Genomic DNA, 57,671 nt, shown 5'->3' with positions numbered 1-57,671 from the left:
CCTTGAGGAGGGCGACCGAGCCGGCACGTATGAACGCGTCCTCTCCATCCACGTCGACGATGAGATAGCGGTCACCGGCGTCAGAAGCACCGCTCTCCAACATGAAAAGTACGTTGGCGAGCTGTCCGGGATCGTCCTCGCTCTCAGCATCGTCTGCATCGACACCTAGTCCAATCGTCGGACCACCCCCGGTCATTGTGATGAAGACGTTGTGCTCTGCTTCCTTCTTTTCTTCAACAGGGGCAAGTGCTCGGTGGTCGTGTACTGGATCGAAAAGAAACTGGCAGAACGAGACCTCGCTTAGGTTAAGTGCGTAACGTGCGTCTTTGCTATCGAAGACAGCGAACTCAAGCGTCGAACTATCTGTCTCGCTTTGAACGACCGAATAGAGTCGACGCTTGTCTTCCGCGCTAATCGCGAACACCAACGGCTCTTGCTGTCGCTTCAGGAGCACCTTGAGCCACCATTGCGAGTCGTCTGCTTCAATGCCGCCGTTGGAGACTTTCGACAGCGCGTCGTCGGTGATGTAGCGAGTTGCTTCAAGCTCGCTACGCAGCTCATTCAATGCCTTTGCTGCGGCGGGAAACACAACCTCAAGCGGCTTGCCGAGCGCGACGCAGATTGCCTTGGCGATTGTGAGGCTAGTGGTGATCTTCCCGGCCTCAATTCGTTGGATCTGCTGCTGGCTGGTCCCCGCTCGTTCCGCAAGCTCACGCTGCGATATTGAGAGTTGGGTGCGGATCTTCTTGACCTTGTTAGCGCTCATGCGACACTCCACGTGTGTTTCGACACACGATAGTGTTGCTATCCATGCGTGTCAACACGCATGTGTGTTTCCCGTCGGTAGAAGGGGCGCGAAGTGGAGTGGTTCGAGTCCGCAATTCGCCCTCGAATAGGTGCCGGCACGGGGGGAGATCCTGACGCTGTCTTTATTTGATGCCCCAGCGAAAATTTGCGCCAAGATTTTCTGGCGTAAGCCCCCTTTGCCACGGCGAGTGCTACGAGAAGTGTTACGAGAACTGCTACAGTGAGACTAACCGCCTCGGCGGGAAGTCGCATAAATGCTAGGTTCTTGGGTCGGATGGTGGCTATGCTTCCCCTCCACCCATAGCCACCAAATCAGTGTCCATTCCTGACCATTCCCGTCCAATACCGCCTCGACAACCCAGCTGCAGCAAGGGCTTGGCGTCTTTGCACCGTCCAGTCGTGTCCGATCACGTCTATTGTAATCCGGGGGCAACAAGGGGCAGCATTGGGGGCAGGTACCGTTGCCTGTAGTGAGTTGCCCCCATGGCGCTTTCCGATGTCAACATCCGTAAGGCCAAGCCCACCGATAAGCCCCAGCGGCTGTTCGACGGTGGAGGCTTGTACCTGGAGGTTGCTCCATCTGGGGGCAAGTGGTGGCGACTTAAGTACCGCTTTGGGGGCAAGGAGAAGCGGCTGTCGCTAGGCACGTATCCCGACACCGGACTGGCCGATGCACGCGAGAAGCGCGATGCCTCACGCAAACTGCTTGCGCAGGGCGTAGATCCAGGCGTCCAACGCAAGGCCGAAAAGGCTGCCGGTGCCGATCGCGCAGCCAACAGTTTCGAAGCGGTCGCTCGCGAGTGGTTGGCGGTGAAGAAACCTGAATGGACAGCCGGCCAGTTCTTGAAGGAGTGCGGCCGATTGGAAAATCACGCCTTCCCCAGGATTGGTGGCCTGCCGGTCTCTGATATAGGAGTGGCAGAGATTCGCCCGTTGTTCGCCTACCTGGTCAAGCAGGGGCATATCGAGCAGGCTCATCGCCTCCGGCATCAACTAAGTCGCGTGTTTCGATTTGCAGTAGCCACTGAACGGGCCAGTCGCGATCCTGCCGCCGATCTGCGCGATACATTGCCCAGCCGTAATCCTCAGAACCATCCAACGATCACCGACCCGAAACGCGTGGGAGAGTTGATGCGTGCCATCGATGGCTTCACGGGCACTCTCCCCGTGCAGTGCGCTCTGAGATTGGCACCCTTGTGGTTCTGTCGGCCTGGCGAGATACGCATGGCGGAGTGGACGCACTTTGACCTGGATGGCGAGCACCCGTCTTACACGGTGCCGCCTATGAATCGAAAGCTGAAGAAGGCGGCCAAGGAAAATCCCGCTACGCCGCCGCATATCGTGCCTTTGAGTCGACAGGCGCTGGAGATACTTCGCGAACTGCGCCAGTTGACAGGCCACGGGCGCTATTTGTTTCCGGGGGCCCGCGATCCGAAGCGTCATATGTCAGATGGCGCGGTAAACGCGGCGCTGGCTCGTATTGGTTACAAGGGCATCATTACGGGCCACGGATTCCGCCACATGGCGCGCACGTTGTTGGGGGAGTTGGGATGGAATCCCGAAGCCTTGGAACGTCAGCTATCCCACAAGGAGCCCGGAATCGTTGGTGTGTACAACAAGGCCCAACATATGCCTGAGCGCCGAAAGGTCATGCAGGCTTGGGCGGATTACCTGGACTTGTTAAAGGTGGGAGGCGATCCCCGATAGGCAGGGGTGGGCGGACTGTGCGAGCTTCGTGCTAACCTTGCATTGCAAATGCAACGCATGAGGTGCGCCCGTGAAATCCGCTTCCATTCCTTCGCTTCGAGTCGACCCCGAGTTGCGTCAGGCGGCCGAAGCCGTCCTGCGCGAAGGCGAGAGCCTGTCCAGCTTTATGGAGCAATCACTGCGCGATCAGGTGACCCGTCGCCAGCTGCAGCACGAGTTCTTGGCGCGTGGCTTGGCCTCCCGCGACGAGGCACGACGGACAGGTGAATACTTCGAGGCCGCGTCGGTGCATGCCGAGTTGCGCGGCATGCTGACGAAGTCACCGAGCGGCAAGGCCAAGCGTTGAACTGGCACGTCCGTTACACGCGGGCGGCCCGCGACGATCTGCTGCGGCTTTACGGGTTCCTGCTGGAGCAGGACATAGAAGCGGCGCAGCGGGCGATGGAAGTCATCGAGCAAAGCTTGGAGCTGCTTCAGTCATTCCCCTTCACGTGCCGCAAGGCCGATCCGGACAATCCCTTCCTGCGCGAACTGCTGGTTTCGTTCGGCACCTCCGGCTACGTGGCGCTGTACGAGATCGAGGGGGATCAAACAGTGACCATCCTTGCCGTTCGTCACCAACGCGAAGACGACTACCACTGAACAAGTAGTCCTTCGAAAAGCTTGCCGGTCGCTGGGCGTGTGACTTCGTCATGACCAATTTGCAGGACGAGGGTTAGCGATCATTCCACCCAAGTTCCTGCCGCGAACATCATTCGTTGCCCATCAGTGCGCATCGCCATACAGTGGACTGTCGAGGGGTGCGGTTCTACCGCCAGACTGAAAGCGGAAACAGGGGAAGTATGGAAAGCCAGTTCTTTGAGAAGCCGATTCTCAACTCGCCGTATGACTATCCGGCGCGGCATTGGGAGCTCGACGAGAGCGGGCAGCCAACCCAGCGAGTGCAGGCGAGTCGCCGCACAGCCGAGTTCTTTACCCCGATACCGAAACCCCGTAAGCGCAAAGGTAAGGCCGAACAAGGCGACCTGGTGTTTGACGAGGGCAAGGGGCTCTCGACCGAAGCCCAACGCTACGACCACACCACCGTCATCAATACGGTGCGCCAGCAGGTGGATCGCTGGCGCCAGTTGCCCAATCCTGCCGATTGGCATGTCACCCCGGAAACCGTTCGCTTGCTGCAGCATTGGCGCCATCACCAATTCAGTGGCGTGCGGCCGTTTTTTTGCCAGGTCGAGGCCGTGGAAACGGCCATCTGGCTGAGCGAAGTCGCACCGCACATCGGCAAGGCCGGCCAGGGCATCCTAGAACACCTCGCCAATGCCAACAACGACGCCAATCCGGAGTTGATGCGGCTGGCACTGAAACTGGCAACCGGTGCCGGCAAGACCACGGTCATGGCCATGCTGATTGCGTGGCAGACCGTCAATGCCGTGCGCCGTCCGACCAGTAAGCGCTTCAGTCGTGGCTTTCTGGTGGTCGCTCCCGGCATCACCATCCGCGATCGCCTGCGCGTGCTGCTGCCGAACGACCCGGACAGCTACTACGCCAGCCGCGAGCTGGTGCCCAGCGACATGCTGGAGGATCTGGGCAAGGCTAAGATCGTCATTACCAACTACCACGCATTCAAGTTGCGCGAACGCATCGAGCTGTCCAAGGGTGGTCGGCTGCTGCTGCAGGGCCGCAATGGCGCGCCGCTGGAGACGCTCGAAACCGAAGGTCAGATGCTGCAACGGGTGATGCCTGAGCTGATGGGCTTGAAGAACATTCTCGTCATCAATGACGAAGCGCATCATTGCTATCGCGAGAAACCGGGCAGCGACGAAGACGAAGACCTGAAGGGCGATGACCGGAAGGAAGCCGAGAAGAACGCGGAGGCCGCTCGCCTGTGGATATCAGGCCTTGAGGCGGTGAACCGCAAACTCGGCGTGGCACGAGTGATGGATCTTTCCGCCACGCCGTTCTTCCTCAGCGGCTCCGGCTACGCCGAGGGCACGCTATTCCCGTGGACCATGAGCGACTTCTCGCTGATGGACGCGATCGAATGTGGCATCGTCAAACTGCCGCGCGTGCCCGTGGCCGAGAACATCCCCGGCGACGAAATGCCGATGTTCCGCAAGTTGTGGGAGCACATCGGCAAGAAGATGCCCAAGAAGGGCCGCGGCAAGAACGCTACGCTCGACCCACTCAGCATTCCAGTGGAGCTGCAGACCGCACTGCAGGCACTGTACGGGCATTACGAGAAAACCTACGTGCTCTGGAAGGCCTCCGGCATCAAGGTGCCGCCGTGCTTTATCGTGGTGTGCAACAACACAGCCACGTCCAAGCTGGTCTACGACTACATCTCGGGCTTCGTCCGCGATAACGAGGATGGCACGTCCAACGTCGTCAACGGTCGCCTGGAACTGTTCCGCAACTTCGACGAGCACGACAATCCGCTGCCGCGGCCCAACACCTTGCTGATCGACAGCGAGCAGCTCGAATCCGGCGATGCGCTCGACAAGGGTTTCCGCGAAATGGCCGGTCCCGAGATCGAGCTGTTCAAGCGCGAGGCGCTCGAACGTGGCGGCGCCTTGGCCAACGATCTACGTGCGGGTAAAGACATCGACGATGCCACGCTCCTGCGCGAGGTCATGAACACAGTCGGCAAGCCAGGCTCGCTGGGCGAGTCGATCCGCTGTGTGGTCTCCGTGTCCATGCTTACCGAAGGCTGGGATGCGAACACCGTCACCCATGTGCTCGGTGTGCGCGCATTCGGAACTCAGCTGCTATGTGAACAGGTCATCGGCCGCGCCCTACGCCGTCAGTCCTACGACCTCAACGAAGAAGGCCTGTTCAACGTCGAGTACGCTGACGTGCTCGGCATCCCGTTTGATTTCACTGCCAAGCCGGTCGTTGCGCCGCCACAGCCACCTCGTGAAACCATCCACGTCAAAGCCATGCGACCCGAGCGCGACGCGCTGGAGATCCGCTTCCCGCGCGTGGCCGGTTACCGCGTCGAACTGCCGGAAGAGCGTCTAACCGCCAACTTCAACGAAGACTCGGTCTTTGAACTCACGCCAGCCATCGTCGGGCCGTCCAAAACCAAGAACGCAGGCATCATCGGCGAGACTGTGGATCTGAGCCTGGATCACATCCGCGACATGCGTCGATCCACCTTGCTGTTCAACATTACCCAGCGTCTTCTCACTACCAAGTGGCGTGACTCGGGCGAGCAACCCAAGCTGCACCTGTTCGGTCAGCTCAAGCGCATCACCAAGGAGTGGCTTGATACCTGCCTTGTATGCAAGGGCGACACTTATCCCGGCCTGTTGATGTACCAGGCGCTGGCCGACATCGCGTGCGAACGAATTACTAAGGCCATCACGGCCGACGAAATCAAGAAAGGGCGCGCGGTCAAGGCCATCCTCGACCCGTACAACCCCACTGGCTCCACCGTCCACGTCAACTTCAACACATCGAAAGCAGATCGCTGGGAGACCCTCGGGCCGCCACCGAAGTGTCAGCTCAACTGGGTCATCCTCGACAGCGATTGGGAAAGCGAATTCTGCCGCGTTGCCGAGGCTCATCCCAAGGTGCTGGCTTACGTCAAGAACCACAACCTCGGCTTCGATGTGCCGTACCGCTATGCCTCCGAAACCCGGATCTATCGTCCCGACTTCATCATTCACATTGATGATGGCCATGGCCTCGATGACCCGCTACATCTCGTCGTCGAGATCAAGGGCTACCGCGGCGAAGACGCCAAGGAAAAGAAGTCCACCATGGACACGTACTGGGTGCCTGGCGTGAACAACTTGAGCACGTATGGCCGCTGGGCATTTGCCGAGTTCACTGACGTATTCCAGATCCAGGACGACTTCGCCAAGAAAGTTGAGGCGGAATTCAAAAAAATGATCAATAGCGTCGCATCCGACGCAGCACAAGAGGCACCAGCAAATGTTTGACACCACCAAGGAAGACCTGAAAGACATCCTGCGCAAGGTCAACGAAGGGAAACTGCAGCTTCCTGATTTCCAGCGGGACTACGTCTGGGGTGATGAAGACGTACGCAGTCTGATCGCGTCGATTGCCAAGGGATTTCCCGTGGGAGCGCTGTTGACGCTCGAGACCGGCGGCGAGGTCGAATTCAAACCCCGCGTCCTTGAAGGCGTGGAAGTCAGGGATGTACGCCCGACCGAGCTGCTGCTGGACGGCCAGCAGCGCATGACGTCCCTTTTCCAGGCAGCGTTCGCCAAAGCGCCTGTTCGCACCAGGAATGTGCACAAGAAGCTCGTGGAGCGCCTGTACTACATCGACATCAAAAAGGCGGCTGCCAGCAAGGGTAGTCTGGAGGACGCCATCATCGGCGTGCCTGCCGACAGGATCGTCCGCACGAATTTCGGCAAAACCATTGATCTGGACGTCTCTACTCGGGATCGCGAATTCGAACTCGATCTCTTTCCGCTAAATCAGGTCTTTGACAGTCGTGACTGGTTCTACGACTGGCGAGACTTCTGGCGGGCCAAAGGCCGCGACATCACCGAGCTCGATCGTGACTTCGTGCGCACCATCGTCGACTCCATCGAGCGCTACAAAATGCCGATCATCCGCCTCGATCGCAACAACAAGCGGGAAGCGATCTGTGTCGTGTTCGAAAAGGTCAACGTAGGCGGCAAGAAGCTCGACGCGTTCGAACTGGTCACCGCCATCTACGCAGCCGAAAAGTTCGACCTCCGTGAGGACTGGAACGGCACAAAAAAGCCAGCAAAAGCTGGCCGCCATTCCCGCATGATCGGCGCACCGAACCCGCGCGATGTGCTCACCCAGATAGCCAATACTGACTTTCTGCAGGCCTGCACACTCTTGCATACGCGCGACCTGAGACTCCAAAAGGCAGCCGAAGGCGCAAAGGACGGTGATCTCCCGCAGATCTCCTGCAAACGCGACGCGCTACTGGGGTTGCCGCTGCACGCCTACCAGAAGCATGCCGACGCTGTGGAGGCTGGCTTCATTGAGGCCGGCGGATTCCTCAACGAGCTGAAGATCATCTGGCACAAAGACGTCTCCTATCCGCCACTGGTCGTCGGACTCGCAGCAATTTTTGCGATCCTAGGCAAAGACGCTCAGACAGCCAAAGCCAAGCAGCAGCTTGCCCAGTGGTTCTGGTCTGTCACGCTGGGTGAACTGTTTGGGTCCAGCACGGAATCCAGGTTGGCCCGCGACGTCCCCGAAGTGGTCGACTGGATAAAAAATCCGGCATCCCGCCCTCGCACCCTCGACGAGGCAGTCTTCCAGACGGTGAGGCTGCGCTCTCTCCGTTCGCGGCAATCCGCCGCCTACAAGGGCCTGCATGCCTTACTGATGAAAGATGGTTGCCGCGACTTCATCACCGGGCGACCGACCGACTTGATGACGTTCTTCAATGACGACATCGACATTCATCACGTCTTTCCGCAGGCATGGTGCAAGAAACAGGGCATCGAGAAGGGTCTGTTCGACGCCATCATCAACAAGACGCCGCTGTCGAAGCTTTCCAATATTTCAGTGGGTGGTGATGCGCCATCGGTCTACCTCAAGCGGATCGAGGAGAAGCAGGGTCTTTCCCCGGCCGACCTCAATGCCATCTTGCGTACGCATCTGATCGAGCCGGCACACCTACGTGCGGATGATTTCAATGCCTTCTACGAAGCCCGCAGCAAGGCGTTGGCTGAACTGGTGGCCGGCGCCATGCAGAAACCGGTGGTTGAAGAAGCCGGCACCAACGAAGTCGAGCAGGAAGATGACTCGATGGAAGCCGACGAAGAGCTGGAGGCCGCCTGATGGCCAAGAAACCTAAAACCCCGCTTACCGTCGAAGCGCTCAAGCACGACGAGGCGACACGCAAGAACATTCCCACCGCGGAATACCAGTCGCTGATGCAGAAGGAGGACAGCGCGCCGGTGCGCGCGTCCTATCCGCGCGGCCACAACGGACTGGACGAGGAGAAGCAGCAGCGAAACCGCGATCTGGATCCGCAGCTGGTCTGGCGCGGTAAGGACCAGCAGGACTGGTCCGATCTGGTGGTCAACGCGCCGCCGCTGTACATCCAGGAGAAGGTGCACCCCAAGGTGCTGATCGACGACCTGCGTCGCGAAACCGAGCGCAGGGAAGAATCGGCAGTACAGACGCAGGCCGGCAACATGGCCGACCTGTTCGCCGACTTCAATGGTCTGCCCAGCGACAACGCCAAGACCGAGTTCTACCAGCACGACGCGCACTGGGCCAACCGCATGATCCTGGGCGACAGCCTGCAGGTGATGGCGTCACTGGCCGAGCGCGAGGGCCTGCGCGGCAAGGTGCAGTGCATCTACTTCGATCCGCCCTACGGCATCAAATTCAACTCCAACTTCCAGTGGTCCACTACCAGCCGCGACGTCAAGGACGGCAACACCGCCCACATCACGCGCGAGCCGGAGCAGGTCAAGGCGTTTCGCGATACGTGGCGTGATGGCATTCATTCGTATCTGACGTATCTACGTGACCGCTTGATGGTGGCGCGCGACTTGCTGACCGAGTCGGGGTCGATCTTTGTGCAGATAGGTGGGGAGAATCTGCACCGAGTGCGTTCCGTAATGGACGAGGTCTTCGGAGAGCAGAATTTTTGTGGGGAAATCATTTTTCGAAAGACAGCCAGGACATCGTCCAACCTGCTGCCGACTGAGAATGATTTCTTGTTGTGGTACGCCAAGAATAAGCAGTCGATCAAGTTTCGTCCTCTCTTTCAACAAAAGAACATCGCCGAACTAAAGAGCTACAAATACGCTGTTTCACCGTGCACGACCTCGGCACGATTTGCGTCCTCCGAAGAAAAATCTGGTGACTCTGCTCTTCCCGACGAGTGGCGCATTGCCCAGCTGAGTTTTTGCGTGTCGGGTGATCCCGGTAAGTCAGATGACCGTCAATACAAATTCCGGAACAAGACGTACGATTGCGGGGCACACCGTCACTGGAAAACTACCAATCCGGACGGTTTGGAAAAATTGCAAAAAGCTCAACGCTTGATCGGTCTGGGCGCGCAGTTGAACTTCATTCGATATTTTGATGATTTCTCAGTTGAGGCATTTTCCACCCAATGGGTTGATACAGGTAGTGCAGGATTTTCCAACTCAGATCCGAAAATCTATGTTGTTCAGACCGACTCGCTGGTGGTGCAGAGATGCATTCTTCTGACTACTGATCCGGGAGATTTAGTTCTTGACCCCACGTGCGGCTCAGGTACTACGGCCACTGTTTCGGAACAATGGGGGCGGCGCTGGATAACGACGGACACTTCGCGCGTGGCGCTAGCGCTGGCTCGCGCACGCATCATGGGTGCACGCTATCCGTTCTATCTGCTTGCTGACTCGTTCGATGGCCAGCTCAAGGAAGCCGAGCTCACCCGCAGCGTACCCTCGAGTGCAGCAACCCGCGGAAACATCGCGCACGGTTTCGTCTACGAGCGCGTGCCACACGTCACACTGAAATCCATTGCCAACAACGCCGAGATCGACGTGATCTGGGACAAGTTTCAGCAGGCGCTGGAACCGCTGCGGGAATCCTTGAACAAGGCGCTCGGTAAGCACTGGCAGGAGTGGGAGATTCCGCGTGAGGTCGATACGAAGTGGTCTGCCGAGGCGAAGCAGTTGCACGTCGACTGGTGGCAGCAGCGCAACGCACGCCAGCGCGAGATCGACGCCTCCATCGCCGCCAAGGCCGACAACGAATACCTCTACGACAAACCCTACGAGGACAAGAAGAAAATCCGCGTGGCCGGCCCGTTCACCGTCGAAAGCCTGTCGCCGCACCGCGTGCTGGGCGTGGACGAGAATGACGAGCTGATTGACGGCATCGGCGAAGGCAACGACGGCTACGGCGAAGAGCGCGACTTCGTGCAGATGATCCTGGAAAACCTGAAGACCGCCGGCGTGCAGCAGGCGCACAAGGACGACAAGATCAATTTCACCTCGCTGGTGCCCTGGCCGGGCGACCTAGTCTGCGCCGAGGGCCGTTACATCGAAGGCGATGCGGACACCGGCACCGAGAAGCGCGCCGCCATCTTCATCGGCCCCGAGTTCGGCACCGTCTCGCGCCCCGACCTGGTGCAGGCCGCCCGCGAAGCCGGCGACGCCGACTTCGACGTGTTGATCACCTGCGCCTTCAACTATGACGCCCGCTCCTCCGACTTCGACAAGCTCGGCCGCATCCCCGTGCTCAAGGCGCGCATGAACGCCGACCTGCACATGGCCGACGACCTCAAGAAAACCAGCACAGCGAACCTCTTCGTGATCTTCGGCGAGCCGGACATCGACATCCTCGACGCCGCCCAGCACGACGGCGAGGCAGGACAGATTCAGGTCAAGGTCAACGGTGTCGACGTGTTCCACCCCAACACCGGCGAAGTCCGCAGCGACGGCCCCGACGGCATCGCCTGCTGGTTCATCGACACCGACTACAACGAAGAGAGCTTCTTCGTCCGCCACGCCTACTTCCTCGGTGCCAACGACCCCTACAAAGCCCTCAAGACCACCCTCAAAGCCGAAATCGACCCCGACGCCTGGGCCAGCCTCAACAGCGACACCTCGCGACCCTTCGACAAGCCTACGTCAGGCCGCATTGCGGTGAAGGTGATCAATCATCTCGGCGACGAGGTCATGAAGGTATTTCGCGTCTAACTTCGCAGGAAAATTCAAATGCAGCGAAATCGCTGGTACAACGTGCCGAATCAGAGCTTAGCGATCTATGCGCGTAACGCTGGATTCGATTTAGCGGTATACGATGATTATTCAAAGGGCGTGCAGGAAGAGCTGCGGCGTCGATCAATCAATGAGGCGTTGTACGAAATCGAATATGCGTGCGAGGAACAGGGCTTCGATTTCGCTTCAGTCAAGGACGGCGTTTACGTCATATCGTTGGGAAATCCACTCTCTATCCAATACCGACATCGCTCATCTCAGGTCATTTACGTTGGCATTGGAAACATCAAAACACGAATAAAAAGCCATCTGGAAAGAAGCCTGTTTGATGTGATGCAAAGCCTTTCCGGATCAACGTTCGATTTCAGCTTCGCAAGACCAGGATTGCAAGGTGCAGTAGGCTATTACAAGCACGTCGAATATAAGATGCTTGAATATTTTTGTGAGCAGTATGGCGGGCTTGGCGAAAAGCGTCGGTTCCCGTTGTTGAACAAGAATGCGGGTAGCGACAAAGGTTTTGCCGGAGGCACCGAGTGGTGGAAGAAGCCTTTGAAGGCTTCCGGTAAAAAGCCTCGTTGGAAGCTGAGTCCAACGAGCTTCTCTGAATTTGCACCATTGGACGCCGGATGACAAAAGAAGCAGCAGGACTTGCCAGTTTCGTTACAACGTGACTTGCCCGAACTGCCCTTTACCCCTGAAGTTCCAAGACACTTGGAATGCAGCCCCGCCACTGATGCCTTCGGCTTGCTCGACGATGCGCGGCCACCATCGGGCAAGCTGCACAGCCTTGTCCCAGAAGTTATGATCCTTCCAGCCGCGGTCAAGGAAAAATACTTTCAGGCCAGCGCGTTTGAGTGCTTCACGCTCCAGACCCTTGTTCAGGCGATCGTGCGTGATCACGACCCACCCATGTTCCTGCGCAAGCGTGGCGATCCACTCCGTATCCGGGGTGTTCGCAGGGAAACGGTCGCGTAGATGGGTAACCTCGTGGAGGTTTTCCCATTCCCTAATGGTCAGTTCGTGTAGCGCGCGAGCAAGCGCTGGTGGAAGATTGTTGTCGAGCAGCAGCTTCACGCAGCCTGCCGCTGCTCGAAGCGGATAGCGGTTTCAATCGCCTTGACCGGGACTTCGTACAAGCGTGCAACGCGCTGCTTGTCCTTGTCTTCCGCCAGCCATGCGTCGTAGAGGATGTCGGTGCGCAACGCGGTATCGGTGACCACTGGCTTGCCGAACGCCAGGTTCGGGTCGAGCACCACAGCCTTGCTGCGCTCCATGGGATACCAGCGTGCGGCACGTTTGTCGGCGCCAAACTCGATGCCGGCGTACAGGGACGGCTGGACAACCTTGGTGAAGACGTATTGCCGACGGCGCAGGTCGAGCAGATCGAGTTCGCCGCTTTCGCGCATGGCCTCGGCAAAGATGGTCTTGCCGTCGGTTTGAAAGCTTTTGCAGGTGAACGGATACGGACTTTCGAGAATTTCACGGGCATTGATGGCGGCGATGCGAATCGTCTGGAGACTGATGCCGAGCTCACGAAACGCCTTGACGAAACGGATCTCCAGCAGATCGTGGAAGCTCAGTCCGTCGACATCTGCGCCGGCTATCTCGGACGACCACAGCGGTGGATGATGCCGCAATGCTTCGCCCTTGCCGCTGTTGTACCCCCGCAGCCACCGGCGCAACTCCACGGGCTGCACACCGGCGAGCCGGGCAGCTTCGGGGATGGTGTAGAGGCCAAGGCCGGTGAGTTGCATGGACAGGTCTCCGTCGTGAATCATGGCGTGGAGAAACCGCCCCTCTATTATGTCAGGATCGACAGGCGTTGCCCAAGATTGGGGCGCCCAACGGCCCGCGCGTGTTGCGGGCCTGAAGACAGGGGCAACATGATGGATTTCCGCATCGCCGATACCTTTACCGACAGCCTTGCCCATCTTACGGGTGACGAGCAGAAGGCCGTGAAGACTACCGCCTTCGACCTGCAGATGAACCCGGTCAACCCTGGCATGAGTCTGCACAAACTAGACACGGCGAAGGACAAGAATTTCTGGTCAGTGCGGGTCAGCAGCGATATTCGCTTGATCGTGCACAAGACGGCCTCAAGCCTGCTGCTCTGTTACGTCGACCATCACGACAAGGCGTACCACTGGGCCGAACGTCGCAAACTAGAGGTTCATCCCACTACGGGCGCGGCGCAGTTTGTGGAGATCCGCGAGCGCGTCGAGGAAATTCCCGTCCCGAAGTATGTGGTAGTGGAACAGCCCGTGCCGACCCAGTCGGGATGGGTCAAACCGACACTCTTCCTGCGCATCGCGGACGATGAGTTGCTCGGCTATGGCGTGCCGCCGGAATGGCTGGCCGATGTACGCGCGGCAAACGAAGACACACTGCTGGAGCTGACCGATCACCTTCCTGCCGAAGCATCGGAAGCATTGTTGGAATTGGCAACGGGTGGCGTGCCGCGCGCCTCTGGTCGTGTCCGTCCCTCGAAAGTTACCGACCAGATGTCATTCGATCCCAATGTTTGCTATGACCTGTATATCCCTGATGAAGCGGGTCTTGAGGAGTCCGCTAGTTCTGCCGCATTTGCCCACCCGGACGCCCAGCGCCGTTTTCGCACGATCTCCGACGTTGACGAGTTGGAGCGTGCCTTCGCCTACCCGTGGGACAAGTGGACGATCTTCCTGCATCCGGCCCAGCGCGAGTGGGTGGAGCGCGACTACAGCGGCCCGGCCCGTGTTTCTGGCTCGGCCGGCACCGGAAAAACGATCGTCGCCTTGCATCGCGCGGTGCATCTTGCGCGCGCCAATCCTGATGCGCGAGTGCTGTTGGCCACCTTCTCCGACACACTGGCCAATGCCCTGCATGACAAACTCCGTCGGCTGATCAACAACCAGCCAAGCCTTGGTGAAAGGCTGGAAGTATGTGCGATGGATACACTCGCCGCGCGGCTGTACGAGGCGCATTTTGGTCAGTTGCAGATGGCTGACTCGGAAGCTGTCCGTTCCGCGCTGACCGCTGCTGCCGACATGCTGGCCGATCAGCGGTTCGGCTTGCCGTTCCTGTTGTCGGAATGGCGGGACGTGGTGGATGCGTGGCAGCTGGCCACCTGGGAGGAGTACCGGGATGTGCGGCGACTTGGCCGACGGACGCGGCTGTCGGAGACCCAGCGCGCGCAGTTGTGGCCGGTGTTCGAGAAGGCGAGATCTCAATTGCAGGAGCGGGGCTTGGTCACACGGGCAGGTATGTACCACCGTCTCACCGCCGCGCTGATCCAGCGCAAGCATCCGCCGTTCGAGTTTGCGGTGATCGACGAGGCACAGGACGTCAGTGTCGCTCAGCTGAGATTCCTAGCGGCGTTCGGCGCTAAAGCGCCGAACGCATTGTTTTTTGCCGGCGATCTGGGTCAGCGCATCTTTCAACAGCCGTTTTCATGGAAGTCGCTGGGCGTGGATATTCGCGGACGCGCCAGGACCTTGCATATCAACTACCGCACGTCGCATCAGATCCGCATGCAGGCCGACCGGTTGTTGGCACCAGAGGTCGCGGACGTTGACGGTAATGTCGAGGATCGCAGCGGCACGGTTTCGGTCTTCAACGGCACCGAGCCGAGTATCACGAGGTGGCCATCGCAGAATGACGAAGCGATGGAAGTGGGTCGTTGGTTGGTGCAGAAGATCAGCGAGGGCGTGCAAGCCCAGGAGATTGGTGTTTTTGTACGCTCATTCAGTGAACTCGACCGAGCACGTGCTGCGGTGGCGCATACCGGGTTACCGCACCATCTGCTTGATGGAAATCCACAGGCCGCTCAAGGGAAGATTTCGATCGCCACCATGCATCTGGCCAAGGGTTTGGAGTTTCGCGCAGTTATGGTCATGGCTTGCGATGACGAAGTCATCCCATCACAGGAACGCCTCGAATCCGTGGCCGATGACGCTGATCTTGAAGAGATCTACAACACCGAGCGCCATCTGCTGTATGTCGCCTGCACCCGTGCACGTGATCATCTATGGGTTTCGGGAGTCGATCCGGCATCAGAGTTTCTGGATGACTTGGAGAGCACTTAGTCGCATGGCGTGGCGCTGTTGAAAAGACGATGGAGGCAGGTTCGGCCGCCGGATAAGGCCATCGAGCCGATACTAAATCAGTCCAGGAGAAGCTGCGAATCCGTGGCTGCGGTTAATCGGGCCGAAACAAAGGTCTCGGCGATCGGCCGGAACTGAACTCAAGGAACCGGTACTCAACGCGTCGCGTCTCGATCTTCAATTTCCTGGCCCAAGCTCATCTCGAAAGGCTCAAGATCATGGCGACGGATGACCTTCCCGACGTTCCCCGGAACTTGGCTGAGTCCATATGCCACGGACACCCGATCGTATTGGTCGTCAGCCATGTCACTCACGAAGTTCTGCGGTCGCGGCAGAGCGCTCACCCTGATCGATAAACCATGAGATTTTTTTGCCTCACGGACGACCAGCCGTATGTGCTCGATAATTGTGGGTAACCGACTGCCCCCGCCGCACAGGAACAGATCCAGCGGTTCCTGATCTCGCCACACCCGCGATGTAGGATTGAGAAGGCGGGCTTGCTCACGCGCCTCGTTGAATGCCCGCGCCAGGGCGCTGAGAAAAGCAGCCCGACGCTGGCTCACGTCACCGCGATTCTCGCCAAGGCGCTCTACCACATCCTGGTCATTGGCAGCCGCATCGTCGTCGCGCCAACTAAGATGCTGGCCGGCTTTGCCCGCCAACGCGCCGATCAGAAAATGCGTGCCCAAGTTCTTCACTTTGGCTGAAAAAATGGGAAGCACATCTCCGTCTTCGTCCTTGTGCACATTGAAGAACGCCATATCCAAAGTGCCAGCCCCAATATCCATCAGTGCATGCATTTCCGATTGCCGTTGTGCTGACGAAAGATACGAGAACAACTGACAGGCGAATTCAGGGAGTACGGTCACCATGCTGCCTGGAGATGTCCTTGCAGCACGCAGGGCCTGCTTGGCGCGTTCACGCGTAAGCGCTTCACCTTGGCAGGCTAGAGTTCGTCCCGCCGAAGCTAGGATGCGAAACTGTGCAGCTACGGACTCGTCATCCCATGACTCAGCAGGCAAACCAAGATGTAGCCTCCATCTGGGGCTATCAGCTCCTGTGTAAGCCCTGGCAAACCAACCGCTGGCATATCTAAGAGCCGCGGCAATGAATAAAGCCGCGTCGCAGTGCGCCTCGTCACTTTTTGTCGGAGGAGAAGAAAGTAAACGCATCTTGATGCCATCACGATGCGACCAACCTGGTCCCTGCCTGATGCCCAGTACAATACTTCCGTCCTCGTGCTCACTGAAGGAGGATGGCATGAGATAGGGGTCGCTCGTCGCTACGGCCCCGGACCAATTGACGGCGTGGTGGTCCCCATGAAATCGGATCACTGCCTTGGTGAATGCAGTGCCGAAATCGAGGCCGAATATCGCAGTACCTGATCCGTCGGCCATAACTGGTCGCAACGATTGGCTGATTGATGCCTGTGATTTTGCCGCCCTAATCGCAAGCTTTGTCATGTCCGCAGACAGTTCGTTCAGTGCAGCTCGTGGAGTGATGGGCTGCGCATGCGACGGAGTGGCGCAGCGATAGACGCCAAGATCTAACTTGCCTCGCTTAGACACTACGGCCAGGTTCTCACGCAGCTTGCGTCTAGCCGCTTTGCTTGGTCGCGATGGCCGCACCTGATCCTTCTTGATTTTCGAAGGTTGGGACGGCTTGAGTGGACGTACATTCCGGTCTGCCTTGCGCTCCACGGGTACAGCAGATGTCGCGGGGGGCGGAGCAACATGCTGCTTCAGTTCCTTGAATACATCTCCAAAGAGCTCACCCAGAGTGGACGACGGACGCTTCATGGCAGGATCCTTACCAAACCCTCAACCAATCCATCACGGACGACGCGCAGTGCCTCGCGGCTATCCAAACGCGCCAGCGCAACCCTAGTTTGTTCGTCCAGCTTGCGCAGGCTGCCTCGTGTCAGTTGAATCAAGTTTTTCTGACTCATCTGCTCGGCCCTGTTCAACCGCTCCTGTAAGGATCCACGACGGCGGGCTGCATTTCTCTCTACGCTCTGTCGTTGCAATCGCACACGGTCGGCATTCTCGGCTTCATGCGCAGCCACATCAGCCTTGTATTGCCGCGTCAGTAGAACACGGGTCCTATCGAGAACATCGATTGTGTCATCAACCGAAGATATGGCGTGGCGCGCGTTGATCCAATCGCGCCCATGGGCACGAAGCGTGTTGAGCAGGTCGAAAGCAGTATCAGTGACGACAGTCGCTCCACCGCCCAAGGGGCTGAATACAGCTCGTACGGTCTCCTCATCTCTTGCGCCGGCAAACGTCCAGACTTCTGCTGCAAAAGCGTAGTCGCCCGTTGGTACCGCCATGCCGGATACCGAGGCTGATATCTGCACTGCATGAAGGAATGGCCCCGTATCAACAGAGCCACCATCGACGGCAATCATCCTGATCAGTGGATGATACTGATTGACCAGCTCGCATCCTCTGGCGACATCTCCCGCGCTCACGTGGTTGCGAATGACGACACGAACCTCGTGACCACTTTCCAGCGCGGACTTCACCATGTGCTGGTTCTCGCGAAATCGCTCAAGCTTTACGGCCATATCGGGTGGCAACTTGAGCACGCCTAGCAATGGCCGTTCAGGATCCATGCGCAGTACGTAACCTTCTGCATGGGCTTCAAGAAAATCCCGGATATGTGACAGCAGATCGTCGTCAGTGATACGGCGCTGCGTGCGTTGTGCCTGCTCGGCGCGTGAGCGGACATAGTCTCCGAGTCCAATCAAATCAGCCTCGTTCTCTTCTACCAAAGCTTGATCCAACTTGCGCTGCTCGATCGCCCGCCGGGTATCCTCGATGCGTGCGACCTCCTGATCTGGGGTCAGACGCGCGGATAGTAATTCTCGTGTCAATTGGGTGATGCTTTCACCGAGCACTTCTTCGGTGCAGCCAAGAGAGCTCTCGAAAAGCCTCAAGCGCTCAAACAGACGAATCAGGATTCGTTCGTCGATGGTGTCGGCGTACACCATGTTGAAGATGCTGATGGCATCGGCCTGCTGACCGATACGGTCAATGCGGCCGATGCGCTGCTCCATCTTCATGGGGTTCCAAGGCAGGTCGTAATTGATAATGACCCGCATGAATTGGAGATCGACGCCCTCGGAGGCAACCTCGGACGAGAGCAAGACACGATATCGCGACGACGCTTGGAATTCGTCGATCAATGCCTGCTTGTTGTCACCGCCCTTCACCACCAGGGATGGAATACCCACCTCCTGCAGTCGTTCGCACAAGTAGTCGAGCGTCCCGCGAAAATAACTGAACAACAGCACCTTCTCACCTGGATAGTCTCGCTGGTGTTGCATGAGAAGATTCAGCAACAAATTGAGCTTTGAATCCTGCGAGCGCAACGCATCAAGATCGATGCGGCTAGCAACCCGCTTCGCTACATAGCTTGCGACCGGCGACGTGGAGACCTCTTCGATCAGGTCGAACGCCTCAAAGGCCAGCTCATTTATCTCATCCACGTCGGGAGCTGCCGACAACCAACGCTTTGCTGCTGCATACATGCAACTAGCCATTTGCCGTTGCGGCATGGCGAGCAGGAAGCCTTCGACACCGCTGTGGTGGAGTGCGTAATCCGAAATCGCTTCAGACACCGCCTTATAGAGCACCTGCTCTGGCGTGCTCATCACGGCCGAGAGCCGGCCCGGTTTGCGCTCCACCCGATTTTCGAAGACGTCACGTTTGCGCGTGCGAACTACCACTTGCCCAAGCAAGTTCACCCGCTCAAGGCGTTGATTGATCTCTACGCGTGCCTCAGCCGGTAAAGGAGTCTCGGCAATCATCAGCTGCAGATCGGCACAAAGCCGTTTAAGACTTGCACTTTCCTCTAGCAGCCAGTGATCCGATGCTTCCCGTAGGGACTCGATCACCATCTGCGGTGTGGTGTGCCTCGCCTTCAGCTGGTTGGCAGCATGCACTAATGGGCGATTAGCCTGCAGGATCTGCTCGAACAAATGCGGGTATTGGAACTGATCTGGGTCAGCCAAAGACACCAGGTTGAACAGGTCCGTGCTTCGGGTATTAACGGGCGTCGCGGAAAGCAAAACCAAGTGCTCAGAGACTGGTCGTAACAATCGGCCCAGTTCGGCGGATGAGGTCTCCTGATTGCGTAGATAGTGCGCTTCGTCGATCACTGTCAGGTCGAACAATGTGCTCTCAGTTGACTCATCCAGTTTGCGCGCTAGGCGTGCGCCGAGCGAACTCGACGGCGACTTGTCATCATCCCACCCGGATGGTGGCCGAATGCCCTGCAGACTGCAGATGATGGCCGCCCCTTGCGGGGTGGCTGTACCTCTGTCCAGCCACTCCAGTAGTTCGCCAGCGCCCATGATTCGGGCATCTGTTCCAAAACGGGTTGATAGCTCTTTCTTCCATTTTTCCGTAAGCATCGCCGGACAAACCACGAGCAATCGCGTCGCATTGGTGCGAAAGCGCAGTTCAGTCCAGATCAACCCGGCCTCGATGGTCTTGCCCAGACCGACTTCGTCCGCGATCAACAGGCCCTTCGAAGGCGAGTCCAACAGCGCGAGTAGCGGTTTGAACTGGTGTGGCATGAATTGGGTGTTGGTGGTATCGAGGCTGTAGATCAGTTCGTTAAGTCGGCCGCGTAACTGCACGGCGGTAAGCCGTTTGCGCAGGCTGGTAGCGCGGGCAAAACGTCCTTCCCGCAATACCGTCGCCTCATCCAGTTCAACAGCGACCGGTTCTAGGTCTTCGGCCATCTCGAACTGGGCGTTGCGTCCAGGGAAGCGCACATGCACCAGCAAAGCGTCGTCGTCATCCCGAACCTTGCCCGTGCATTCACCCACCTGACTAGGATCGGCGCGCAGACGCACCCGAGTCCCCGCCCGGGTCAGACTCTCCAAAAACTCCGTATCCATTCCCTGTAGTCCCCTAAAGCATCCACGCCGAACGAAGTGGCTGGCCTCCGTTGTTGGAGCATAGCGACCGGACATTCTGCGGACATGTTAACCCCGTACGATCGCATCGTTTGCGACTGGTCACGGGGCATGCTGTGGGCATGCATGTGGTCGTGACTTTCATGCGAATGCCTGTAGCTCGGCCCATCCATCCTTCAGAAGTCCTTCCTGTTCTCCGCAGCGCTCGATTTCGGGCGGTAAGCAGCCGACTATCGATCGAAAAAATTTACAAACCTATATCACACCAAAGAGAGAAGCGAGCGCCACAGTGCCCTCAACCGGCTATCTGGTCGCCGACAGCGGTTGTGCGAAAGACGACTGAGGGGTAGGGCGGCGAAATGCTCGCGCATCACTCTAGGTTTGCGCGTTGAGCGACGATTGGTGTGCCGATTGATCACAGACTGTTCGACAGCTTTCGTTTTCAGGACTGCGGTTGCGCCTTTGCAATCGCCCCGATCCAGCTTTGACTTAGCACTGGCGGGTTCGCGGAAGCGAGCCGCTTCGCCTCGGGTTTCCGTTTTCACATCTTTCCCGTCGATTACGCATAAAGCCCGGCCTCACCGCCGGGCTCTATACGCTTATGCCGTCATCAAGGAGCTCGTCATGCAACTCGCGCAATCTTTGACCCACATCCGCTACAAGCTCACGGGCGAGACGACCGAACAAGACGTACTCGCCGCAGCCGAAGCTATCCTGAAGAGCCGGCTGGAACGCCACGGCAGCATTGGCACGCCGATGGACGCCAGCGACTTTCTGCGTATGCGCTTGGGCGCGCTCCTGCACGAAGAGTTTCACGTTCTTTGGCTGGACAACCGCCACCGGATCCTCGATTGCCAGAAGCTTTTCACTGGCACTGTCGATGGGGCAAGCGTCCATCCAAGGGAAGTGGTGCGCGCGGCGCTGGCCATCAACGCCAGCGCGGCGATCCTGGCGCACAACCACCCCAGTGGCATGGCCGAGCCCAGTGCGGCCGATCGGATGCTCACCCACGAGCTTCGCGAAGCACTGCGGCTGATCGGGGTACGTGTCCTTGACCACATCGTGGTGGGTAGCGAGTGCGTCAGCATGGCGGAGCGCGGCCTTCTGTAGCAACGCTTCAAAGAGCATCCATCAAAGAAATCTCAGATCCACATTACTCCTGTGGAGTCGATGGTCACCGGCTTCGCGTTTGGACGCTCCGCGTCGCAGCGTTCGCAGGGATTCCTAGCTCATGACAGGCAAACTCGAAACGGCCTACTGCGTCCTGGTGGTTGCTATTGCGGTACTAGTTGGCATCGTCCGCTGCACCCGCTGTAGCGATTTCAAAGCTCCCTGATCCAACGCGTCACAAGCACTGCGCACAAGGCCCGGCATGTCCGGGCCTTGTGCGTTTATGCCACCCACTTACGAGGAAACGACAATGCACTTGGTTGAAACCATGGCCTATGCCGGTGAAAAGCCCTGGCACCGCCTGGGCAACAAGCTTGCCCCGCAGCAACCCATCGAGGTCTGGAAGAAGAACGCTGGCATGGACTGGCAGATTGAGCAGTCTGAAGTCCGCTACATCTCTGGCAGCAACAACGTCGGCGTCATCAACGCTTTCCCGGAACAGAAGGTGTTGTATCGGTCGGATACCAAGGCCCCGTTAGCCGTAGTGTCCAAGCGCTTTCACGTGGTGCAGCCGGGCGAGATCCTGGAGTTCTATCGTGACCTGACCGCCTGCAACGGTTTCGAGTTGGAAACGGCCGGCGTGCTGCGCGAGGGCCGCAAGTTCTGGGCGTTGGCGAAGACGGGCCAGAGCACGACGCTCAAAGGCCGGGATCGGGTGGATGGTTACCTGTTGCTGGCCACGGCTTGCGACGGCACGCTGGCGACCACGGCGCAGTTCACCTCGGTGCGGGTGGTCTGCAACAACACCCTGCAGATCGCGTTGGGGAACGCCAGCAGCGCGATCAAGGTGCCGCACCGCAGCCAGTTTGATGCAGAGGCGGTCAAGCGCCAGCTGGGGATCACCGTGTCGTCCTGGGATGGCTTCGTGGTCCGAATGAAGGCACTGGTTGATCGCCCCGTCGATCCCGACTCGGTCGAAGGCTTGCTGCGCCGGGTACTGACCTACGCAGCACCGGATGGCAAGGCACCGGTGGTCAACGAACAGGCCTTGGCCACGGTGCGCTCGCTGTACGAGGGCGGTGGCAGCGGCGCACTGATGGCATCCAGCCGTGGTACGGCGTGGGGCTTGCTCAACAGCGTGACCGAGTTCGTCGACCACCATCGACGGGCGCGCAGTGACGATCACCGCCGTGACGCGGCGTGGTTCGGCCAGGGGGCGCAGATCAAGCAGCGTGCCTGGGACGAAGCGATGAAGCTGGTGGTCTGACGGAGATCTGCGATGGGACTGGATATGTATCTGGAAGCCAAGCGGTACGTCGCCCCCTACGACTCGCAGACGGAACCGATGCGCCGTGCCATTGGCGCGGCCATCGGCTATGTGCCGCCGAAAGAGAAGCCGGGCGAGGATACGTCCTTGCTGGAAGTCAGTGGCGTCACGGTTCGGGTCGGTTACTGGCGCAAGTTCGACGCCTTGCACCGGTGGTTTGTGAACAACACACAGGAAGGCCATGACGACTGCCGACCGTCCTTCGTTTCGGTAGATACCTTGATCGAGCTGGAGGAACAGCTCGAACAGGTAAGCGATGACCCGGCGAGTGCCAGCGAGTATTTCACCGCCGATGAAAATGAAACGCTGGACGAAGGCGAGGTCGATTACACGCTGAAAGTCCTTCATCACGCTAAGCGATTGCAGGCGCAAGGCTGGGATATCACCTACCGCGCCAGCTGGTGAAATCGGGCAGACCGGAGAATTCATCTTGATGCAAACGACATAGCGCCCGGCCCTTTGGCCGGGCTTTCTTTTGGGGGAACCACGATGAAAAAGCGATCTGCCTTGCGGTTGGTCGATACACGCACACTCGACCGGGGCCAATGGCTGGAAGTGCGCCAGGGCGGTATCGGCAGCTCCGATGCCGCCACCGCGGTTGGCCTCAACCCTTACAAGAGCCCGCTGGAGCTGTGGGCAGAGAAAACCGGGCGTGTCGTCGCGCACGCGGAAAGTCCAGGCATGGAGGATCCCCGCTACTGGGGCACGCTGCTCGAACCTTTCGTGGCTACGGCCTACCAAGAGAAGACCGGGCGCAAGGTTAGGCGTGTCAGCGCCGTGCTCCAACACCCTACCTTCAACTTCATGCTGGCCAACATCGACCGGGAGGTCGTGGGCTGTCCGGATGTGCAGATTCTGGAGTGCAAGACGGCCGGCGAGTTTGGCGCGCGGCTGTGGAAGGACGGCGTGCCGGAGTATGTCCAACTGCAGGTGCAGCACCAGCTTGCCGTGACGGGCCAGCAGGCGGCAGACGTGGCCGTGTTGCTGTGCGGGCAGCAGCTGGAGATCCATCGCATCGAGCGGGACGACGGGGTCATCGCCCGACTGACCGTGCTGGAGACGAAGTTCTGGGAGTACGTGCAGCATGACATCGAGCCACCTTTCGATGGCAGTGAGTCATCCGCGCGGGCCCTGCGCCAGCTCTACCCCGGTAACGAGACATCGCTCGATTTCACGGACGACGAGGCCCTTTGCCAGACCTTCACCTCGCTGTCGGCGCTGAAGACCGAGCTGGATGAGAAGGCGCACGTCGCCGAGCAGCTCAAGCAGACGATCCAGCAAGCGATGGGCGACGCCAGCAAGGCGTTGTTTGCTCGCGGCGAGGTGACCTACAAGCGATCCAAAGATGGCGCCAGCATCGACACCAAACGGCTAGCAGCCGATTACCCCGCGCTGGCTGCGCAGTACACCGTACCTCGCCCCGGTTCGCGCCGGTTCGTGCTGTCTCTCTCGCCCGATGGCACGGCAGCTGGACCAGAAGCGACGAGACAGTGGCTTTGACCAGGAGGCGCTGGACGAGGCAGCCCGCACGGGGTTCGCCAATGGGGCGTTCGAAGATCTGGCCGAAGACGTGCCGGCGGTGGTGGAGGAGTTCTACCCCAGCACCGGGCCGATAGATGGCGAGGGAACGGCCGCACGAGAAGTGACGCCAAGTCTGCGTGGCAAGCTAGACGACAAGGTCGCCCGTTTGGGGCCCGGTTGATATCAACAACGAGGGAAGAAGAGATGTTTCGAGTGATTGGTGCCGTGGTGGTTTATGGCTTTGCGGTCTACGGCCTCGGCCACTATCTGGTCCGTACGAAGGCAGGCCAGATCTAGGGGAAGGTATCGGACAAGTCGGCAGCAGCACTGCCCAACTGGAAGATTGCCGGTGCTATTGCCGTGCGATCCTGGCAACGTCGCTTAGCGAGACGGCTTATGTAGTCAAACCGCTGGAACAACCCATGTCGGGTGAGGTGCGGATAGGCAACGGGAAGGAGGGCTTCTGCCCTCCTTTCCAGCTTGCAAAACCTCTTTTTTTGGCTTGGAAGCGGTGAAGGGCACTGGAGGCATTATGGTTCGTAGCGAGGGTTGCCAAGAATTTCATCGACGAGACTCATGCCATGACCCAATTTGCGTGGCGCGCCGCGTTTTGACTTGGACCCAGATTGCTTCTTCATATTGCCGCGCATGAGGTTCCTCTTGTGCCCGGTCATCACGTAGCCGTCGCCCTTCACCATGTACTTGATCGCCTCTCGGATGCCCATGAGCATCCTCCAATTGCTGATGTGGACTGAGCCGAGGGCGTTGTACTTGTACTGGTGGCGCCGAACGTAGCAATTGAAATAGCTGGCGCGCAAAGGACCACACTTCTTGAGCCACTTTTCGCCAAGCAGTTTCGACAGATGACGTGCGCTCTGATGCTTGTGTCCATCAAGGGCAACGAGCAGGTGATAGTGCATGCCGCGATCGAAGCCACACTCCCGCTTGCAGATCCTTCGCAGCATGTCGGGAATGATGCGTCCGTCGTCAAGATCACGCAGGAAACGTTCAAGACACCTTTCGGCCAGTCGAACATCCGCCATCGTGTGGTGCGTTGGTCGAATGTAGAGATCAACACGCAAGACAAGCAGTCGTGAGTGCCCTTGGAATCCGTCGGCTATATAGCGACAGCAGGACTGCAGATTCTTCTGTTCCAGCCTTGTGCGGTTCGACTCCATCCGCTTGAATTGGGAAGATCGACAGCATCGACGCACGAAGCGAGCGATCCACTCGATCCTCCGGCGCACCTTCTCGTTGCTGAGGTCGATGGCCATGCCATCCGCATGCCTGATGGCGGACTTCGCCTTCTGGCAAGCTCGCAACATGACGGTGATGTGAGGGTTGAACCTCGTGACCATGCTTTCGGTTCTGGCCAAATCCTCGTGCTTCGCGTGGGGTGCTGTCGGCCAGGAGCAGTGCCCCCGGTATCGAACGCTTGGACTGGCAACCTCGATCAGGGGAATGCCAGCGCGGCAGAGTTGCCAGACTGCTTTGCCGAGCGGCGTGAGGCTGTACGTGCAACTAACGTGCTTCCATGTGGATCTCGGACACCGATCGGGTTTGATCAGGTGCTGTTTGCTGTTGCTGATGCGTTTGGCGAGATGTTCAAGCGTGGCCACCCATGTCAGGCATTCGCTTTCGTCCGATATCGACATACGGCCCTCACCGTCGTGAAGACATCGTTTCGAGGCGAACTGGTAGTTTCGTTCTTCCTCGGCGATGTGTCTTTCCACCTCCTGCATTTGGACGTCCATGTCATCTTCTGCCTGGTAGTAATCGACTTCGGTGTCCATCACCATCACCTCCCATGACTTGCTTTTGGTTGGCATCTATCCATCCAGAGCAAGAGCTAGCTTTTGCTATTGGATATAGGAACCGGGATTCCCCTTGGTCACTGACCATGCTATGGAAAGCCCATTGCGAATGGCTGGCCGCGGGGCCGCTGGCAAATAGTGTTCGCCATAGGATTGGTGACTTAGTGATTTTTTAGTTGTCTCGACGATGTTCGTCTATATGCAGAGGTGCCCTAAGTTTTGTGTAGCCGGGCCAAAGGCGGGACACTGCCACCCAACCGGAGACACCATGAGTCCACGCAAGCACGAGGCACCCGACGAGCCGCTCAAGCCTGTTGGCGAACTACAAAAAAGCCGGAAGACTTGGTTGGCGATAACGGCCTGCTCAAGCAATTGACTGAGCACCTCGGTCACGATGCACGAGCCCGTCGCTAACGCGGCTGGCACACCCACAACGATTGCAGCCGCAAGATGCTCAAGGGCGAGTTCGGCGAACTGCCGCTCGAGATTCCGCATGATCGTCACGGTAACTTCGAGCTGCAGCTGATTCCCAAGTCCAAGACCAGTTGGGCGGGTTTCGACGATAGGATCCTGTCACTGTATGCGCGCGGCATGACGGTGAGCGAGATCCAAGCGCACCTGGAAGAGATGTATGGGACCGAGGTGTCGCCCAGTCTGGTTTCTTACGTCACCGACGTCGTCGTCGGGGAGGTCAAGGTCTGGTAAACCCACCCGCTCGATTCGGTCTATCCGATCGTCTACTTGGCCTGCGCATCGTCAGCAAGAAATGGACGATGCCGATTCGCGACTGGAAGGCCGCGCTTGCCACTTTACGATCCAGGTCGAGGGGCGACTTCCGCAGCGGCCATCCACATCCCGGTTAAAGAAGTTCTGAACACCCTTGTATGTGGCTGCCTGTACCAGGACACGGCCTGAAACCTATGCGACGATGCGACGATCGCATATGTCGCATGGAAAAAGGGGCGGGGGCAAAAAATCGCACTCCCAAAAGAAAATTGGATCGCCTTTGGAAGTGCGCAAGTAGAAGCTCTTGGTGCAGGACTGGTCACGACTCTTCAGGGGTGGCCAGTCCACTTGTGCGTCAGTTGGACAGGTTGATCAACTGACGGAAGTTCACGTACTGTTTGCCACCGTTCGAGGGAGCGATCTGAATCTTGCCCTGTTGTTGAAGGTGAAGAAGCGCGGGCAGCAGGTATTTGTCGAGCTTCAAGTCGCTCGTCGTGTTGCTGTGGTGAAGGCTGTCCAGTGAAATCATTGTGTTGCCGCGAGTGTCTAGGTACAGGCGACGGAAGAACGTTTCGAGCCTCATGCCGTCATCCACTACACGCGGGATCGCCTTGGACAGGGAGAACTGGTCGCAGTAGGTATCGATGTGATAGCGGACGATGGTGATGGCGCGCTGCATCGTATCCTGCGTGACTTTCCTGTCGCCGCAGAGGTATGTAAATACTGCAGCCAGACGTGCCGCATGTATCGGAGCCTTGGCGGCGAACTCACTGACGTCCGAGAGGTCCCCGGCTTTTCCGTCAGCGTTGCGTTTGACAGTTCGATCCTTCATTTCTTTGATGAACTGGGTCCAGCAGTCGTTTGCATCGGCATCGAGTTCGACGACATCCTGCTCCGTGATGCCGGCCTTGACGCGCCGTTCGTGTTCAGCGACCAGTTCGGCGATACGGGCCAGTAACGCGTCGAGTGCGGCCGTGGTGGCGTCCAGTTCGTCGGCCGATGTGAGCTTGCCATTCGGCCTACTGGGTGCGCAGATCAGAAACCTGGCCCATGCACCCATACCCAAGGCAAGACTGCCGTGGTTGGCACAGAAGTCGTAGAACACCGCGGGTTGGGAAAGGAGCAAGGTCATGATCCGAGCTTCAATGACCGAAATCACGCCGGTCCCAACACGATGGCTGTCGATCAGGCCGTGGCTCCATGCTTGGCACAGGTCGGGGAGGAACTGATGAAGGTACTTAAACAGCTTGGCCCCCTCGTCCGTCGCCAGACCAGCAGACTGAAAGAAGCCCCGCATGCGCTGGAGGAAAGCTGCGCCGGTCGTATCCGACATCAGCCATTTCTGGAGTCGAGGCTCGTCAGGCTTCTTGAGCTTATCGAGCTCCGCTTGAAGGTGGTCATACGACTCGCCTTTCGCGCGCGCCTTTCCAATTAGTTTATTGAGATCGACCCGCTGCTTCTTGTAGTCGCTCAGTTTGTCAGGATATTCCTTTACCGCCTTTGCGTAGTCTGCTTCGGTAAGCCTGTCGCTAGCCAGAAACGGCGCAAAGAAAGTGTGGAAGGCCCTGGTCTTGCCCATGCCTGACATGGCGATGACAAGGAAGTAGGTCGACAAAGGAACCGTACTGCCGTCGGGCAACTTCAGCACCGCCAAGCCTTGCACTGCAAGCGACGCGGCTGCTTGGGCAACGCTCGCATACAAGGCGGGAGAGAGCTGGTGCCGAACACAAGCGCATTCCACCCCTTCACGGAGCAGGTGAGGCTGAGCTTCGAAGGGATATTCCGCTTCGGTTGGCGCAAAGTGTTCAAGCTTTTTGCGCCAAAAATGACTATTGAAACCGGTCATGACCCACCTCCGAGAACAGGTGGGTACGATTGTTGGTCATCACGAGCTTGTTCATGGCGCCCCCACGCCCGTGCAATGCACGAGCATGGGGGCTGAACAGGCGGATGACCTCGATGGCGGGTGTTTGGCTATGAAGCTTGGGATGCCGATCCATGGCGTTCATTCGGCGCCGCCTTGCAGGCTCTCGTTGGATTCAGTGGGCCACGTAGCAGCAGCATCGAAGAGCTTCTTCAGCTTGCGGTAATGCAGGTCGATCCCTGATGCTTTCAACTTCCTGCAGATTTTGTCCTTGGTGTCGCCACGCTTGATGGCCTCGTGGATCACCGGTATCAACTTGGCGAGCTGCGCAGCCTGCTGTTCCTCGGGTGTCGGTTCAGTTGACTCGATGACAGCCATGGCTGCCAAGACCATCTCATCGGTGATGACGGTGGATTCTTTGTCGGTATTCATCTTCAGTGATCCATGCGCAGGAGTTCATGCTCGTTGAGCGCGAACTTCATGTTGAGGTTGGTTTGGCCGCTTTGACGAGAGCGATCGGTTACGGCATCGCGCCAGGCACGAATCTCTTCAGCGAGGAAGATCTTCTTCTGACCGGGCGCGCGAATGATCGAGTCGGGCATGGGAAGCCACGGATGTGGCGCCACCTTGCCTTCGTTGATGCGGTTGCCGTTTTCGTCGTAGACCGGGACGAGGCCGTACTGATAGGCCTTGGACTTGGAAATGCCGGCGAATTTCAGGCTCGGAGGGAGTCCGACATTTCCCGACGTCGGAAAATCCTCAGCATTGCCATGGGCGCTTCGGCGTACAGCATTAGGACGAACGCTGCCGTCACCTTCATCGCTGAAGGTGTTTTGGGAGTGCATCGCCATAGTGGTTACTCGCTTTGTGCGGCAGCTGCCGTGTAGGCTGCGACTTCGCGGCGATAAAACCACTGGCTGCCGCCCTTCCAATGCGGTTCGGGGAGGCGAGCGCGATCAACGATCTTGCCGAGAGCGTCCATGTCTTGCTGACGCTTCAGTGCCGTCTGGAAGTTCTGGCGATAGAAGCCCATGCTGGCGCAACCATCCTTGAAGCTGATCTCAGCATCGGGGTCAGGAATGCCAATGCCGGCGGCTTCAAAAGCCGTTTTCACGGAATAGCAGGGTTTTGCAGTGGGGGGCGTGTATTGAATAATGGGCATGTTGTGCTCCATCGAAAAAGCTAAACGACCCGGCGTTGACACCAGCTGATCTCCACCCACTTAGGTAAGCGGGATGAAGGTGCTTAGCAAGGGTGTGGCCGGGGCCTCGACGCAACGCCTTACGCCGACCTGGGCGTCAAATAGCGCGCGCCACAGGGTTTTCGATGGTTGCCTTTCGCCGTCCGTATGGCGATGTAGAAGCAGCTGCAAGGCCCTTTGGTTGGCAGCGGCCACCTGTTGCGACAGGTCATGGGCGCGAGACGTTTCAGCAATCTCCCCACGTACTTATTTAGAGCAGAAATGTTGCGTTTGCGCAAGGGGAGGTGCAGCTGTTCCTCGTCATGATCCGTCGCTGGGTGGCAGATCCGGATGCCCCGTGTAGATTTGATCTGGACGGATATCTCCGGTTTGGTGTGGTGTGATCAGCCAGCCTGGAGTTCAACTCGTCTAGCTATGGAGCACATGTGACTTTGTTTCATTGGCGAGAAGGGTTGGGGGCAACTTTGGGGGCATGTACTGTTTTATCTTCAGAAAAAGTCTAGCCAAATCGCCAATGTACTGATATTTTTAGAGTTCACCCATACCACCAAGTCTTCTCGTCCGTCAGATCAGTGAATGACGAGCGATCAAGCCCGCCGATGCGGGTTTTTTCATGTTTGAATTTCCCGTCTGCATGGATGGATGTGATTCGTTCGTCGAACGCAAGAGCTGCGATGCTCCACATGGTGCAGATGCCGAGCGTCGCCGTTGGTCGACGATTTCCATCACGACGCCGTCGACGGCAGCGGCAAGACGAGAAATTCGTGGAGCGCCGAGCTGTCGATCAGCGCGTTCAACGCTTCGATGTCGGGTGCCAGGTAGCGGTCGTCGCTGTAGTGCGGTACGGCTTCGCGGATGCGCGCGTGCGCTGCTTCGAGTACGTCGGATGAGCGCAGGGGGCGGCGGAAGTCGATGCCTTGGGCGGCGGCCATCAGTTCGATGGCTACGATCTTGCGCACGTTGTCGACGATGTCGACGGCCTTGCGCGCGGCGAAGGTTGCCATGCTGACGTGGTCTTCCTGGTTGGCGGAGGTGGGTAGCGAATCGACGCTGGCGGGGTGTGCCAGGGTCTTGTTTTCGCTGGCCAGCGAGGCGGCGGTGACGTGGGCGATCATGAAGCCGGAGTTGATGCCTGAATCCTGCACCAGGAAGGCCGGCAGGCCGGAGATGCTGGCGTCGACCAGCATGGCGATGCGGCGTTCGGACAGGGAGCCGATTTCCGCCACGGCGATGGCGAGCTGGTCGGCGGCGAAGGCCACCGGCTCGGCGTGGAAGTTGCCGCCGGAGATTACGTCGCCGCTTTCCGGAAACACCAGCGGGTTGTCGGAGACGGCGTTGGCCTCGATCTCCAGCGTGCACGCGGTTTGCCGCAGCAGGTCGCGACAGGCGCCCATCACCTGCGGCTGGCAGCGCAGGCTGTAGGGGTCTTGCACGCGCGGGTCGCCGACGCGGTGCGATTCGCGGATGGCGCTGCCTTGCAGCAGTTGCCGGTAGAGCGCGGCCACTTCGATCTGCCCCGGCTGTCCACGTACCGCGTGGATGCGCGCGTCGAACGGCGCGTCCGACCCGCAGGCGGCGTCGACACTCAGGGCGCCGGCCAGCACGGCGGCGGCAAAAACCTGCTCGGCGCCGAACAGGGCCATCAGCGCGATGCCGGTGGACACCTGGGTGCCATTGAGCAGGGCCAGGCCTTCCTTGGCGGCCAGTCGCAGCGGGGAGATTCCCGCGCGGCGCAGGCCATCGGCGGCATCCATGATCTCGCCGCGGCAACGCAGCTTGCCTTCGCCCATTGCGGCGAGCGCCAGATGCGCCAGCGGCGCGAGATCGCCGCTGGCGCCCACCGAGCCCTGGCACGGGATGCACGGCCACAGCTCGGCGTTGTACATCGCCAGCAGGGTGTCGATGACCTGCATCCGCACGCCGGAGTAGCCGCGCGCCAGCGAGGCGATCTTCAACGCCAGGATCATGCGCACGGTGGTGTCGTCCAGCAGCGGGCCCACGCCCGCCGCGTGGGAGCGCACCAGGTTGGTCTGCAATTGTTCCAGCTGATCGGCCGGGACATGCACCTTGGCCAGCTTGCCGAAACCGGTGTTGATGCCATAGGCCGGCTGGCCGGCAGCCACGATGCCTTGCACGGTTTGCGCCGCCGCGTGGATGCCCGCCGTGCAGGCGTCATCCAGTCGAATCGGCTCGAATGTTGCGGCGATGTCGCGCAACTGGGCCAGGGGCATGTGTCCGGGAATCAGGATTTGCATGGCGGGTTTGTCCGGTGATCAAGATCGGGTGCAACGCATGTTCGCGGGCTGGCGGCCATCGAACGCTGCGTCACGCATGCAGTGAATCGCCGACGTGGAAGCTGCCGACGAAACGGTATTTTGCTGCGGGGTGGGTGAGCCGCGCGACGCTGGCGACGCGGTCGCGCGACCAGGTGCGCCGGCCCAGCACGAGCAGCGGCGCGCCCACGCTGACGTCCAGCCATTTCGCCAGGCGTCGGTTTGCCGCCTCCGCCTCGATCACGTGCTCGGTGCGCTGCAACGGCGCCGTGCGCATGAGGTAGTGATGCGGGATTTCCAGCTGGAAATCGATGCCCAGGTAACCGGGCGCACACGCCGGGCTGACGAAACGGTCTTCCAGCTGCAGCGGCTTTCCGTCGGCCCGGTGCAGCAGGCGCGAGTGGAACAGCGGCTCGCCCGAAGCAATGCCGAACTGGCGGGCGATGGTCGGGCTGGCGGCGACCGATTCGCTGACCAGCACGTCGACCGTATGGGTCTCGCCGCGTGCCGCGATCTCGCTGCGGATGCTGCGCACGTCGAGCAGGGCCGACTCGACCTTGGGGTCGGCCACGAACGATCCCACGCCTTGCACGCGCGTGATCACGCCCGCGCTGGTGAGTTCGCGCATGGCCCGGTTCACGGTCATGCGCGACACGCCGAACTTCATGACGAGATCCTTCTCGCTGGGAAGGCGGCTTTGCGGCGGGTAGTCGCCGTTGACGATGTGCTGAAGCAGGTAGCGTTTCAGCTTCAGGTACGCGGGCGCGGGCTCGTTCATCGGCTTAGGATGACATGTCTATACAAGTCGATGAAAGGCCATGAAACCTCACCCGCCAGGGCGCGGGTGAGGCTGCGAAGACGCGGCCGTTTACTGGCGGCAGCCGTCACGCTGACGCGGTAAGCCGGATTTCCACGCGGACTGCGGAGAACGCCGATTTCGACGTCGGCCCCCCCCTGGCGTTAGCGTGCGCCGCCCTGCCCCAACCTGATCGCATAGAGCGCCGCGCCGTAATCCGGTGCGTGCACGGGAAGCCGGATCTCGAAGGCGGAGTTTGCCGCGCCAAGTGCATCGCGAAACGGTGTCAGCAGCAGGTCGCCGGCGTTGAAGGCACCGCCGGAATACGACACGGGTACCGGTTCGCCCGCTTCGAAATGCAGCGCCAGCCGCAGCGCGTCGCAGATCTGCGCCAGCTCGCGGCCGGCGTCGTGGAAGATGGCGAGCGCCGCCACATCGCCCGCGCGCGCGGCGTCGGCCACCTGGCGCGACAGTTGGGCCAGGTCGCTGCGCGGGGAGGCTTTCTCGCCGTAGATGTGGGCGCAGATGTCGAGGTCGTTGTCGAGCTGGAAATGCGCGTTGAGGATGCCGTGCAGCGGGCCTTTGGGCAGGCGGCCGTCGCTCATGCGGGAGTAGGCGTTGAGGCCGCGGATGGCGATCCAGTAGGCGGAGCCTTCGTCGGAGAACGCTTCGCCCCAGCCGCCGGCGCGGGCGGCGGTGCCGTGGCGCTGGCCGTAACCGATGGAGCCGGTGCCGGCGACGATGTTGATGCCGTCGGCGCAGGCCAGTGAACCGGCCCAGCCGCAGACCATGTCGTTGTCACAGGTGTAGCGGCGGTGGCCCAGGATCGCTTCGGGAAAGGTTTGCAGCAACGCGGTGGCGTGGCTGTCTTCGCCGTAGGCGGGCAGGCCGAAGAAGGCGTGGGCGATATCGGCGGGCGTGCGTTTCGCGGTGGCCAGCACGTCGGCCACGCCGTCGGCGAGGATGGCGCGCACACCGTCCAGGCCAACGTGCGGGTGGTAGGTGGTGCCCCGCTGCGCCTCGGCCAGCAACTGGCCGTCGGCGTCGATCAGGGCGAACCGGGTCTTGGTGCCGCCGCCATCGACGCCGAGGTAGACCGGTCCGTTCATGCGCTCAGCGCGTGCAGGCGCACGCCTTGCACCACGCGGTTGACGATGCCGGCAGGATTGGGGTTGTCGGGTGTCACACCCATCGCGCGCGAGGTGAAGAAGGCATAGGTCTGCGCGATGGCGATGTACGGCCACAGCAGGTCGAGGTCGGCGGCGGTGGTCATGTCGGGTACGGCGATGCTTCCGGTGCCGGCTTCCGTGCGCGGTTGTGCGGTGACCTCGATGATGCGGCCGGCGCAGCCGTCGCGGCGCAGTTCGTCGACCAGGTCCAGGTCGTAGCGGCGGGTGAGCGGATCGTTGGAGACGAACACCACCACCAGCGTGCGCGCGTTGACGAACGTCTTGGGCCCGTGGCGAAAGCCCAGCGGCGAATCGAAGCAGGTGGCGACGGCGCCATTGGTCAGTTCGCCCAGTTTCAGTGCCGCCTCCCGGGCCAGCCCCTGCAACACGCCGCTGCCCAGGTAGACCACGCGTTCGTGCTGCTCCAGCGCCAGCGCATCCAGTACCGGCAGCGCTTCGTGGATGCTGCGATCGGTGGCGTTGGCGATGGCTTTGATGCGGCTGTCCATGGTTCCGGTCGGCAGCAACGCGGCCACCACGGCGTACATCATGCAGCTGAAGCTGGAGGTCATCGCGAAGCTGGTGTCGTGGGTTTCCGGCGGCAGCAACACCGTCATCGCGTGGGCGACGGCCAGCTTGCCCAGTTCGCCTTCAGCGTTGCACAGCACGACCAGGTGGCGCACTTCGCGCACCATGGATTCGGCCAGTTTCACCGCGGCCAGACTCTCCGGGCTGTTGCCGGAGCGGCCGAACGACACCAGCAGCAGCGGCTGCTCCGGGTCCAGGTACAGATGCGGCGCGCAGACGATGTCGGTGGTCGGCACCGCGTCCACGCGGGCGGCCAGTTGGCGGTCCAGCAGCGGCGCCACGCATTGGCCGATATAGGCGGAGCTGCCCGCGCCGGTGAGGATCACCCGCGCGGCGGGATTGCCGGTCAGTCCGCCGGCGAAGACCTGGATCTTCTCGTGCAGGTCGGCAACCAGCGCGTGAGTCCGCTCCAGCATCTGCGGTTGCTGCGTGATTTCCCGCGCGGTGGCGATCGCGCCGGAGGCGGTCAACGTGGATTCGGTGAGGCCCAGATATTCAGTGGTCATGGTGATGGCATGCATGGTGGTAGTCGTCGAGGGCGGCACTGATGTGGGCCATGGCCAGCGACAGCGGATCGCGCGAGGCGGTTCCGTTGCGCAGCGCATGCAGTGCGTGGGGAAGGAACTGGCTGATCAGCGGCAGCGGCGGCGGGTTCTCGCGCAGGTTGTCGAACAGGCGCTGGCGGGCCTGTTCGATCACCGGATCGGGCCAGTAATAACGGATGCGATCGCTGAGGCTGTATTGCAGGTCGATGCTCAGCCCGTGGCCTTCGCCGTGGTAGTAGCGCTGCCAGTAGCCCGGTTCGGCGCGCATGCGCCGCAGCACCACGTCGCGCAGGTCGGCGCGATACGACTCGTCGATCCATTCGCGCTCGATCGCATCCAGCGCCCACAGCGCCTCGCGCAGGGCGAAGGTCAGGCCAGGGCCGACCTTGAGGATGGCGAAGTGATCGCGCACCAGCGCGGCCAGGCCGTCGCGGGTCTGGTAGTCGGTGGAATGCGCCTCGAACACCATGCCCGGCACGGCGGTGATGGCGTGGCTCAGTTCGCGGGCTTTCTGTGGCTGGTAATCGACCACGTTGTGATGATCGAACTCCACGCCCGGCTGCACCACCGAGGCGATCACGCGATGCCAGGCGGCGTCCAGGCCGGCGTCGACAAACGCCTGCCGGTGCGCTTCGATCGTGGCCAGCGCGGCCTGCGGCGTGGTGACGGCCAGCCCTTCGATGGCTTCCGTGGCACCGCCGGGGACCGGCACTTCGGTGCCGATCACGTACACCGGGGCTTCGCCCCCGGCGCTGGCGTAGGCGGTTTCGGCGGCGCGGCACAGGCGCACCGCGCGGCGCACGATCTCCGCTTCCGGCAGTGGCTCGGGGTCGCCGGCGCAGGCCATCGAGCAGTCAAGATGGATCTTGCGGAAGCCGGCGGCCACGTAGGCGCCCACCATCACTTCGGCCTTGTCCATCGCCGCGTCCGCGGTCAGCGACGTCCATGGGTTGGGGCCCAGATGATCGCCGCCCAGCGCAAGGCGCGCGCGCTCGAAGCCGACGCGGTCGGCAATGCCGTGGACGAAGTCGACGAAGCCGGCCGGCGTCATGCCGGTGTAGCCGCCATCCTGGTTGACCTGGTTGCAGGTCGCCTCGAACAGCACGAAGGGCTGGTCGGTGCGCTGCGCCTGGCGCAGGCTGGCTTCGATGACGATGGGATGGGCCGAGCAGATCGAGGTCACGCCGGTGGCGTGCCCCTGCTTGTGTCGGGCGATGAGGTCGAGAAGGACTTGCATGGGGACGGGCTCCGGTCAGGGAAGGGGAGCGGGTGGATCGCGTTCGGGTTCGAGCACCAGCAGCAGCGAGGCGATCAGCGCCAGCACCAGGCCCACCATCTTCAGCGGGCCCGGCACGACGCTGGCGAAGATCAGCGACAGCACCGCCGTCACCAGCGGTGCGCCGGCGTTGGTCAGCGGCGCCACCACGATCGCCTTGCCGTGGCGGAAGGCGTAGACGAGGGTCAATGCGCCGATGGCGTTGAGCACCTGGATACCGGCGGTCATCCACGGGCCGTCAAGACCCATGTTCACCGGCTGGCTCCAGTCGGTCATCGCCAGCGCCACCGGCACCAGCAGCAACGCGCCCACGGTCATGTAGAAAAAGATGCTTTCGGCCCGCACGGTGTCGTTGGCCAGGCGCATGAAATACGCCTGCAGGCCCCACGCCAGCATGATCAGCAGCGATTGCAGGAACCAGCCCAGACCAGCGTCCGCGCCGCGGCCGAACGAAAGGTCCAGCATCGGCAACGCCACCAGCGCCAGCACGATGCCCGCCGTGCCCATCCAGCCCGTGCGTTCGCGCAGGAACAGGAAGGACAGCGCGATGGTGACCACCGGCGACAGCGAGATGATCGGGAAGACGAAGTACGCCGGCCCGATCGTCAACGTATGGAACAGCAGCATCTGGCCGCCGGCACCGAGCAGGCCGATGGTCATGCCATAGGCGATCGCGCGCGGCGAACGCTCGAGCTTCCAGCCGCTGCGCCACAGGATGTACAGCGCCGGCGGGATCATCGTCAGCGCCCACACGCCATACACCAGCGTGTCGGGGAAGCCATGCTCGGCGGACAGCGGCGACAACGCGCCCCACACGCCCCATAGTGCGACCGTCGCCAATGCGAAACCCAGCCACGGTCGACGCGGCGAGGTGGCGGTGAGCGCCACGGCCGGAACACTCATGCGCGCGCCCCGACGGGAGTGGCCTGCAACAGCACGAAATGCTTGAACGTCACGCGCAGCTTGGCGGCGTCCGCATCCACCTCGCCCAGATCGACCTCGTTAAACAGGTCGCGCACGCGGTAGCGACCCGGCGCCAGGCCGCGCAACTGTACGGCTCCATTGAAACTGTCGGCGTAGAACGTGTAGTACATGGCACCGTCCTTGGCGATGGCATGCGCCTCCGGCCGGTCGAAGCCGATGTCGTAAAGCTCGCCACGGTATTCGCCCTTGGGCAGCATGTGCTGCTTGTACAGCGTCACCCATTTGCGCCACAGCGCTTCCCGCTGCGGATTGAGCACCAACCCACCGGGCGGTAGCGGTTCGGAGGGATGCTCGGTGTCCTTCGGCCAGGTGAACTTGGTCGAGACCACCGCACCGATGCCCACGCTGGAGGCAAAGTCGTCGCCGCGATCGGACAACTCCACGTGGTCGCCCGCATAGCTGCTGCGCGAGCCCATCAGCGCCTTCATCGACTTGCCCTTGCTGCGCACCTGCCATGACGAGGTCGGGTCCGAAGCGGGATATTGGTCGGTGGCCGGAAGATTGTGGAAGTCGAACGCGGTGCCACACGGGCACAACTCCACCACGGCCTGCGGATTGGCTTCGTGGATGGCGTCGTAAATGGCCTTCCAGAAGGTGGCCAGCCCCTCGACCGAATCGCTGGGGTGCGCATGCTTGTGCGCGGGGTTGTAGCAGGGGGCCACGGCGTTGAGGTGCTGGCCGTCGAACTTGATGCCCTCGAAACCCCAGTCGCCAATGATCTTTTTCACCAGCGCCACATAGAAGTCGATGGTGGGCTGATAGGCGGGGCACTGGGTCAGCGCGTTCCACCAGGTCACGGTCTGGAACGCGCCGCCTTCGTCCAGCAACAGCATGTCGGTGTGGTCGTGCAACACATCGCTGCCCGGGTCGGCGGCCAGCGGAGCCACCCACAGGCGCGGTCGCATGCCCTGGCGACGCACCTCGGCAGTGAACGCGCGCATGTCGGCGTCGCCGCGCGGGAACTTGCGCTTGTCGATGCGCCAGTCGCCCTCGTTGGTCTGCCAGCCATCGTCCATCACCACCCATTCGAAGCCCAGGTCGCGGGCCTTGGGGAGGGTGTCCAAGATCTGCTTGATGGTGAAGTCGCGCCCGTAGCCCCATGCGCACCAGATCGGCGCGAACGCGGAGGCAGGTGCCTGCGGCGCCACCAGGCCTTCGGCCTGCATGTAGGTTTTGTACTGCTGCAACGGTGCGTAGTGATCGCCGGTGTGCACGGCGAGCAGGGTGCGTTCGGTGATCAGGGTTTCGCCCGGCGCCAGCGTGAATTCCTGCAGCAGCTCGACCGCGATGTGCGCGCCCCTGGCTGTTTTCTTCACCGGCAGATCCAGCGGTCGCACCACCGGCTCCACGTGGCCCACGGCGATGCCGACGTCGCGGCGCCAGATATTGGCCACCGGCGTGCCGCCGCCGTAGTCGGACGAATCCATGGACAGCTTGTTGCGCTGATCGAAATCGGCGCCCACCGGCTGCACCCAGTCACGACGGTCGGTGTGGGTGGTGCCGGAGAAGCTCCAGAAGCCGCCCGGCGCGTCGGCCAGTTCGTGCGCGGCGTTGCGCCAGCCAGCGACCTTGAGCGGCGCGGTGCCGCTGTTGCGGTAGCGCGTCTGCAGCACGGCAAAGCCGGGCAGGCTGTCGAAGAACGTCACCGCCACCTGCTTTTCCACATGGCGGTTGGAGCGACCGGTGACGATCACCTGACGGCCGGCACCGTGGCGCGGGTCGCGGATCGCTTCCTCGCGATGATCGGTGAGGGCGAAATCGTCCAGCGCGCCATTGGCCAGCAGCAGGCTTTCGCTGGGCTGGTACGGCGTGATGGCGCCGCCTTTGACGAGCAGGCTGCTGTGGAGTTTGCGGTCGAAGGCGATGGTCAGGACGGTGTCCTGGGCCACGGCATCCGCGCCTGCCACCGCGCCGCCGCTGCGGATCGCGGCGGCCATGGCTTTCGGCAGGAGAGCCATGGCCATACCGCCGGCTACGCTGCCAGCGACCAGCTTCAATACCGTGCGGCGTCCCATCGGTTCCATGGCGAACTCCTGCAAAAATGTTGTACCGATTCTGCGTCAGCGATCGGTGTTGATGCAAGCGTTTCGTTTCGGTATGGTGCAAATATGTTTCGTTATGTAGCGAAGGGGATGTGATGAACCGAGTTTTCCGCCAGCTGATCGCCGGCGTGCTGGCGGCAACCGTTCCGTTTTCGATTGCGGCTGCCCCGGCGCAGTCGGCGGGCGCCGGTGTTTCGAACAGCTACTCGATGGCTGACTTTGCGCAGGTGCGCAAGTACGACGCCCATTTCCACGCCAACAATGCCGACGTGGCGCTGCTGGACCTGCTGCGCGAGGACGGTTTCCAGGTGTTGTCGATCAACGTCGACTACCCGGATTTCCCCAGCATCGCGCAGCAACACACGATCGCGCTGGCGCTGGCGGCGAAGGATCCGGCGCATTTCCATTGGGCCACCACGTTTTCGATGAAGGGCTTCGGCACGCCGGGCTGGGCCGACAAGGTCGACGCGAAGCTGGCGCAGGACGTGGCCAGCGGTGCGCTCGCGGTGAAGATCTGGAAGAACGTGGGGCTGGTGGAGCGGAACGCCGCCGGCAAGCTGATCATGCTGGACGACCCGGGTCTGGTGCCGGTGATCGAGCAGGTGCGCACGCTTGGCATGGCCTTGATCGACCACCAGGGCGAGCCGCGCAATTGCTGGCTGCCGCTGGATCAGATGACCACCGACAACGATCGCGAGTACTTCAGCAATCATCCCGATTACTACATGTACCTGCACCCGGAGATGCCTGGCTACGAGGACCTGATGGCCGCGCGCGACCGCTTCGTGGCCGCCAACCCGAAGCTGCGTTTCGTGGGCGCGCACATGGCCAGCCTGGAATACGACGTCGACCGGCTGGGCGCGTTCCTGGACCGCTTTCCCAACGCGACCGTCGACCTGGCCGCACGCATGAGCCAGGTGCAGTACCAGTCGGTGCGCGACCGCGAGAAAGTGCGCAACTTCTTCATCCGCTATCAGGACCGGCTGCTGTACGGCACCGACCTGACCTTCGGCCCGGACGCCAAGGCCGAGGAATTCAAGCGCGAAGCGCACGGCGCGTGGACGTCCGACTGGCGTTATCTGGCCACCGGCGAAACCCAGCGGATCGACATGATCCACGCCGACGTGGCGGGCCTGGCGTTGCCGCGCGCGGTGATCGACAAGATCTACTACGCCAATGCGGTGCGGGTTTTTGCCGTGTCCCGGCCGGCCGATTGAGCGCGGCCGCCGGCCTTTACGCCAGCTGCAGCTTGAAGCCGAGCTGATGGCTGGCCTGGACGATATCTTCCGGCGCGTTGGTGTCCGTGATCAGCATGTCCAGCGCGGTGACGGGGACGATGCGATGCAGGCAGACCCGGCCGAATTTCGAGCTGTCGGTGATCGAAACCACCAGGCCGGCGGCTTCCACCATCTTGCGGTTGAGCAGCGCCTCGGGCTCGTAATGCGTGGTGATGCCACGCTCCAGGTCGAAGCCGTCCACGCCCAGGAAAAGCTTGTCCACGTGCAAGGCGTCCAGCGCCTCGATGGTCAGCCCGCCGTAGAACGCCATGTTGCGGCGGCGCAGTTCGCCGCCAAGCATCACGATGTTGATGTTGTGCTTTGGCGCCAGCGCCGTCAGCACGCCGAAGTCGTTGGTGACCACGGTGATTTCCGCATCCGGCAAGGCCTTGGCCAGCTCGATGGCGGTGGTGCCCGAGTCGATGGCGATGGTGTCACCCACATTGACCAGGGCCGCGGCGCAGACGCCGATGCGGCGCTTTTCGTCCAGATGGGTGGTGCTTTTCGCTTCGTAGTTGGGCTCGGCCAGCGTGCCGTTGATGACGCCGCTGTCGATCGCGCCGCCGTAAGCGCGCGACATCACCCCGCGTTCGGCCAGATAACGCAAGTCCTTGCGCACGGTTTGCGCACTCACGCCGAAACGATCGACGAGGGTGGAGACCTGGACGCTTCCTTGCTGGCGGACGAGTTCGCTGATCTGGAGGCGTCGTTGACTAGTGTCGCGGGTCGCGGCCATGGAGTGTTCCGACGGGTGGGTGAAAGTATGCCGCATTTCGATATATTTCGCTATTGATACAAAACGAAACATGCTTTAGGCTCGATTTCGTTGTTTAGACGTTAGGCCCAAACACCCGCTTCCGAGGAGAGAACCCCGTGAATGCCGCATCCTTCCGCCAGAACATGTTGTTTTATGCCGTAGCGCTTGCCCTGTTGGCGCCGACGGTGGCTCTATCCCAGACCGTGCCGGGAAACACAAACGGGGCGCCGGATTCGCAGACGCAGCCCGAGTCGACGGCTGCATCAGGCGATGACGCCGTCGCCCTGGGTGCCATCACGGTGACGGGCGTCCAGGCCAGCCTGGCGCGCTCGGCCGATCTCAAGCGCTACGCGAGCACGGTGCAGGATTCCATCAGTGCCCTGGAACTGGGCAAGTTCCCCGACAACAACGTGGCCGATTCGCTCAGCCACATCACCGGCGTGGCCATTACGCGCACCGCCGGCGGCGAAGGTCAGCGGGTGAGCGTGCGCGGCCTGGGGCCGGAATACACGCTGACCACGTTCAACAACCGCATCCTCGCCACCGACGGCGCCGGCCGCGATTTCGCGTTCGACGTGTTGCCCGCCGACGTCATCAGTGGCGCCGACGTGATCAAGGGCGCCCAGGCGTCGCTGACCGAAGGCGCGATCGGCGGCCTGATCAACCTGCGCTCGGCCAGCCCGTTCGACAAAAAGGGCACCCACGGCATCGTGCGGCTGGAGGGCGATCGCAACCAGATGTCCGAGCTCAACGGGCGCAAGCTCTCGGCCACCTTCAGTACCACCTTCGCCAACGACACCATGGGCGTGCTGCTGGGCGTGGTCGAAGCCAAGCGCAAGGACCGCACCGACGTCGCCGGCAACGACGGTGGCTGGACGCGCAACCCCGATCCCAGCGATCCGAACTGGGGCGGCAATGCCTGGGGCGGCAACATCGACCTCAACGGCAACGACGAGCTGGACCCGAACGAGTACGGCCTCATCGCCCCGGGCCAGTTCCGCGTCGGGTCGATCCTGGAAGACAAGAAGCGCAGTGCCTATTCCGGCAAGTTCGAGTGGCACCCGAGCGACACCGTGCGCATCGTGGTGGATGGCCTGAAAACCCGCCTGGATTCGCCGCAGGTGTCCTACCAGCAGTCGTACTACACGCTGTTCGCGCCGGGCCGCTGGTCCGACATGACGGTGAAGAACGGCATCGTCACCGACTTCACCATGAACAACCCGGACCCGGATCAGCGGCTCAACCCGGAGCTGCTGAACCAGACCGAGTATCGCGTGGTCGACACCGAACTTTACGGCCTCAACGGCGAATGGAAGGTCACCCCCGACCTGACCCTGACCGGCGACGTCTACCGCTCCACCTCGAAGCGTCATTCCGGTGGTCAGGACACCTACGTCGTCCTGCGCATGAACAAGCCGAACACGGCGCACATCAGCCTGGGGCCCAACGCGGTGCCCAATGTCGGCATCCATTTCGACGACGGTCGCGACCTTGCCACCGGCCTGGCCGACGGCCAGTTCACCGAGTCGGACCTCAACAGCCATTACATGGAGCTGCGTGGCGACAACATCGACGACAAGATCACCGGCGCCACCGTGTCCGGCAAGCTGTTCATCGGTAAATTCGGCGTGGACCAGCTGCGCTTTGGCGTGACCCGCACCGAGCGCGAGAAATCGCGCGACCTGGTCAACAACACCCTCAACGGCGGCGCGGATTACTACGCGGACAACTACGCCATCAACGTGGGCGACCTGGGCGGCAACGTGATCTCGCACACGTTCAACGTGCCGCATTTCATGGACGGCGTGCACAGCAGTTTCCCGCGCAGCTTCCTGGCGTTCGACGTACCCAATTACCTGGCGCAGTTGCGCGCGTATGACGGTCATCCGCGTCCGGGCGGCGGTACCTACGACTTCTCCATGGCGGCGCCGGCGTGGAACCCGCTGCAGAGCTACCGGGTCAGCGAGAAGACCAATGCCTTCTTCGTCCAGGCCGACATGTCGGGCGATCACTGGGATGGCGACGTGGGCGTGCGCCTGGTCAAGACGAACACCAACGCGCAGGCGTGGGACGCCAAGATCCTCGGTATCGTCGAGAACGGCGCGTTCAACTACACCGCGACCTACGCGGAGCCGACGCCGATCAGCGAAGACGCGGACTACACCTATGTGTTGCCGTCGGCCAACTTCACCTGGCACTTCACCGACGACCTGCAATTGCGCGCGGGCGTGGCCAAGACCATGGCGCGTCCGTCGGTCGATACGCTGGCGCCCACCAACACCACCGAAAGCGTCTCCTGGGGCGAGTTCACCCAGATCTACGGCGGCAACGTGGATCTGAAGCCCTACACGGCGACGCAGGGCGACCTGTCGCTGGAGTGGTATTTCTCGGATCACTCCATCGCCAACGTGGCCGTGTTCTACAAGGACATCAAGAACCAGATCACCACCAGCTGGGAGCCGGGTCAGGACATCGGCGTGCCGGGATACCTGTTCAATGTGATGCGCCCGATCAACGGCGATCACGCCAAGGTCAAGGGTCTGGAGCTGGGCCTGCAGCACTTCTGGGACAACGGTTTCGGCGTGCGCGGCCAGTACACCCGCAATCTCTCGAGCAGCTGGGTGGAGGGCGAGAAGCGTCCGCTCGAAGGTATTGCCCCGGCAACGTATTCGCTGGGCGTGATGTACGAGAAGGGCAAATGGTCGCTGGGTGTCAACGCCGATCGCACCGACGGCTTCGTCTCCGCGATCAACGTCCTGGGCACCGGCTACAACGAGAAGGCCGACCCGCTCACCTGGCTGACGGCGCACGTGTCGTACGACATCAACGACATGTTCAGCGTCACGCTCGACGGCAACAACCTGCTGGACGAGGCGCAGACCACCAGCATCAACGGCAACCCGCTGCTGACCCAGAGCTACTACCGCTACGGCCGCTCCTACACGCTGGGCGTGAGCTTCCGGTTCTAGTCGACGTCAGTCGCATCCCGATCTTTCCCCTGCTTCGTCGCTGACCGTCCTCCCCCGGTCGGCGGCGGGGCGGGGGAAGGTGTTTGGTGCAGCGGATCAAACGCGGGCGCGGCATGGGCCCGGCGGTACAATGCGGCATGGATATCTTCAAAGTCTTCAACGTCGAAGCGGCGCATCGGCTGCCGAATGTTCCGGCCGGGCACAAATGTTCGCGCCTGCACGGCCACTCGTTCCGGGTGGAAATCCACGTCAGTGGCGAGCCGGGTGCCGACACCGGCTGGGTGATGGACTTCGCCGACGTCAAGGCCGCGTTCGCACCGATCTACGACCAGCTCGACCATCACTACCTCAACGACATCGAGGGGCTGGACAACCCCACCAGCGAGCGCCTGTCGATCTGGATATGGGATCGCCTCAAGCCGGCGTTGCCGCAGTTGTCCGAAGTCGTGGTGCATGAAACCTGCACCTCGGGATGTCGCTACCGCGGGCCATCCACCGCGCGTTGAGGTTTCGCGCCAGTAGGCCGGCTTGCCCGCCACGCCGCCTGCGGCTCATCGGGTCACTTCGATCTCCCTCGCTACTTCGTCGGCTCATTTCTGACGCGATGCGAAAGAGCGGGCTTCGATAGATAAGTGCAAGCGTTAAATGAATATTTTCCAACTGAGGCCGGGGTGGCCGAAGAAATATGTTGCAATGCACAAAGATTGTCGCTAATCTTTGCCTCACTACCCCATCCTCAACGAGGACTTAGATCATGACGCAGCAGATCAATCAGTTTTTCGACTACGCCAAACAGTTCTCCGACAACGCCTTCAAGGCGCAGACGCTCGCCCTGAAGGGCCTGCAGACGGTCGCCGAACTGCAGTTCAAGGAATTGCAGCGCCAGGCCGGCGCGACCGCCGACTTCGTTGCGGCCGTGCAGGAAACCCGTGACATCGACGGCCTGCGCAGCCTGTGGGAAAAGGGCGCCAGCGTGAGCCGCGAGAACGCCGAGCAGGCCGTTGCCGTGTCGCAGGAAGTGATCGCCATCTCGCAGAAGACCGCCCAGTCGCTGGGCGCCCTGGTGCAGGAACAGCGCCAGGCCGCGAATGACGCCGCTGCGCCGGTCGGTCGCAAGGCTGCCGCCAAGTAATCTGTAAAAACTCCCCCCCGTGTGCGAGTCTTGGGCCGGACAGATCCCCACTGTCCGGCCCTTTCTTTGCCATCGATTCCTGGCTTGCGAGTGGTCTGCGAGCCGCCGCACGGCAGGGTGAAGAACAAAATGTCGCACCCCGGCGGCTTGTCGCTGGAATGCGCCCACTGATATACTTCGCCGGATCGGATCGTGGCCCGTAGCTATCGGTGCCGCCTGGTGTAAACCGCGCGGAGGCCTTGCGTGCTCAACAGTCTTGCCACCGGTCGCCGTCTCGCTTTGCGTACCTCGCTGCTGCAGCTTGCTGTGGCAGTTTTGGCCGGAGTGGCATTTCTGGCACAGGGACCTCGCGAGGCGATAGCGGCCGCTGCAGCTGCAACGATGGTGGCGCTGGGTACCGCGCTGTTGTCGGTGCGGTTTTTCAGTGGCTTGCACGGTGCGCGCATGGCGTTGAGCCGCTTGCTGACGGGCATGCTCCTGAAGTGGATCGTGATCGTCGGGGGGCTGGTCGTGATCCTGTTCCAATTCAAGTTGCCGCCACCGGCTGCCATTACCGGGCTGGTGGCTGCCTTCGCGGTTTATCTGCTGGCGTTCAGATTCAAGGGTTGAGACATGGCAAGCGAGCCGACTGGCGGCCTCACCGAATACATCCAGCACCACCTGACCCATCTCGTGCCGCATTCGAGCCCCGATGGCTTCTGGGCAGTGCATCTCGATTCGGTCACGATTTCGCTGGCGCTGGGCGTGCTGTTCTGCCTGTGGTTCTGGCTGAAGGCGCGCAAGGCCACGGCCGGCGTGCCGGGCAAGGGCCAGGCGTTCGTGGAGATCGTGCTGGAATTCGTCGACGGCCAGGTCAAGGACGTGTTCCATGGCGATCGTCGCGTGCTGGGCCCGCTGGCGCTGACCGTGTTCATCTGGGTATTCCTGATGAACGCGATGGATCTGCTGCCGGTGGATCTGCTGCCGTGGATCACCGAGATGTTCGGCATCGGCCATTTCCGCGCCGTGCCCACCGCCGATATCAACATGACCTTCGCGATGTCGCTGACGGTGTTCGTGCTGATCATCTTCTACAGCTTCAAGGCCAAGGGCGCCGGCGGCTACATGCGCGAGCTGTTCACCGCCCCGTTCGGCAAGCACCCGCTGCTGTGGCTGCCCAACTTCGCACTGAACCTGGTCGAGCTGGCGTCCAAGCCGGTCAGCCTGGCGATGCGACTGTTCGGCAACATGTACGCGGGCGAGCTGGTGTTCATGCTGATCGCCGGCCTGTTCAGCGCCGGTGCCGGCCTGGCGGGCTGGGCCTTGTATGGCGCGGGCATCATCGGCTACACGGTGTGGGGCATTTTCCACATCCTGATCATCTCGATTCAGGCATTTATCTTCATGGTGCTGACGATCGTCTACATCTCGATGGCACACGATCACCACTGATCCGCGCACCTCGAATTCTTCGCTTCATCCGTTTTGACTTCAGCTTGTATTTCTCAGGAGATCACCGTGGAACATCTCGTTCAGTTTGCACAAATCCAGGGCTTCACCGCTATCGCGCTCGGCCTGATCATCGGCTTCGGTGCGCTCGGTGCCTGTATCGGTATCGGCATCATGGGTTCGAAGTTCCTCGAAGCCGCCGCCCGTCAGCCTGAGCTGGTGCCGCTGCTGCAGGGCCGCATGTTCCTGCTGGCCGGCCTGATCGACGCGGCGTTCCTGATCGGTGTGGCGCTGGCGATGTACTTCGCCGTGGCCAACCCGCTGCTGGGTTCGGTGCTGTCGGCTGCTGGCGCGGGCCAGTAAGCAACGCTCTTCCGGTGGCGCCGTTGCGGCGCCACCGTGTTTCCGGCCTGGGCTGCATGAAGCCCGGGTCCGTTCCACTCCGTATTTACAGGTAACGCAGCGATGAATTTCAACGCGACCTTGATTGGCGAAATGCTTTCGTTCGCCATCCTGATCTGGTTCTGCGTCCACTTCATCTGGCCGCATATCACCAAGGCCATTGAAGACCGGCAAGTAAAGATCGCCGAAGGTCTGAGTGCGGCCGAGCGTGCGCACGCGGAGCTGAAAAGCGCCGACGTGAAAGTGCAGGCCGAGATCAAGGTGGCGCGTCAGCAGGCCTCCGAGATCATCGACAAGGCCCAGCAGCAGGCCAACCAGATCATCGACAAGGCCCGCGGTGATGCGGTTGCCGAGATCAACCGGCTGAAGGCCACCGCGCAGGACGACATCGCCTCGATGGCGCAGCGCGCCCGCGACCAGCTGCGCGAGCAGGTTGGTGCGTTGGCGGTGCAGGGGGCCAGCAAGATCGTGCAGCGCGAGGTTGATGCCTCGACGCACAAGGCCCTGCTCGACCAGCTCGCGGCCGAGATCTGACCATGGCGCAATCCGTCACTCTCGCCCGTCCCTACGCGCGTGCCGCTTTCGAAGTGGCGCGCGCGGCTGGCTCGCTGGGCGCGTGGTCGCAATCGCTGGCGTTTGCCGCAGCGGTGGCGGGCGACGCGCGCGTGAGCGGCCTCAGCAATGATCCGCGGGTACTGCCGTCGCAACTGGTGGCGCTGCATCTGCCGGCTGGCGTGGTGGTCGATGCGCCGTTCGGCCAGTTCCTGACCGAGATGGCCGAACAGCGTCGCCTGGGCTTGCTGCCCGAGGTGGCTGAATTGTTCGAGACGCTCAAGCGCGAGTCCGAGTCGCAGCTGCTGGTCAAGGTGACCAGCGCGATGGCACTGGACGCGGCGCAGGCGGAGCAGTTGAAGGCGTCGCTGAAGCGCCGCTTCCATCGCGAGATCGAACTGGAAACCTCGGTCGATGCCACGCTGCTGGCTGGCGCCATCATCGACACCGGCACGGAAGTGATCGACGGCTCGGCGCGCGGACGTCTCGCGCAGCTGGCCGGCGCGCTGGGTTGAATAGACGCGAAGTCCGTTTCGCGAAGGGCAAAAACTGGCCATTCATGGCCGGAAAAATTGATTAAACGCGAAGTCTGTTTCGCGGAGAGCACAACCGGTCATGCATGACCGGACGCTTCGAAAAAGCATTCAAAATCCGGGATAGGCAACCATGTCCAGTACAACACTGAATCCGTCCGAGATCAGCGAACTGATCAAGAGCCGCATTGAGCAGTTCAAGCTCGGCGCCGAAGCACGCAACGAAGGCACGATCATCAGCGTGTCCGACGGCATCGTGCGCATCCACGGCCTGGCCGACGCGATGCAGGGCGAAATGATCGAGCTGCCGGGCAACGCGTTCGCGCTGGCGCTGAACCTGGAGCGCGACTCGGTCGGCGCCGTGGTGCTGGGCGAATACCAGCACCTGCGCGAAGGCGACACCGCCAAGACCACCGGCCGCATCCTCGAAGTGCCGGTTGGCCCGGAGCTGCTTGGCCGCGTCGTCGACGCGCTGGGCAACCCGATCGACGGCAAGGGTCCGATCAACGCCAAGCTCACCGCCGAAGTCGAGAAGGTCGCGCCCGGCGTGATCTGGCGCAAATCGGTCGACCAGCCGCTGCAGACGGGCTACAAGTCGATCGACGCGATGATCCCGGTTGGCCGTGGCCAGCGCGAGCTGATCATCGGCGACCGCCAGACCGGCAAGACCGCGGTGGCGATCGACGCGATCATCGCGCAGAAGGGTTCGGGCGTTAAGTGCATCTACGTGGCGATCGGCCAGAAGCGTTCGTCGGTGGCCAACGTGGTGCGCAAGCTGGAAGCGCACGGCGCGCTGGCGCACACCATCGTGGTGGTGGCCTCGGCCTCCGAGTCGGCCGCGCTGCAGTACGTGGCGCCGTATGCCGGTTGCGCGATGGGCGAGTACTTCCGCGATCGCGGCGAAGACGCGCTGATCGTGTACGACGATCTGTCCAAGCAGGCGGTGGCGTATCGCCAGATCTCGTTGCTGCTGAAGCGTCCGCCGGGCCGTGAGGCGTATCCGGGCGACGTGTTTTATCTCCACTCGCGTCTGCTCGAGCGCGCCTCGCGCGTGTCCGAAGCCTACGTCGAGAAATTCACCAACGGCGAAGTGAAGGGCAAGACCGGCTCGCTGACCGCGCTGCCGATCATCGAAACCCAGGGCGGCGACGTTTCGGCGTTCGTGCCGACCAACGTGATCTCGATCACCGACGGTCAGATCTTCCTGGAAACCGACCTGTTCAACGCCGGTATCCGTCCCGCCGTGAACGCCGGTATCTCGGTGTCCCGCGTCGGCGGCGCCGCCCAGACCAAGATCGTGAAGAAGCTGTCCGGCGGCGTGAAGCTGGCGCTGGCGCAGTACCGCGAGCTGGCCGCCTTCGCGCAGTTCGCCTCGGACCTCGACCCGGCCACCCGCGCCCAGCTGGACCGTGGCCAGCGCGTGGTCGAGCTGATGAAGCAGGGCCAGTACGCGCCGCTGTCGATCGCCGAGCTGGCCTTGTCGGTGTACGCAGCCGAGAAGGGCTACCTGGACGACCTGCCGGTCGCCAAGGTGCTGCCGTTCGAGAAAGGCCTGCACGCCTTCATGCACCAGAACCACGCCGACCTGATGAATACCATCGTCGCCACCGGCAACTGGGACAAGGACATCGAAGCCACCTTCAAGGCCTCGCTGGACGAGTACAAGAAAACCGGTAGTTGGTGAGAGAAGCCGGGAATAGGGAATCGGGAATAGGGAATCGGAAGAGCAACGGCGCGGCGCGCTTCGCTTTGAACCATTCCCGATTCCCCATTCCCGATTCCCACGAAGTGAGCAAAGCGAGCGAGTAAAGCATGGCCAGCGGACGCGAAATCAAAACCAAGATCAAGAGCACGCAGAACATGCGCAAGGTGACGCGCGCGCTCGAAATGGTCTCGGCTGCCAAGATCCGCCGCGCGCAGGACCTGATGAAGGCCTCGCGCCCGTATGCCCGCGCCATGCGCAAGGTGATCGCGCACGTGGCCCAGGCCAGCACGGATTTCAGCCATCCGTTCCTGACCGAGCGCAACAACGTGGCGCGGGTCGGCTACATCGTGGTGTCGACCGATCGCGGCCTGTGCGGCGGCCTCAACTCCAACCTGTTCCGCCGCCTGTTGCCGGCGATTGCCGACTGGCAGAAGCAGGGCGTGCAGGTGGACGTGGTGGCGGTCGGGCAGAAGGCGGTGGCGTTTTTCCGTCGCATCAAGGGCGTCAACCTGATCGGCAGCGTGACCCATCTGGGCGAGAAGCCGAAGCTGGAACAGCTGGTGGGCGTGATCAAGGTGATGATGGACGCGTACAAGGCCAACGGGCTGGACCGCGTGTTCCTGGCCTACAACGACTTCGTCAACACGATGGTGCAGAAGCCGACGATCGATGCGCTGTTGCCGCTGCCGCTGGTGGCCGCGGAGATGGAGGCACACCAGGAGGCCGGTGAATCGGCCTACGCCGGTGTGAAGCTGGAAGCGACCAACGACTGGGACTACCTGTACGAGCCCGACGCGCAAACCGTGCTGGAGCACGTGCTGGGACGCTATATCGAGTCGGTGGTGTACCAGTCGGCGCTGGAGAACCTGGCCAGCGAGCACGCCGCGCGCATGGTGGCCATGAAGGCCGCGTCGGACAACGCGAACAAGGTGATCGACGAACTGACGCTGGTCTACAACAAGGCACGCCAGGCCGCGATCACGCAGGAAATCTCGGAAATCGTCGGCGGCGCGGCGGCTGTATAAGTGCGATCGTCCGTGATCGCAAAGCAAGATCAAAAAGCGGCCATCCATGGCCGCACTCCTAGTAAGAGCGACGCATCATCGGCGCTTTGTAAAGAACCTCAAGAGTTACATCCGGAGCTATCAGCATGAGCCAGGGCAAAGTTGTTCAGATCATCGGCGCGGTCGTCGACGTGGAATTCCCGCGTGACCAGGTGCCGCAGGTGTACGACGCACTGAAAATCGACGGCACCGACATCACGCTGGAAGTGCAGCAGCAGCTCGGCGACGGCATCGTGCGTACCATCGCGCTGGGTTCCACCGAAGGCCTGAAGCGCGGCCTGCAGGCGCGCAACACCGGCGAAGGCATCAAGGTGCCGGTCGGCAAGGCCACGCTGGGCCGCATCATGGACGTGCTCGGCAACCCGATCGACGAAGTCGGTCCGATCGATGCCGAGGATCAGTGGGTCATCCACCGCGAAGCGCCGACGTACGACGAGCAGGCCGCCGCGAACGACCTGCTGGAAACCGGCATCAAGGTGATCGATCTGGTCTGCCCGTTCGCCAAGGGCGGCAAGGTCGGCCTGTTCGGCGGCGCCGGCGTCGGCAAGACCGTGAACATGCTGGAGCTGATCAACAACATCGCCACCCAGCACGCCGGTCTGTCGGTGTTCGCCGGCGTGGGCGAGCGCACCCGCGAAGGCAACGACTTCTACCACGAGATGCAGGAAGCAGGCGTCGTGAAAATCGACAACCTGCCCGAGTCGAAAGTGGCGATGGTCTACGGCCAGATGAACGAGCCGCCGGGCAACCGCCTGCGCGTGGCGCTGACCGGCCTGACCATGGCGGAATACTTCCGCGACGAGAAGGACGAGAACGGCAAGGGCAAGGACGTACTGTTCTTCGTCGACAACATCTACCGCTACACGCTGGCCGGTACCGAAGTGTCCGCGCTGCTGGGCCGCATGCCGTCCGCGGTGGGCTACCAGCCGACCCTGGCCGACGAGATGGGCGTGCTGCAGGAGCGCATCACCTCGACCAAGACCGGCTCGATCACCTCGATCCAGGCCGTGTACGTGCCCGCGGATGACTACACCGATCCGTCGCCGGCCACCACCTTCGCGCATCTGGATTCGACCGTGGCGCTGTCGCGCGACATCGCCAGCCTGGGCATCTACCCGGCGGTGGATCCGCTGGCCTCGACCAGCCGCCAGCTCGATCCGCTGGTGATCGGTCAGGAGCACTACGATGTGGCCCGCCGCGTGCAGGGCACGCTGCAGCGCTACAAGGAGCTGAAGGACATCATCGCGATTCTCGGCATGGACGAGCTCTCCGAGGAAGACAAGCAGGCCGTGTCGCGTGCGCGCAAATGCGAGCGCTTCTTCTCGCAGCCGTTCCACGTGGCCGAAGTGTTCACCGGCTCGCCGGGCAAGTACGTGTCGCTGGCCGAAACCATCCGCGGCTTCAAGATGATCGTCGACGGCGACGTCGACCACATCCCCGAGCAGGCGTTCTACATGGTCGGCGGCATCGACGACGCAATCAAGAAAGCCGAGGAAATGGGCGCGAAGAAGGCGGCGTAAGCCGCCTTCCGGGAATCGGGAATGGAGAATCGGGAATCGGTAAAGGCAACAACGCCGGTTCGCCCCCGCTCCTGACTATTCCCGATTCCCGATTCCCCATTCCCGTCGAGCAAAGCGAGACAAAGAAATGACTCAAACCATTCGCGTCGACATCGTCAGTGCCGAAGCCGAGATTTTCTCCGGCGACGCGACGATGGTCGTGGCCACCGGCGAGCTGGGCGAGCTGGGCATCACGCCGCGCCACGCGCCGCTGATCACCCGCCTCAAGCCCGGCCACGTCGATGTGCTGTTGGCCGGTGGCGAACGGCAGCAGTTCTATGTTTCCGGCGGCATGCTGGAAGTGCAGCCACAGGTCGTCACCGTGCTGGCTGACACCGCCGCGCGTGCCAGCGACCTGGACGAGGCGTCCGCGTTGCGCGCCAAGCAGGAGGCCGAAGCCGCCCTGGCCAATCGCACCGAGGCGCTGGATGTCGCCGAGGCGCAGACCAAGCTGGCCGAGGCGATGGCCCAGTTGCAGGCGCTCGAGCGTCTGCGCAAGACCCTCAAGCACTGATTTCCGGTCCATCGGAAAGCCACGAAGCGCCGGCCTTGTGCCGGCGTTTTCGTGTGGGCACCATGCAGCTTTGGCCGCAGGGAAGGACGCCGATGATGAAACGGGCAACCATGGTGCGCATCGGCTTCCGCAGCCTGCTGGTATGGCTGGCCGGTTGCGTGACCACCAAGCCGCTACCGACACCCCCGGCCACCGGCGAAGCCTCCTGGCATGAGGTGGCCGAGCCCGGCACGGAGCACTACCAGCTGGCGATGGGCGAAGTGTCCAGCGGCGCCACGCCATTCAAGCGCGTAACCCCCACCTACCCGGCCAGCCTGCTCGGCACCTGCCCGCCGCCGCAGGACGTGCAGGCCATGCTGATCGTGGATGACAAGGGAGCGGTGAGCGAGGTGCGCGTGGCAGGCGAGGCGCAGGCTGATGCCGGCCGCCGTGCGTTCATCGCTGCCGTACGTGCTGCCGCGCTGCAGTGGGAATTCAACCCGCTGACCATCGACCGCTGGGCGGCCGATGCCGAGGGCGAGAGCCATGTGGTGGAAAGCGAGACCAAGCCGTTCAGTCTCGACTACGTATTCCACTTCGAATGCCACGCCGGCAAGGCGGCGGTATCGACAGCGCCGACGAAGTCCTGAAACTGCTTCTGTGGGAGCGACTTCAGTCGCGATGCTTCTGCCCTGGAGCCCCAAAGAAAGAGCATCGCGACTGAAGTCGCTCCCACAAAGGAAGTAGTGAAGACCCCGCTCCGCCTTGTGTCAGCGGATCTTGCCCAGGATGCCTTCGAGCTCGTCGTTGCTGTGGTAGTGGATCACCAGCTTGCCGCGGCCGCCGCGGCCTTGCGCCAGTTCCACCCGCGCGGCCAGGCGCTCGCCCAGTTCGCGTTCCAGGTCGGCGACGTTGGGGTCGCGGGACGGGCTGTTCTTCGCCTTGCCCTTCGGCTCGGTCTGCGCGCGGCGCGCGGCCTCCTCCAGCTCGCGTACCGTCCAGCCGTTGCGCGAGGCTTCCAGTGCCAGCGCTTCGGCATCGCGCTCGGGCAGGGTCAGCAGGCAGCGGGCGTGGCCCATTTCCAGCTTGCCCTCGTCCAGCAGTTTCTTGATCGAGGCGGGCAATTCGGTGAGCCGCAGCAGGTTGGAGACCGCGGCGCGCGAGCGGCCCACGGCATCGGCGGCTTGCTGGTGGGTGAGGTCGAAATCGTCGATCAGCCGCTTCAGCGCGTCGGCCTCTTCCAGCGGGGTGAGATCCTCGCGCTGGATGTTCTCGATCAGTGCCATCGCGGGCACGGATTCTTCCGGTACGCGCTTTACCAGCGCGGGCAGTTCGGCCAATTGCGCGCGTTGCGCCGCACGCCAGCGCCGCTCACCGGCGATCAGCTCGTAGCTGTTCTTGCCCAGCGCCCGCACCACCACCGGCTGGATCAGGCCTTGGGCCTTGATCGAGGCGGCCAATTCCTCCAGCGCCTCTTCGTTCCAGTGTCGCCGCGGCTGGTATTTGCCGGGCTGGATCTGCTGGATCGGCAGCACGCGCAGCTCGCCTTCCTGTTCGGTCAGCGGCGGGGTGTCCGGGCCGTCGCCGCCGAGCAGGGCGTCGAGCCCGCGTCCAAGCCCACGTTTTTTTGCAGCGGCCATGCTTATTCCTGGTGAATGCCGGCGACGGCGTCATGCGTTACCGGGTGTTCGTGATCATGCGTGGCGGCATCGGCTGCCGCGCCGGCAGCGGCCTGATTGCGTTCGCGCCGGATCATCTCGCCGGCCAGGCCGACATAGGCGATCGCGCCACGCGAGCTGCGGTCGTACAGATGAATCGGCTGGCCGTGGCTGGGTGCTTCGGCCAGGCGCACGTTGCGCGGGATGATCGAGCGCAGCACCTTGTCGCCGAAATGCTGGGTGAGCTGGGCGGAAACCTCGTTGCCCAGGTTGTTGCGCACGTCGTACATGGTGCGCAGCAGGCCTTCCACTTCCAGCGTGGGGTTCAGGCGCTGGCGCACCGCCTTGATGGTTTCGAGCAGGCTGGACAGGCCTTCCAGCGCGAAATACTCGCATTGCACCGGAATCAGTACGCCATTGGCGGCGGTCAACGCATTCAAGGTCAGCAGGTTCAGCGAGGGCGGGCAGTCGATCAGGATGGTGTCGTAGTCGCCGGTCACCTTGGCCAGTTGTTCCTTCAACCGGTGCTCGCGCGCCAACGCGTCCATCAGCTTCAGCTCGGCGGCGGTGAGGTCGCCGTTGCCGGGCAGCAGGTCGTAATGCGCGTCGGTGGCCACGATCGCTTCGGCGACGGTGGCCTCTTCCAGCAACACGTCGCAGCCGTTGGGGCGGTGGTCGCGCTTGCTGATCCCCGACGCCATCGTGGCGTTGCCCTGCGGGTCCAGGTCCACCAGCAATACCTTGCGTTTCGCGGCGGCCAATGCCGCAGCGAGGTTGACTGCCGTGGTGGTCTTGCCGACGCCGCCCTTCTGGTTGGCGACAGCGATGATGCGGGCCATGGATGGTAGCTACCGTGCGCGGGAACCCCTAGTGTAATGCGTCGCCCAGCCCCGCGCTGTCCGTCACCTGGCGGATGTGCGCCCGATCACCAGCAGGTGGCGTTCGGCGGGCAGGCCAGGCACAGCCAGTTCATGCGTGCTGCGAACGGCGAAGCCGGGCGGGATGCCGGGCAGTTCGTCGTCGGGGCGCTTGCCCTTCATCGCCAGCCAGATGCCGTCCGGCGCCAGCAACTGGCCGCCCCAGCCCAGCATGTCGGCGAGGCTGGCGAAGGCGCGCGCGGTCACGCAGTCATACTGGCCCTCGACGTCTTCCACCCGTGATTGCAGTGCGCGCACCCCATCGAGCTTGAGCGCGCGGATCGCCTCGCGCAGGAAGCGCACCTTCTTGCCGTTGGAGTCCACCAGCAGGATCTCGCGCCCCGGCGCGGCAATCGCCAGCACGATCCCCGGCAGTCCCGGGCCGGTGCCCAGGTCGGCCAGGGTGGCGCCTTGCACATAGGGCAGGATCGCCAGCGAATCGAGCAGGTGGCGGGTGACCATTTCCGCCGGATCGCGCACGGCGGTGAGGTTGTAGGTGGCGTTCCAGCGCTCCAGCAGCGCTTGGTAATCCAGCAGCCGTGAAACCGCGTCGGCCGGCAGTTGCAAACCCAGTTGATCGATGCCCTGTTCGAGCCGTGCCTGCAAGGCGTCGCGCGCTGCCATGGTGATTCCTGAAACGAGGGTGGTAGGAGCGACTTCAGTCGCGATCGCGCACGGTGGTGGCGGTCGGGTCGCTGCGGTGCCGCGGCAGTATCCCGTTCACGCAGCACGGATGCCAGCGCGTCGCCCAACAAAAACCCGCCGGACGGCGGGTCGGTTCGCGCTGGGTGCCTGGTGTGATCAAGCCAGGTCGAGATCCACCCGCGTGACCATCATGCCGCGTTCGCGCAACGCGCTGTTCAACGCCTGCTTCATCCGCGTACCCATTACGCGGCGGTCGGCGGCTTCACCGGCCAGCGGCTCGTCGTGCATGGCGGCGATGGCCCCGCGGCGGATCAACTGGTCGACCTGATCGATCACCGCGTCGGCGCGCTCAGGTTCCAGCACCTGCCAATACACGGTGCCGCGGACGTCATGGGTGTTGTCGGCCATCGACTCTTCCAGCCGCAGCACCTGGCCGGCGAGGTTGATCTTGTGCGCCACGCGCTCCAGCAGCGGCATCACCATGTGCACGCCCGGCTGCAGCAGCCGCGCCGGCTTCCCGAGCCGATGCAGGCTGTAGACCTGTCCGGCGGGCACATGCTTGATCGCGCTGGCGAGCAGTGCCAGTGCGGACCCCAGAACCATGACCGAAATGAGCGTGTTCATCTTTTTAAAACAGCCACTTGGCTGTTATTTCCTCGTCCAGTACAACAACTTAAGGGTACAGGCGGACCTGGTGTGAAATATTAACGGACATTTAACCCGAGAGCCAGACCGAAACAAGGCCTGTAGCCAACGGCGCCCCTTTTCATCCCTCATCCGGCTCGTTTTTCGTAGAAACGCTTACTTAACGCTTCGGCCGGCGCCCGGAGATCTTTAGCCGATGCTTGACGCTTGGCGATCTTTTGTGTCACCGCACGTCAATCGCGCATCGGATTTCGCTCGCCACGGGCGTGGCGCGCTGCCGCCACCCGTTTGAAGCAAGAAAAGTGCCCGCCGTGGCCGGCGTGCGGCAGGTGAAGTAAGGTAACGGCCCGCGACACAGAGGCAGCGAGCACGTGACAGGCGAGAGGCAGCAGGGTGATCAGGCCACGGTCGTCGTGGTCATGGGCGTATCCGGTTCGGGCAAGACCACCATGGCCCGGGAGCTGGCGCAGAAGCTGGGCTGGG

The 57,671-nt window shown here is 61.7% G+C and carries 50 protein-coding genes and 1 pseudogene (2 of these 51 only partly in view); 28 read left to right on the top strand and 23 right to left on the bottom strand.

All coding sequences use genetic code 11. From position 1 onward, the window contains the following. Positions 1-766, bottom strand: partial view of a helix-turn-helix transcriptional regulator gene (locus ASD22_RS11115; RefSeq protein WP_056083058.1) — the 5' portion only. The gene continues 38 nt to the left of window position 1, outside the view; the window shows 766 of its 804 coding nt (coding positions 1-766); the start codon lies at positions 764-766; its stop codon lies beyond the left edge, outside the window. Positions 767-1,290: 524 nt separating this feature from the next. Between ASD22_RS11115 and ASD22_RS11110 the strand changes: the two genes are divergently transcribed. From ASD22_RS11110 to ASD22_RS16730, 7 genes are all read left to right on the top strand, one after another. Next, positions 1,291-2,514: an integrase arm-type DNA-binding domain-containing protein gene (locus ASD22_RS11110; protein ID WP_056083055.1), complete on the top strand. Its 1,224-nt coding sequence runs from the start codon at positions 1,291-1,293 to the stop codon at positions 2,512-2,514. Between the two features lie 70 nt (positions 2,515-2,584). Continuing rightward, positions 2,585-2,860, top strand: a complete 276-nt coding sequence (locus tag ASD22_RS11105; protein WP_056083053.1) for a YlcI/YnfO family protein — start codon at positions 2,585-2,587, stop codon at positions 2,858-2,860. Beyond that, positions 2,857-3,156 carry a type II toxin-antitoxin system RelE/ParE family toxin gene (locus tag ASD22_RS11100; RefSeq protein WP_056083050.1) on the top strand — a complete coding sequence of 100 codons (300 nt, stop codon included), beginning with the start codon at positions 2,857-2,859 and terminating at the stop codon, positions 3,154-3,156. Before ASD22_RS11105 ends, ASD22_RS11100 begins: the two co-directional genes overlap by 4 nt. A 200-nt stretch (positions 3,157-3,356) precedes the next feature. Further along, positions 3,357-6,458: a DEAD/DEAH box helicase family protein gene (locus ASD22_RS11095; RefSeq protein ID WP_056083047.1), complete on the top strand. Its 3,102-nt coding sequence runs from the start codon at positions 3,357-3,359 to the stop codon at positions 6,456-6,458. Next, positions 6,451-8,313, top strand: a complete 1,863-nt coding sequence (locus ASD22_RS11090) for a DUF262 domain-containing protein (RefSeq protein WP_056083044.1) — start codon at positions 6,451-6,453, stop codon at positions 8,311-8,313. The genes ASD22_RS11095 and ASD22_RS11090 overlap by 8 nt, the downstream gene beginning before the upstream one ends. After that, positions 8,313-11,183, top strand: a complete 2,871-nt coding sequence (locus ASD22_RS11085; RefSeq protein ID WP_056083041.1) for a site-specific DNA-methyltransferase — start codon at positions 8,313-8,315, stop codon at positions 11,181-11,183. The genes ASD22_RS11090 and ASD22_RS11085 overlap by 1 nt, the downstream gene beginning before the upstream one ends. A gap of 18 nt (positions 11,184-11,201) precedes the next feature. Next, positions 11,202-11,834 carry a hypothetical protein gene (locus ASD22_RS16730; RefSeq protein WP_156458994.1) on the top strand — a complete coding sequence of 211 codons (633 nt, stop codon included), beginning with the start codon at positions 11,202-11,204 and terminating at the stop codon, positions 11,832-11,834. 30 nt (positions 11,835-11,864) lie between these two features. Here the strand turns inward: ASD22_RS16730 and ASD22_RS11080 are convergent, their stop codons facing one another. Both ASD22_RS11080 and ASD22_RS11075 read right to left on the bottom strand, forming a co-directional pair. Further along, the gene (locus ASD22_RS11080) at positions 11,865-12,278 is read right to left on the bottom strand and encodes a DUF5615 family PIN-like protein (RefSeq protein WP_056083039.1); all 414 of its coding nucleotides are present in this window, start codon (positions 12,276-12,278) and stop codon (positions 11,865-11,867) included. Then, a complete protein-coding gene (locus ASD22_RS11075; RefSeq protein ID WP_056084217.1) occupies positions 12,275-12,958 on the bottom strand; it encodes a hypothetical protein in 684 nt (227 codons plus the stop codon). The genes ASD22_RS11080 and ASD22_RS11075 overlap by 4 nt, the downstream gene beginning before the upstream one ends. Before the next feature lie 132 nt (positions 12,959-13,090). Here ASD22_RS11075 and ASD22_RS11070 point away from each other — a divergent pair, with 132 nt between their 5' ends. Beyond that, positions 13,091-15,268, top strand: a complete 2,178-nt coding sequence (locus tag ASD22_RS11070) for a 3'-5' exonuclease (RefSeq protein WP_056084214.1) — start codon at positions 13,091-13,093, stop codon at positions 15,266-15,268. Positions 15,269-15,441: 173 nt separating this feature from the next. Here ASD22_RS11070 and ASD22_RS16725 read toward each other — a convergent pair whose 3' ends face one another. After that, positions 15,442-17,085, bottom strand: coding sequence for a hypothetical protein (locus tag ASD22_RS16725; protein WP_156458993.1), 1,644 nt, complete (start codon positions 17,083-17,085; stop codon positions 15,442-15,444). Then, positions 17,082-20,198 carry a helicase-related protein gene (locus ASD22_RS11060; RefSeq protein WP_056083034.1) on the bottom strand — a complete coding sequence of 1,039 codons (3,117 nt, stop codon included), beginning with the start codon at positions 20,196-20,198 and terminating at the stop codon, positions 17,082-17,084. The genes ASD22_RS16725 and ASD22_RS11060 overlap by 4 nt, the downstream gene beginning before the upstream one ends. 642 nt (positions 20,199-20,840) lie before the next feature. Between ASD22_RS11060 and radC the strand changes: the two genes are divergently transcribed. The 4 genes from radC (at position 20,841) to ASD22_RS11040 (ending at position 24,153) form a co-directional block, all read left to right on the top strand. After that, positions 20,841-21,326, top strand: coding sequence for a DNA repair protein RadC (radC, locus tag ASD22_RS11055; RefSeq protein ID WP_056083032.1), 486 nt, complete (start codon positions 20,841-20,843; stop codon positions 21,324-21,326). 310 nt (positions 21,327-21,636) lie between these two features. Beyond that, complete coding sequence (locus ASD22_RS11050) at positions 21,637-22,593, top strand: DUF932 domain-containing protein (protein ID WP_056083023.1); 957 nt, start codon at positions 21,637-21,639, stop codon at positions 22,591-22,593. Between the two features lie 24 nt (positions 22,594-22,617). After that, positions 22,618-23,058, top strand: a complete 441-nt coding sequence (locus tag ASD22_RS11045; RefSeq protein WP_056084212.1) for a hypothetical protein — start codon at positions 22,618-22,620, stop codon at positions 23,056-23,058. 84 nt (positions 23,059-23,142) lie between these two features. Beyond that, positions 23,143-24,153: a lambda-exonuclease family protein gene (locus tag ASD22_RS11040; RefSeq protein ID WP_056083020.1), complete on the top strand. Its 1,011-nt coding sequence runs from the start codon at positions 23,143-23,145 to the stop codon at positions 24,151-24,153. A gap of 551 nt (positions 24,154-24,704) precedes the next feature. On the opposite strand, the gene ASD22_RS11030 is transcribed toward ASD22_RS11040, so the two are convergent. After that, positions 24,705-26,003 carry an inovirus-type Gp2 protein gene (locus ASD22_RS11030; protein ID WP_082520225.1) on the bottom strand — a complete coding sequence of 433 codons (1,299 nt, stop codon included), beginning with the start codon at positions 26,001-26,003 and terminating at the stop codon, positions 24,705-24,707. A 253-nt stretch (positions 26,004-26,256) separates the two neighbouring features. Between ASD22_RS11030 and ASD22_RS16430 the strand changes: the two are divergent. Then, positions 26,257-26,690, top strand: a pseudogene (locus ASD22_RS16430) (transposase); the annotation flags it as partial. A 379-nt stretch (positions 26,691-27,069) separates the two neighbouring features. On the opposite strand, the gene ASD22_RS11020 reads toward ASD22_RS16430, so the two are convergent. The 12 genes from ASD22_RS11020 to ASD22_RS10965 form a co-directional block, all read right to left on the bottom strand. Further along, complete coding sequence (locus tag ASD22_RS11020; protein WP_082520224.1) at positions 27,070-28,560, bottom strand: DUF3987 domain-containing protein; 1,491 nt, start codon at positions 28,558-28,560, stop codon at positions 27,070-27,072. Further along, positions 28,544-28,723 (bottom strand): hypothetical protein, encoded by a 180-nt coding sequence (locus tag ASD22_RS16720; protein ID WP_056083005.1) that lies wholly within the window; start codon positions 28,721-28,723, stop codon positions 28,544-28,546. The genes ASD22_RS11020 and ASD22_RS16720 overlap by 17 nt, the downstream gene beginning before the upstream one ends. Next, a complete protein-coding gene (locus ASD22_RS11010) occupies positions 28,720-29,010 on the bottom strand; it encodes a hypothetical protein (protein WP_056083001.1) in 291 nt (96 codons plus the stop codon). Before ASD22_RS11010 ends, ASD22_RS16720 begins: the two co-directional genes overlap by 4 nt. A gap of 2 nt (positions 29,011-29,012) precedes the next feature. Beyond that, complete coding sequence (locus tag ASD22_RS11005) at positions 29,013-29,429, bottom strand: hypothetical protein (RefSeq protein WP_156458992.1); 417 nt, start codon at positions 29,427-29,429, stop codon at positions 29,013-29,015. Positions 29,430-29,434: 5 nt separating this feature from the next. Beyond that, the gene (locus tag ASD22_RS11000; RefSeq protein ID WP_156458991.1) at positions 29,435-29,740 is read right to left on the bottom strand and encodes a hypothetical protein; all 306 of its coding nucleotides are present in this window, start codon (positions 29,738-29,740) and stop codon (positions 29,435-29,437) included. A gap of 764 nt (positions 29,741-30,504) precedes the next feature. Next, positions 30,505-32,034: a histidine ammonia-lyase gene (gene hutH / locus ASD22_RS10995; RefSeq protein WP_056082994.1), complete on the bottom strand. Its 1,530-nt coding sequence runs from the start codon at positions 32,032-32,034 to the stop codon at positions 30,505-30,507. Positions 32,035-32,104: 70 nt separating this feature from the next. Beyond that, positions 32,105-32,830 carry a histidine utilization repressor gene (gene hutC, locus ASD22_RS10990; RefSeq protein WP_056082991.1) on the bottom strand — a complete coding sequence of 242 codons (726 nt, stop codon included), beginning with the start codon at positions 32,828-32,830 and terminating at the stop codon, positions 32,105-32,107. Between the two features lie 182 nt (positions 32,831-33,012). Further along, complete coding sequence (locus ASD22_RS10985; RefSeq protein WP_056082989.1) at positions 33,013-33,957, bottom strand: BadF/BadG/BcrA/BcrD ATPase family protein; 945 nt, start codon at positions 33,955-33,957, stop codon at positions 33,013-33,015. After that, entirely contained in the window at positions 33,954-35,111 is a 1,158-nt protein-coding gene (locus ASD22_RS10980) for an SIS domain-containing protein (RefSeq protein WP_056082986.1), read from the bottom strand. The genes ASD22_RS10985 and ASD22_RS10980 overlap by 4 nt, the downstream gene beginning before the upstream one ends. After that, on the bottom strand, positions 35,101-36,387 hold the full coding sequence (locus ASD22_RS10975) for a D-tagatose-bisphosphate aldolase, class II, non-catalytic subunit (protein ID WP_056082984.1): 1,287 nt from the start codon (positions 36,385-36,387) through the stop codon (positions 35,101-35,103). Before ASD22_RS10975 ends, ASD22_RS10980 begins: the two co-directional genes overlap by 11 nt. Positions 36,388-36,402: 15 nt before the next feature. Beyond that, positions 36,403-37,329, bottom strand: a complete 927-nt coding sequence (locus tag ASD22_RS10970; protein WP_056082981.1) for a DMT family transporter — start codon at positions 37,327-37,329, stop codon at positions 36,403-36,405. Continuing rightward, the gene (locus tag ASD22_RS10965) at positions 37,326-39,434 is read right to left on the bottom strand and encodes a glycoside hydrolase family 36 protein (protein WP_056084209.1); all 2,109 of its coding nucleotides are present in this window, start codon (positions 39,432-39,434) and stop codon (positions 37,326-37,328) included. Before ASD22_RS10965 ends, ASD22_RS10970 begins: the two co-directional genes overlap by 4 nt. Positions 39,435-39,547: 113 nt before the next feature. On the opposite strand from ASD22_RS10965, the gene ASD22_RS10960 reads away from it, so the two are divergent. Further along, entirely contained in the window at positions 39,548-40,669 is a 1,122-nt protein-coding gene (locus tag ASD22_RS10960) for an amidohydrolase family protein (protein ID WP_056082978.1), read from the top strand. A 16-nt stretch (positions 40,670-40,685) separates the two neighbouring features. On the opposite strand, the gene ASD22_RS10955 is transcribed toward ASD22_RS10960, so the two are convergent. After that, positions 40,686-41,465 carry a DeoR/GlpR family DNA-binding transcription regulator gene (locus ASD22_RS10955; RefSeq protein ID WP_056082975.1) on the bottom strand — a complete coding sequence of 260 codons (780 nt, stop codon included), beginning with the start codon at positions 41,463-41,465 and terminating at the stop codon, positions 40,686-40,688. A 137-nt stretch (positions 41,466-41,602) separates the two neighbouring features. Here ASD22_RS10955 and ASD22_RS10950 point away from each other — a divergent pair, with 137 nt between their 5' ends. The 13 genes from ASD22_RS10950 (at position 41,603) to ASD22_RS10890 (ending at position 53,973) form a co-directional block, all read left to right on the top strand. Further along, complete coding sequence (locus ASD22_RS10950) at positions 41,603-44,455, top strand: TonB-dependent receptor (protein WP_056082972.1); 2,853 nt, start codon at positions 41,603-41,605, stop codon at positions 44,453-44,455. A 137-nt stretch (positions 44,456-44,592) separates the two neighbouring features. Then, positions 44,593-44,961, top strand: coding sequence for a 6-carboxytetrahydropterin synthase QueD (gene queD / locus ASD22_RS10945; RefSeq protein ID WP_056082969.1), 369 nt, complete (start codon positions 44,593-44,595; stop codon positions 44,959-44,961). Positions 44,962-45,209: 248 nt separating this feature from the next. Beyond that, positions 45,210-45,587 carry a phasin family protein gene (locus ASD22_RS10940; RefSeq protein ID WP_007082356.1) on the top strand — a complete coding sequence of 126 codons (378 nt, stop codon included), beginning with the start codon at positions 45,210-45,212 and terminating at the stop codon, positions 45,585-45,587. 243 nt (positions 45,588-45,830) lie between these two features. Further along, positions 45,831-46,196 carry a hypothetical protein gene (locus ASD22_RS10935; protein ID WP_056082966.1) on the top strand — a complete coding sequence of 122 codons (366 nt, stop codon included), beginning with the start codon at positions 45,831-45,833 and terminating at the stop codon, positions 46,194-46,196. 3 nt (positions 46,197-46,199) lie between these two features. After that, a complete protein-coding gene (gene atpB / locus ASD22_RS10930) occupies positions 46,200-47,018 on the top strand; it encodes a F0F1 ATP synthase subunit A (RefSeq protein WP_056082963.1) in 819 nt (272 codons plus the stop codon). 66 nt (positions 47,019-47,084) lie between these two features. Further along, positions 47,085-47,378, top strand: coding sequence for a F0F1 ATP synthase subunit C (gene atpE / locus ASD22_RS10925; RefSeq protein ID WP_007082359.1), 294 nt, complete (start codon positions 47,085-47,087; stop codon positions 47,376-47,378). A gap of 102 nt (positions 47,379-47,480) precedes the next feature. After that, a complete protein-coding gene (locus ASD22_RS10920) occupies positions 47,481-47,951 on the top strand; it encodes a F0F1 ATP synthase subunit B (protein WP_007082360.1) in 471 nt (156 codons plus the stop codon). Positions 47,952-47,953: 2 nt separating this feature from the next. After that, positions 47,954-48,484 (top strand): F0F1 ATP synthase subunit delta, encoded by a 531-nt coding sequence (locus ASD22_RS10915; protein WP_056082960.1) that lies wholly within the window; start codon positions 47,954-47,956, stop codon positions 48,482-48,484. A 151-nt stretch (positions 48,485-48,635) separates the two neighbouring features. Further along, the gene (atpA, locus tag ASD22_RS10910; protein ID WP_056082957.1) at positions 48,636-50,186 is read left to right on the top strand and encodes a F0F1 ATP synthase subunit alpha; all 1,551 of its coding nucleotides are present in this window, start codon (positions 48,636-48,638) and stop codon (positions 50,184-50,186) included. Positions 50,187-50,314: 128 nt separating this feature from the next. Next, complete coding sequence (atpG, locus tag ASD22_RS10905) at positions 50,315-51,232, top strand: F0F1 ATP synthase subunit gamma (protein WP_056082954.1); 918 nt, start codon at positions 50,315-50,317, stop codon at positions 51,230-51,232. Between the two features lie 125 nt (positions 51,233-51,357). Further along, positions 51,358-52,791, top strand: a complete 1,434-nt coding sequence (atpD, locus tag ASD22_RS10900) for a F0F1 ATP synthase subunit beta (RefSeq protein ID WP_056082951.1) — start codon at positions 51,358-51,360, stop codon at positions 52,789-52,791. 127 nt (positions 52,792-52,918) lie between these two features. Further along, entirely contained in the window at positions 52,919-53,344 is a 426-nt protein-coding gene (locus ASD22_RS10895) for a F0F1 ATP synthase subunit epsilon (protein ID WP_056082948.1), read from the top strand. A gap of 95 nt (positions 53,345-53,439) precedes the next feature. Beyond that, the gene (locus ASD22_RS10890; protein WP_235577617.1) at positions 53,440-53,973 is read left to right on the top strand and encodes a hypothetical protein; all 534 of its coding nucleotides are present in this window, start codon (positions 53,440-53,442) and stop codon (positions 53,971-53,973) included. 120 nt (positions 53,974-54,093) lie between these two features. Here ASD22_RS10890 and ASD22_RS10885 read toward each other — a convergent pair whose 3' ends face one another. The 4 genes from ASD22_RS10885 to ASD22_RS10870 all read right to left on the bottom strand — a co-directional run bounded on the left by ASD22_RS10885 (position 54,094) and on the right by ASD22_RS10870 (position 57,167). After that, positions 54,094-54,963, bottom strand: coding sequence for a ParB/RepB/Spo0J family partition protein (locus tag ASD22_RS10885; RefSeq protein WP_056082942.1), 870 nt, complete (start codon positions 54,961-54,963; stop codon positions 54,094-54,096). A gap of 2 nt (positions 54,964-54,965) precedes the next feature. Beyond that, complete coding sequence (locus ASD22_RS10880) at positions 54,966-55,820, bottom strand: ParA family protein (protein WP_056082938.1); 855 nt, start codon at positions 55,818-55,820, stop codon at positions 54,966-54,968. A gap of 63 nt (positions 55,821-55,883) precedes the next feature. After that, positions 55,884-56,522, bottom strand: coding sequence for a 16S rRNA (guanine(527)-N(7))-methyltransferase RsmG (gene rsmG / locus ASD22_RS10875; protein WP_056082934.1), 639 nt, complete (start codon positions 56,520-56,522; stop codon positions 55,884-55,886). Between the two features lie 177 nt (positions 56,523-56,699). Then, entirely contained in the window at positions 56,700-57,167 is a 468-nt protein-coding gene (locus ASD22_RS10870) for an SPFH domain-containing protein (RefSeq protein ID WP_056082931.1), read from the bottom strand. Positions 57,168-57,559: 392 nt separating this feature from the next. On the opposite strand from ASD22_RS10870, the gene ASD22_RS10865 reads away from it, so the two are divergent. Then, positions 57,560-57,671: the 5' end (the start) of a gluconokinase gene (locus ASD22_RS10865; protein ID WP_235577616.1), read on the top strand. 449 nt of this gene lie beyond the right edge of the window; 112 of the gene's 561 nt are visible here — the first part of the coding sequence; the start codon lies at positions 57,560-57,562; its stop codon lies off the right edge, out of view.

The organism is Rhodanobacter sp. Root480, from assembly GCF_001426645.1.
GTDB classification, from domain to species: Bacteria; Pseudomonadota; Gammaproteobacteria; order Xanthomonadales; family Rhodanobacteraceae; genus Rhodanobacter; species Rhodanobacter ginsenosidimutans.
This window is presented reverse-complemented; position numbering and strand designations above follow the sequence as displayed.

Bases quoted from the DNA above. Each gene is read 5' to 3' on its own strand.
- ASD22_RS11110 (WP_056083055.1), top strand. From the start codon at position 1,291: ATGGCGCTTTCCGATGTCAACATCCGTAAGGCCAAGCCCACCGATAAG.
- ASD22_RS11095 (WP_056083047.1), top strand. From the start codon at position 3,357: ATGGAAAGCCAGTTCTTTGAGAAGCCGATTCTCAACTCGCCGTATGAC.
- ASD22_RS11090 (WP_056083044.1), top strand. From the start codon at position 6,451: ATGTTTGACACCACCAAGGAAGACCTGAAAGACATCCTGCGCAAGGTC.
- ASD22_RS11085 (WP_056083041.1), top strand. From the start codon at position 8,313: ATGGCCAAGAAACCTAAAACCCCGCTTACCGTCGAAGCGCTCAAGCAC.
- ASD22_RS16730 (WP_156458994.1), top strand. From the start codon at position 11,202: ATGCAGCGAAATCGCTGGTACAACGTGCCGAATCAGAGCTTAGCGATC.
- ASD22_RS11075 (WP_056084217.1), bottom strand. From the start codon at position 12,958: ATGCAACTCACCGGCCTTGGCCTCTACACCATCCCCGAAGCTGCCCGG.
- ASD22_RS11070 (WP_056084214.1), top strand. From the start codon at position 13,091: ATGGATTTCCGCATCGCCGATACCTTTACCGACAGCCTTGCCCATCTT.
- ASD22_RS16725 (WP_156458993.1), bottom strand. From the start codon at position 17,085: ATGAAGCGTCCGTCGTCCACTCTGGGTGAGCTCTTTGGAGATGTATTC.
- ASD22_RS11060 (WP_056083034.1), bottom strand. From the start codon at position 20,198: ATGGATACGGAGTTTTTGGAGAGTCTGACCCGGGCGGGGACTCGGGTG.
- radC (WP_056083032.1), top strand. From the start codon at position 20,841: ATGCAACTCGCGCAATCTTTGACCCACATCCGCTACAAGCTCACGGGC.
- ASD22_RS11050 (WP_056083023.1), top strand. From the start codon at position 21,637: ATGCACTTGGTTGAAACCATGGCCTATGCCGGTGAAAAGCCCTGGCAC.
- ASD22_RS11045 (WP_056084212.1), top strand. From the start codon at position 22,618: ATGTATCTGGAAGCCAAGCGGTACGTCGCCCCCTACGACTCGCAGACG.
- ASD22_RS11040 (WP_056083020.1), top strand. From the start codon at position 23,143: ATGAAAAAGCGATCTGCCTTGCGGTTGGTCGATACACGCACACTCGAC.
- ASD22_RS11030 (WP_082520225.1), bottom strand. From the start codon at position 26,003: ATGCCAACCAAAAGCAAGTCATGGGAGGTGATGGTGATGGACACCGAA.
- ASD22_RS11020 (WP_082520224.1), bottom strand. From the start codon at position 28,560: ATGACCGGTTTCAATAGTCATTTTTGGCGCAAAAAGCTTGAACACTTT.
- ASD22_RS16720 (WP_056083005.1), bottom strand. From the start codon at position 28,723: ATGAACGCCATGGATCGGCATCCCAAGCTTCATAGCCAAACACCCGCC.
- ASD22_RS11010 (WP_056083001.1), bottom strand. From the start codon at position 29,010: ATGAATACCGACAAAGAATCCACCGTCATCACCGATGAGATGGTCTTG.
- ASD22_RS11005 (WP_156458992.1), bottom strand. From the start codon at position 29,429: ATGGCGATGCACTCCCAAAACACCTTCAGCGATGAAGGTGACGGCAGC.
- ASD22_RS11000 (WP_156458991.1), bottom strand. From the start codon at position 29,740: ATGCCCATTATTCAATACACGCCCCCCACTGCAAAACCCTGCTATTCC.
- hutH (WP_056082994.1), bottom strand. From the start codon at position 32,034: ATGCAAATCCTGATTCCCGGACACATGCCCCTGGCCCAGTTGCGCGAC.
- hutC (WP_056082991.1), bottom strand. From the start codon at position 32,830: ATGAACGAGCCCGCGCCCGCGTACCTGAAGCTGAAACGCTACCTGCTT.
- ASD22_RS10985 (WP_056082989.1), bottom strand. From the start codon at position 33,957: ATGAACGGACCGGTCTACCTCGGCGTCGATGGCGGCGGCACCAAGACC.
- ASD22_RS10980 (WP_056082986.1), bottom strand. From the start codon at position 35,111: ATGACCACTGAATATCTGGGCCTCACCGAATCCACGTTGACCGCCTCC.
- ASD22_RS10975 (WP_056082984.1), bottom strand. From the start codon at position 36,387: ATGCAAGTCCTTCTCGACCTCATCGCCCGACACAAGCAGGGGCACGCC.
- ASD22_RS10970 (WP_056082981.1), bottom strand. From the start codon at position 37,329: ATGAGTGTTCCGGCCGTGGCGCTCACCGCCACCTCGCCGCGTCGACCG.
- ASD22_RS10965 (WP_056084209.1), bottom strand. From the start codon at position 39,434: ATGGAACCGATGGGACGCCGCACGGTATTGAAGCTGGTCGCTGGCAGC.
- ASD22_RS10960 (WP_056082978.1), top strand. From the start codon at position 39,548: ATGAACCGAGTTTTCCGCCAGCTGATCGCCGGCGTGCTGGCGGCAACC.
- ASD22_RS10955 (WP_056082975.1), bottom strand. From the start codon at position 41,465: ATGGCCGCGACCCGCGACACTAGTCAACGACGCCTCCAGATCAGCGAA.
- queD (WP_056082969.1), top strand. From the start codon at position 44,593: ATGGATATCTTCAAAGTCTTCAACGTCGAAGCGGCGCATCGGCTGCCG.
- ASD22_RS10940 (WP_007082356.1), top strand. From the start codon at position 45,210: ATGACGCAGCAGATCAATCAGTTTTTCGACTACGCCAAACAGTTCTCC.
- atpB (WP_056082963.1), top strand. From the start codon at position 46,200: ATGGCAAGCGAGCCGACTGGCGGCCTCACCGAATACATCCAGCACCAC.
- ASD22_RS10920 (WP_007082360.1), top strand. From the start codon at position 47,481: ATGAATTTCAACGCGACCTTGATTGGCGAAATGCTTTCGTTCGCCATC.
- ASD22_RS10915 (WP_056082960.1), top strand. From the start codon at position 47,954: ATGGCGCAATCCGTCACTCTCGCCCGTCCCTACGCGCGTGCCGCTTTC.
- atpA (WP_056082957.1), top strand. From the start codon at position 48,636: ATGTCCAGTACAACACTGAATCCGTCCGAGATCAGCGAACTGATCAAG.
- atpG (WP_056082954.1), top strand. From the start codon at position 50,315: ATGGCCAGCGGACGCGAAATCAAAACCAAGATCAAGAGCACGCAGAAC.
- atpD (WP_056082951.1), top strand. From the start codon at position 51,358: ATGAGCCAGGGCAAAGTTGTTCAGATCATCGGCGCGGTCGTCGACGTG.
- ASD22_RS10895 (WP_056082948.1), top strand. From the start codon at position 52,919: ATGACTCAAACCATTCGCGTCGACATCGTCAGTGCCGAAGCCGAGATT.
- ASD22_RS10890 (WP_235577617.1), top strand. From the start codon at position 53,440: ATGAAACGGGCAACCATGGTGCGCATCGGCTTCCGCAGCCTGCTGGTA.
- ASD22_RS10885 (WP_056082942.1), bottom strand. From the start codon at position 54,963: ATGGCCGCTGCAAAAAAACGTGGGCTTGGACGCGGGCTCGACGCCCTG.
- ASD22_RS10880 (WP_056082938.1), bottom strand. From the start codon at position 55,820: ATGGCCCGCATCATCGCTGTCGCCAACCAGAAGGGCGGCGTCGGCAAG.
- rsmG (WP_056082934.1), bottom strand. From the start codon at position 56,522: ATGGCAGCGCGCGACGCCTTGCAGGCACGGCTCGAACAGGGCATCGAT.
- ASD22_RS10870 (WP_056082931.1), bottom strand. From the start codon at position 57,167: ATGAACACGCTCATTTCGGTCATGGTTCTGGGGTCCGCACTGGCACTG.